The 57,671-nt window shown below is 44.4% G+C and carries 56 protein-coding genes, 1 pseudogene and 1 other annotated feature (1 of these 58 running past the window's edge); of the genes and pseudogenes, 18 read left to right on the forward strand and 39 right to left on the reverse strand.

From position 1 onward, the window contains the following. Window positions 1-108: 108 nt before the first annotated feature. From ASD40_RS08705 to ASD40_RS08720, 4 genes are all read right to left on the reverse strand, one after another. Window positions 109-396: a YlaN family protein gene (locus ASD40_RS08705; RefSeq protein WP_056833125.1), complete on the reverse strand. Its 288-nt coding sequence runs from the start codon at window positions 394-396 to the stop codon at window positions 109-111. Between the two features lie 124 nt (window positions 397-520). After that, window positions 521-769 (reverse strand): HPr family phosphocarrier protein, encoded by a 249-nt coding sequence (locus ASD40_RS08710; protein ID WP_029195595.1) that lies wholly within the window; start codon window positions 767-769, stop codon window positions 521-523. Window positions 770-883: 114 nt separating this feature from the next. Beyond that, the gene (locus ASD40_RS08715; protein ID WP_162251216.1) at window positions 884-1,393 is read right to left on the reverse strand and encodes a TVP38/TMEM64 family protein; all 510 of its coding nucleotides are present in this window, start codon (window positions 1,391-1,393) and stop codon (window positions 884-886) included. A 441-nt stretch (window positions 1,394-1,834) separates the two neighbouring features. Continuing rightward, the gene (locus ASD40_RS08720; RefSeq protein WP_057302932.1) at window positions 1,835-3,823 is read right to left on the reverse strand and encodes a diguanylate cyclase; all 1,989 of its coding nucleotides are present in this window, start codon (window positions 3,821-3,823) and stop codon (window positions 1,835-1,837) included. A 352-nt stretch (window positions 3,824-4,175) separates the two neighbouring features. On the opposite strand from ASD40_RS08720, the gene rpsD reads away from it, so the two are divergent. Beyond that, complete coding sequence (rpsD, locus tag ASD40_RS08725; RefSeq protein ID WP_057302933.1) at window positions 4,176-4,775, forward strand: 30S ribosomal protein S4; 600 nt, start codon at window positions 4,176-4,178, stop codon at window positions 4,773-4,775. 46 nt (window positions 4,776-4,821) lie between these two features. On the opposite strand, the gene tyrS is transcribed toward rpsD, so the two are convergent. Next, window positions 4,822-6,081 carry a tyrosine--tRNA ligase gene (tyrS, locus tag ASD40_RS08730; RefSeq protein WP_057302934.1) on the reverse strand — a complete coding sequence of 420 codons (1,260 nt, stop codon included), beginning with the start codon at window positions 6,079-6,081 and terminating at the stop codon, window positions 4,822-4,824. A gap of 51 nt (window positions 6,082-6,132) precedes the next feature. Continuing rightward, window positions 6,133-6,410 (reverse strand) — a binding site (T-box leader). A 128-nt stretch (window positions 6,411-6,538) separates the two neighbouring features. Between tyrS and ASD40_RS08735 the strand changes: the two genes are divergently transcribed. Beyond that, window positions 6,539-9,685 carry a transglycosylase domain-containing protein gene (locus ASD40_RS08735; RefSeq protein WP_057302935.1) on the forward strand — a complete coding sequence of 1,049 codons (3,147 nt, stop codon included), beginning with the start codon at window positions 6,539-6,541 and terminating at the stop codon, window positions 9,683-9,685. A gap of 118 nt (window positions 9,686-9,803) precedes the next feature. Here the strand turns inward: ASD40_RS08735 and acsA are convergent, their stop codons facing one another. Then, the gene (gene acsA / locus ASD40_RS08740; protein WP_057302936.1) at window positions 9,804-11,528 is read right to left on the reverse strand and encodes an acetate--CoA ligase; all 1,725 of its coding nucleotides are present in this window, start codon (window positions 11,526-11,528) and stop codon (window positions 9,804-9,806) included. 223 nt (window positions 11,529-11,751) lie between these two features. On the opposite strand from acsA, the gene ASD40_RS08745 reads away from it, so the two are divergent. Both ASD40_RS08745 and ASD40_RS08750 read left to right on the forward strand, forming a co-directional pair. Continuing rightward, window positions 11,752-12,390 (forward strand): GNAT family N-acetyltransferase, encoded by a 639-nt coding sequence (locus ASD40_RS08745; protein ID WP_057302937.1) that lies wholly within the window; start codon window positions 11,752-11,754, stop codon window positions 12,388-12,390. Between the two features lie 68 nt (window positions 12,391-12,458). Further along, a complete protein-coding gene (locus ASD40_RS08750) occupies window positions 12,459-13,643 on the forward strand; it encodes an acetoin utilization protein AcuC (RefSeq protein WP_057302938.1) in 1,185 nt (394 codons plus the stop codon). Window positions 13,644-13,699: 56 nt separating this feature from the next. Here the strand turns inward: ASD40_RS08750 and ASD40_RS08755 are convergent, their stop codons facing one another. From ASD40_RS08755 to ASD40_RS08785, 7 genes are all read right to left on the reverse strand, one after another. Next, window positions 13,700-14,401: a 5'-methylthioadenosine/adenosylhomocysteine nucleosidase gene (locus ASD40_RS08755; protein WP_057302939.1), complete on the reverse strand. Its 702-nt coding sequence runs from the start codon at window positions 14,399-14,401 to the stop codon at window positions 13,700-13,702. A gap of 88 nt (window positions 14,402-14,489) precedes the next feature. Next, a complete protein-coding gene (ccpA, locus tag ASD40_RS08760) occupies window positions 14,490-15,494 on the reverse strand; it encodes a catabolite control protein A (protein ID WP_057302940.1) in 1,005 nt (334 codons plus the stop codon). A 180-nt stretch (window positions 15,495-15,674) separates the two neighbouring features. Beyond that, window positions 15,675-16,082 carry a hypothetical protein gene (locus tag ASD40_RS08765; protein ID WP_029195585.1) on the reverse strand — a complete coding sequence of 136 codons (408 nt, stop codon included), beginning with the start codon at window positions 16,080-16,082 and terminating at the stop codon, window positions 15,675-15,677. Window positions 16,083-16,206: 124 nt separating this feature from the next. Next, the gene (locus tag ASD40_RS08770) at window positions 16,207-16,749 is read right to left on the reverse strand and encodes a type 1 glutamine amidotransferase domain-containing protein (RefSeq protein WP_057302941.1); all 543 of its coding nucleotides are present in this window, start codon (window positions 16,747-16,749) and stop codon (window positions 16,207-16,209) included. Window position 16,750: 1 nt separating this feature from the next. Beyond that, window positions 16,751-18,490, reverse strand: a complete 1,740-nt coding sequence (gene ptsP, locus ASD40_RS08775) for a phosphoenolpyruvate--protein phosphotransferase (RefSeq protein ID WP_057302942.1) — start codon at window positions 18,488-18,490, stop codon at window positions 16,751-16,753. Next, window positions 18,487-20,376 carry a glucose PTS transporter subunit IIA gene (locus ASD40_RS08780; RefSeq protein WP_057302943.1) on the reverse strand — a complete coding sequence of 630 codons (1,890 nt, stop codon included), beginning with the start codon at window positions 20,374-20,376 and terminating at the stop codon, window positions 18,487-18,489. The genes ptsP and ASD40_RS08780 overlap by 4 nt, the downstream gene beginning before the upstream one ends. Before the next feature lie 197 nt (window positions 20,377-20,573). After that, entirely contained in the window at window positions 20,574-21,293 is a 720-nt protein-coding gene (locus ASD40_RS08785; RefSeq protein WP_057302944.1) for a hypothetical protein, read from the reverse strand. 238 nt (window positions 21,294-21,531) lie between these two features. Between ASD40_RS08785 and ASD40_RS08790 the strand changes: the two are divergent. Beyond that, window positions 21,532-21,894 (forward strand): annotated as a pseudogene (locus ASD40_RS08790) (pyridine nucleotide-disulfide oxidoreductase); the annotation flags it as partial. Window positions 21,895-21,979: 85 nt separating this feature from the next. Here ASD40_RS08790 and ASD40_RS08795 read toward each other — a convergent pair. From ASD40_RS08795 to crcB (ASD40_RS08815), 5 genes are read right to left on the reverse strand one after another with little or no spacing between them, the layout of a single operon-like run. Then, window positions 21,980-22,408 (reverse strand): CoA-binding protein, encoded by a 429-nt coding sequence (locus ASD40_RS08795; protein WP_057302945.1) that lies wholly within the window; start codon window positions 22,406-22,408, stop codon window positions 21,980-21,982. 11 nt (window positions 22,409-22,419) lie between these two features. Further along, window positions 22,420-23,238 carry a C39 family peptidase gene (locus ASD40_RS08800; RefSeq protein WP_057302946.1) on the reverse strand — a complete coding sequence of 273 codons (819 nt, stop codon included), beginning with the start codon at window positions 23,236-23,238 and terminating at the stop codon, window positions 22,420-22,422. A 30-nt stretch (window positions 23,239-23,268) separates the two neighbouring features. Next, window positions 23,269-24,567: a 3-phosphoshikimate 1-carboxyvinyltransferase gene (gene aroA, locus ASD40_RS08805; RefSeq protein ID WP_057302947.1), complete on the reverse strand. Its 1,299-nt coding sequence runs from the start codon at window positions 24,565-24,567 to the stop codon at window positions 23,269-23,271. 26 nt (window positions 24,568-24,593) lie between these two features. Beyond that, a complete protein-coding gene (gene crcB, locus ASD40_RS08810) occupies window positions 24,594-24,953 on the reverse strand; it encodes a fluoride efflux transporter CrcB (RefSeq protein ID WP_057302948.1) in 360 nt (119 codons plus the stop codon). Between the two features lie 2 nt (window positions 24,954-24,955). Then, on the reverse strand, window positions 24,956-25,330 hold the full coding sequence (gene crcB, locus ASD40_RS08815; protein ID WP_057302949.1) for a fluoride efflux transporter CrcB: 375 nt from the start codon (window positions 25,328-25,330) through the stop codon (window positions 24,956-24,958). Window positions 25,331-25,439: 109 nt separating this feature from the next. Here crcB (ASD40_RS08815) and ASD40_RS08820 point away from each other — a divergent pair, with 109 nt between their 5' ends. Beyond that, window positions 25,440-25,730 carry a rhodanese-like domain-containing protein gene (locus ASD40_RS08820; RefSeq protein WP_057302950.1) on the forward strand — a complete coding sequence of 97 codons (291 nt, stop codon included), beginning with the start codon at window positions 25,440-25,442 and terminating at the stop codon, window positions 25,728-25,730. 49 nt (window positions 25,731-25,779) lie between these two features. Here ASD40_RS08820 and ASD40_RS08825 read toward each other — a convergent pair whose 3' ends face one another. After that, on the reverse strand, window positions 25,780-26,295 hold the full coding sequence (locus tag ASD40_RS08825; protein ID WP_156389944.1) for a shikimate kinase: 516 nt from the start codon (window positions 26,293-26,295) through the stop codon (window positions 25,780-25,782). A gap of 148 nt (window positions 26,296-26,443) precedes the next feature. Here ASD40_RS08825 and ASD40_RS08830 point away from each other — a divergent pair, with 148 nt between their 5' ends. Then, window positions 26,444-26,767 (forward strand): hypothetical protein, encoded by a 324-nt coding sequence (locus tag ASD40_RS08830; RefSeq protein ID WP_057302951.1) that lies wholly within the window; start codon window positions 26,444-26,446, stop codon window positions 26,765-26,767. Window positions 26,768-26,781: 14 nt separating this feature from the next. On the opposite strand, the gene gndA is transcribed toward ASD40_RS08830, so the two are convergent. The 14 genes from gndA to ASD40_RS08900 all read right to left on the reverse strand — a co-directional run bounded on the left by gndA (window position 26,782) and on the right by ASD40_RS08900 (window position 42,186). After that, window positions 26,782-28,194, reverse strand: a complete 1,413-nt coding sequence (gndA, locus tag ASD40_RS08835; protein WP_057302952.1) for an NADP-dependent phosphogluconate dehydrogenase — start codon at window positions 28,192-28,194, stop codon at window positions 26,782-26,784. A 32-nt stretch (window positions 28,195-28,226) separates the two neighbouring features. Beyond that, a complete protein-coding gene (locus ASD40_RS08840; protein ID WP_057302953.1) occupies window positions 28,227-28,994 on the reverse strand; it encodes an SDR family oxidoreductase in 768 nt (255 codons plus the stop codon). 61 nt (window positions 28,995-29,055) lie between these two features. Next, complete coding sequence (gntK, locus tag ASD40_RS08845; RefSeq protein WP_057302954.1) at window positions 29,056-30,624, reverse strand: gluconokinase; 1,569 nt, start codon at window positions 30,622-30,624, stop codon at window positions 29,056-29,058. After that, window positions 30,621-31,892 (reverse strand): lactate racemase domain-containing protein, encoded by a 1,272-nt coding sequence (locus tag ASD40_RS08850; RefSeq protein ID WP_057302955.1) that lies wholly within the window; start codon window positions 31,890-31,892, stop codon window positions 30,621-30,623. Before ASD40_RS08850 ends, gntK begins: the two co-directional genes overlap by 4 nt. 18 nt (window positions 31,893-31,910) lie before the next feature. Next, entirely contained in the window at window positions 31,911-32,915 is a 1,005-nt protein-coding gene (locus ASD40_RS08855; RefSeq protein WP_057302956.1) for a LacI family DNA-binding transcriptional regulator, read from the reverse strand. 540 nt (window positions 32,916-33,455) lie between these two features. Further along, window positions 33,456-34,757, reverse strand: coding sequence for a 6-phospho-beta-glucosidase (locus tag ASD40_RS08860; RefSeq protein WP_057302957.1), 1,302 nt, complete (start codon window positions 34,755-34,757; stop codon window positions 33,456-33,458). 12 nt (window positions 34,758-34,769) lie between these two features. Then, window positions 34,770-35,762, reverse strand: coding sequence for an N-acetylglucosamine kinase (locus tag ASD40_RS08865; RefSeq protein ID WP_057302958.1), 993 nt, complete (start codon window positions 35,760-35,762; stop codon window positions 34,770-34,772). Between the two features lie 38 nt (window positions 35,763-35,800). Beyond that, complete coding sequence (locus tag ASD40_RS08870) at window positions 35,801-36,790, reverse strand: LacI family DNA-binding transcriptional regulator (RefSeq protein WP_057302959.1); 990 nt, start codon at window positions 36,788-36,790, stop codon at window positions 35,801-35,803. Window positions 36,791-36,862: 72 nt separating this feature from the next. Continuing rightward, the gene (locus tag ASD40_RS08875) at window positions 36,863-37,441 is read right to left on the reverse strand and encodes an ABC transporter substrate-binding protein (protein WP_057302960.1); all 579 of its coding nucleotides are present in this window, start codon (window positions 37,439-37,441) and stop codon (window positions 36,863-36,865) included. A gap of 252 nt (window positions 37,442-37,693) precedes the next feature. After that, window positions 37,694-38,290, reverse strand: a complete 597-nt coding sequence (locus ASD40_RS08880) for a hypothetical protein (RefSeq protein WP_057302961.1) — start codon at window positions 38,288-38,290, stop codon at window positions 37,694-37,696. 217 nt (window positions 38,291-38,507) lie between these two features. After that, window positions 38,508-38,744: a DUF6953 family protein gene (locus ASD40_RS08885; RefSeq protein WP_056833181.1), complete on the reverse strand. Its 237-nt coding sequence runs from the start codon at window positions 38,742-38,744 to the stop codon at window positions 38,508-38,510. Between the two features lie 159 nt (window positions 38,745-38,903). Beyond that, window positions 38,904-40,058, reverse strand: coding sequence for an ABC transporter permease (locus tag ASD40_RS08890; RefSeq protein ID WP_057302962.1), 1,155 nt, complete (start codon window positions 40,056-40,058; stop codon window positions 38,904-38,906). After that, entirely contained in the window at window positions 40,051-41,238 is a 1,188-nt protein-coding gene (locus tag ASD40_RS08895; protein ID WP_057302963.1) for an ABC transporter permease, read from the reverse strand. Before ASD40_RS08895 ends, ASD40_RS08890 begins: the two co-directional genes overlap by 8 nt. 12 nt (window positions 41,239-41,250) lie before the next feature. Then, window positions 41,251-42,186: an ABC transporter ATP-binding protein gene (locus ASD40_RS08900; protein ID WP_057302964.1), complete on the reverse strand. Its 936-nt coding sequence runs from the start codon at window positions 42,184-42,186 to the stop codon at window positions 41,251-41,253. Between the two features lie 208 nt (window positions 42,187-42,394). Between ASD40_RS08900 and ASD40_RS08905 the strand changes: the two genes are divergently transcribed. Beyond that, the gene (locus tag ASD40_RS08905) at window positions 42,395-43,531 is read left to right on the forward strand and encodes a sensor histidine kinase (RefSeq protein ID WP_057302965.1); all 1,137 of its coding nucleotides are present in this window, start codon (window positions 42,395-42,397) and stop codon (window positions 43,529-43,531) included. A gap of 18 nt (window positions 43,532-43,549) precedes the next feature. Next, on the forward strand, window positions 43,550-44,212 hold the full coding sequence (locus ASD40_RS08910; RefSeq protein WP_057302966.1) for a response regulator transcription factor: 663 nt from the start codon (window positions 43,550-43,552) through the stop codon (window positions 44,210-44,212). Here ASD40_RS08910 and ASD40_RS08915 read toward each other — a convergent pair whose 3' ends face one another. Beyond that, on the reverse strand, window positions 44,213-45,058 hold the full coding sequence (locus tag ASD40_RS08915; protein WP_057303224.1) for a stalk domain-containing protein: 846 nt from the start codon (window positions 45,056-45,058) through the stop codon (window positions 44,213-44,215). Window positions 45,059-45,251: 193 nt separating this feature from the next. On the opposite strand from ASD40_RS08915, the gene ASD40_RS08920 reads away from it, so the two are divergent. From ASD40_RS08920 to ASD40_RS08940, 5 genes are all read left to right on the forward strand, one after another. Then, the gene (locus ASD40_RS08920) at window positions 45,252-45,884 is read left to right on the forward strand and encodes a YktB family protein (RefSeq protein ID WP_057302967.1); all 633 of its coding nucleotides are present in this window, start codon (window positions 45,252-45,254) and stop codon (window positions 45,882-45,884) included. Window positions 45,885-46,004: 120 nt separating this feature from the next. Then, on the forward strand, window positions 46,005-46,697 hold the full coding sequence (locus tag ASD40_RS08925; RefSeq protein ID WP_057302968.1) for a hypothetical protein: 693 nt from the start codon (window positions 46,005-46,007) through the stop codon (window positions 46,695-46,697). A 455-nt stretch (window positions 46,698-47,152) separates the two neighbouring features. Then, window positions 47,153-47,881: an ABC transporter ATP-binding protein gene (locus ASD40_RS08930; RefSeq protein ID WP_057302969.1), complete on the forward strand. Its 729-nt coding sequence runs from the start codon at window positions 47,153-47,155 to the stop codon at window positions 47,879-47,881. Beyond that, on the forward strand, window positions 47,878-48,924 hold the full coding sequence (locus ASD40_RS08935; RefSeq protein ID WP_057302970.1) for an ABC transporter permease: 1,047 nt from the start codon (window positions 47,878-47,880) through the stop codon (window positions 48,922-48,924). Before ASD40_RS08930 ends, ASD40_RS08935 begins: the two co-directional genes overlap by 4 nt. Before the next feature lie 114 nt (window positions 48,925-49,038). Beyond that, window positions 49,039-49,641, forward strand: a complete 603-nt coding sequence (locus ASD40_RS08940) for a TetR/AcrR family transcriptional regulator (protein WP_063860137.1) — start codon at window positions 49,039-49,041, stop codon at window positions 49,639-49,641. Window positions 49,642-49,717: 76 nt separating this feature from the next. On the opposite strand, the gene ASD40_RS08945 is transcribed toward ASD40_RS08940, so the two are convergent. Both ASD40_RS08945 and ASD40_RS08950 read right to left on the reverse strand, forming a co-directional pair. Continuing rightward, the gene (locus ASD40_RS08945) at window positions 49,718-50,890 is read right to left on the reverse strand and encodes an MFS transporter (protein ID WP_057302972.1); all 1,173 of its coding nucleotides are present in this window, start codon (window positions 50,888-50,890) and stop codon (window positions 49,718-49,720) included. Window positions 50,891-50,924: 34 nt separating this feature from the next. After that, window positions 50,925-52,187 (reverse strand): MFS transporter, encoded by a 1,263-nt coding sequence (locus tag ASD40_RS08950; RefSeq protein ID WP_057302973.1) that lies wholly within the window; start codon window positions 52,185-52,187, stop codon window positions 50,925-50,927. Window positions 52,188-52,358: 171 nt separating this feature from the next. On the opposite strand from ASD40_RS08950, the gene ASD40_RS08955 reads away from it, so the two are divergent. Further along, a complete protein-coding gene (locus ASD40_RS08955; RefSeq protein ID WP_057302974.1) occupies window positions 52,359-53,828 on the forward strand; it encodes an aminotransferase class I/II-fold pyridoxal phosphate-dependent enzyme in 1,470 nt (489 codons plus the stop codon). Window positions 53,829-53,915: 87 nt separating this feature from the next. Continuing rightward, on the forward strand, window positions 53,916-54,335 hold the full coding sequence (locus tag ASD40_RS08960; RefSeq protein WP_057302975.1) for a DUF1885 family protein: 420 nt from the start codon (window positions 53,916-53,918) through the stop codon (window positions 54,333-54,335). A gap of 60 nt (window positions 54,336-54,395) precedes the next feature. On the opposite strand, the gene ASD40_RS08965 is transcribed toward ASD40_RS08960, so the two are convergent. From ASD40_RS08965 to ASD40_RS08975, 3 genes are all read right to left on the reverse strand, one after another. Beyond that, window positions 54,396-54,707, reverse strand: a complete 312-nt coding sequence (locus tag ASD40_RS08965) for a DUF1292 domain-containing protein (RefSeq protein ID WP_047672482.1) — start codon at window positions 54,705-54,707, stop codon at window positions 54,396-54,398. A 91-nt stretch (window positions 54,708-54,798) separates the two neighbouring features. Beyond that, window positions 54,799-55,416, reverse strand: a complete 618-nt coding sequence (locus ASD40_RS08970) for a stalk domain-containing protein (protein WP_057302976.1) — start codon at window positions 55,414-55,416, stop codon at window positions 54,799-54,801. A 58-nt stretch (window positions 55,417-55,474) separates the two neighbouring features. Further along, window positions 55,475-56,389: an alpha/beta hydrolase gene (locus ASD40_RS08975; protein ID WP_057302977.1), complete on the reverse strand. Its 915-nt coding sequence runs from the start codon at window positions 56,387-56,389 to the stop codon at window positions 55,475-55,477. A 97-nt stretch (window positions 56,390-56,486) separates the two neighbouring features. On the opposite strand from ASD40_RS08975, the gene ASD40_RS08980 reads away from it, so the two are divergent. Together ASD40_RS08980 and ASD40_RS08985 are read left to right on the forward strand one after the other, a co-directional pair. After that, a complete protein-coding gene (locus tag ASD40_RS08980; RefSeq protein ID WP_057302978.1) occupies window positions 56,487-57,239 on the forward strand; it encodes an MBL fold metallo-hydrolase in 753 nt (250 codons plus the stop codon). A 194-nt stretch (window positions 57,240-57,433) separates the two neighbouring features. Further along, window positions 57,434-57,671, forward strand: partial view of an ATP-binding protein gene (locus ASD40_RS08985; protein ID WP_057302979.1) — the 5' portion only. It continues 1,382 nt past the right edge of the window; 238 of the gene's 1,620 nt are visible here — the first part of the coding sequence; the start codon lies at window positions 57,434-57,436; its stop codon lies beyond the right edge, outside the window.

A 57,671-nucleotide genomic window follows, 5' to 3' on the forward strand; every position in this document is an offset into this window, starting at 1 on the left:
CTCCACTTTTCCTTTTCTTCCAGTATACAACAAACCCAGTGCCTATGCGCCACTGGGTCTATTTTTACAGATTCTGTATTCGTTTTGCAGTGCTCTCATTGTGAAGGGTTACTTTTTGTTATTCAACGCTTCATATAGCTGCGCAAGGTTACGTTCAAGCTTGCTGAGAATTTGTTTACCAGGCATTTCGGAAATAAGTCCCGCTCGAATGGCAAAATCAATTTCTCTAGAAAGTCCGTACATTTGCGTATCTAAAACTTCTTCATACAGCGGACATTGACGCGTTGTCAAATTCTCCATTTGTACTTCGATTAGTTTTTCGATTTTATCTGCATCTTCTTGGAGAAGATTAAGCGCTTTTTGATTCATGTCCAGCAATAGATCAGATGAAGACATTCCCAACTTCCCCCTATACGCATAGTCATCCGTCCTTATATGATCTATATTAAGCGAAATTGGATCAATATACAAGAGAAGGTACCCTCAGAGATTCTGAGAGTACCTTCTTTAAGTATGAACTCTATTCTTGAACAACGTTTACGCCCAAATTGTGCTTAGCAAATACTTCAGCCATAGCGACTTTCGCTTCTTCGGCATCCGGCCCATGAACATGGAGATCATAGTTGCTGGAGCTAAGCAATGTAGTAAACAAACCTAAAATACTTTTTACATCGATGTACTTATTATCATATTGGAGAACGATTGACGATCTGAATTTATTAGCTGTTTGTGAAATTTCAACAATTGCGGCATTATTAGCACTTGGCATATTTCATTCCTCCATTTATTCGCATCTGAATTGGTCGCCTTGCTCCCTATATGATAACTTGGAAAGGTTACTTAACGCAACTAAAAATTTCCTTCATTCTCCAAGTGAAGCGCTTTACTTCGTCTTTGCTGCAATGGCTTTCTTCACACCGTTCCCCAGTAGAATTAAAACAACAAAAATACCGAGCAACAAAAGCAGTCTTCCCTTATACTTCTGGAAATGAAATAAATCATGCGCAATCATCGATTCCAGAAATACGATTGGCAGTTTGCCCATCAAGGTACCCCATAGAAAATAAGTAAACCGCATTCGAGTTAGCCCCGCACCAAAATTAATCGCCGACGAAGGTAAAATTGGAATCAATCTGCCTAGAAGGACATATAGGAATCCACGCTTCTCCATCCGCTTGCTAAACTGCGTCACTAACGGGAATCGCTCGAGCTTTTTCTCTACCCATGCATGTCCATAATAACGAGCAAAATAAAAAGAAGCAACGGCTCCCAAACAAGACATTATGTAATTAACAAGAAACCCTATTTTAATACCGAAAATAGCAACATTCGTACCTGCTACTACAACAAACGGAATAAACGGAAAGAACGTTTGAAAAAAAATTAAAGCCATTCCGATGATTTTACCGGGCCAACCTAAGTCCCTTAAATGTTCAGATAGCTGTCGCATATTACTGTGAGTAAGTTTAATGCCTGTAGGGTTATAAAATAAAAAGGCAATTAGGGCAACGAGCAAAATACAAATAAAAAAAACTAACAAAATGTGTTTTCTATTTCTGTTTAACACCGACAAATTTCGACCATCCTTCCCTTAGACCAAACCATTGTAACATTTTACAGAAGGTTCAGGAAGAGAAAATTAAGGAGTTATCTAGTTATACAACAGTGAAGAACCCTATCCTATTTCTATCCGTCACATAGTTTACCCTACCTACGGAAATTTATTAGATTTGATAACCTTTTTTCGACATGATTTGCAGGTTGGATAGCCATGTTCTTGATGTAAACGTGTTAGAATGAAGCAAAAGCACCTGTCCTTAGACAAGTGCTTTTACTATCCGATTCGAATTTGGTTGCGACCATTATTTTTAGCTTGATAGAGAGCCATATCAGCACGATAGAACAGTGATTCTACACTAATCTTATCTTCTTCCCAATTCCAATCCGAAACACCACAGGAAACGGTTACTTGCGGATTAGTTTCCTCTAGAACACGAACACGAATACGTTCTGCGATTCGAATCGTTTGAGACTTGGCCACTTGGGGTAAATAGACCGCAAGCTCTTCCCCGCCCCACCTTGCTGCAATATCACTATCCCTAATACTAGTTTTAATAATTTGACTTACCTGGATCAAGATTTTATCGCCAACCTGATGACCGTAGGTATCATTAACCCGTTTGAAATTGTCTATATCAACAACAATGAGTGAGCCGCAGAAGTCCTTCTTTTGCATCGAGTTAGCCTGTTCATCCAAATAATGACGTACATATAGTCCTGTCAAATTGTCTGTAATAACCATTCGTTTTACTTCAGCATGCAGAGAAGCATTCGTCATGGCAAGACCAATATGCCCCGAAAGAACCTGCAGCAATTTGTAGTTATCATAGGAGAAGAAATTGGGCTTGCTATGCACGACTAGAATAACTCCCTCAACTTGTCCATTAACGAGAATCGGAGAACCAATAAGTGATCTGGAGTTGGTTAACTGCATCAGCTTTGACTGGATCTTGTCATTGCTCCAATAATCCGAAATAATAATCGGTTCTTTGGAAGTATAAACGACGCCAGAAAAGCCTTGATCTACGGTAAAGGTCTCATGAAACATCGCAGGCAAATTAGTCGCTTGTACGATTAAATTCTCACTATTTTTATCCGCTTGCAGAATACAACTGTAGTCCGCTCCGAAAATACTTAAAATCTCGCTAGATGCTGAGTTAAAGATTTCGTTTAAACGCAAGCTCTGATTTAACTGCTTGGTGATTTCATTAATAAGTCGAAGCTCGTTAATCATTAAATTGGATTGTTCATACAATTTAGCGTTTTCAAAAGCAGACCCAGCTGTATCAGCAAGCAAGGATATGAATTGCAAATCCGAAGCGTGAATCAAATCGCTCTTAGACGTCATGTATAAAACACCATAAACACCTTGTTTGCCTGATAATGGAGCTGCTATATGACCTGTACTTGGACCACTTTTCTCGGATGAAGGTTCAAATATCACATGCCCTTCCATAAAAGCGCGTGTTCGAATGTCATCCTCCGTACTTTGGAAATTCAAGGGCTTCACTGATAGATTCTTAGAGTCATTATCTTGTGAAAGCAATAAATCTACTTGCATATTGGGGTAAACGCTATGCATGCACTCAATGACTTCGGTCAACACCGAATCGACATCGATTTTGGCATGCAGCTTCTTAGAAGCCTCAAATAAAATATCATGCTTCTTAAACTCAAGTTCCCTATTTAGATGCTGCATAAACAAATGGTCGTATTTACGACGATCCTCTACGCTCTGCACACTGCCTTGTAAGGAAAGGGAAAGTATATAAAATAATTGTGTAAGTTCGTCTGCTTCTTCAAGTGTATGGGAAAATAGTCCCAAGTATAAAATTGGAATCCCTTGTGGATCTAGGACTGGAATCGAAGCAGCCAAAACGGACTTCAGTTCTTTTGCACTCATAACTTCGCTAGTCATTATATGCATTTTGGGATTCTCAGCACATCGTGCCAACGGATTGTCATTGCGTTCAGCATAGCTCCATGATGCTCCTACCTGCAGCAATTCATCAGTCAGAAGTGTACCATGGGAGCAAGCCTTAACCACTTTCAGATCCGTATCCACGCATAGCAGTGCGGTTTGAGGCGGTAGCATCGCTTGCCCGAATTGGTGATTCCACTCATCAAAAGCATCTAGCACTACATGATGACAATTGGATTCCCAATAGGAAAAGTTGCTAGAAAGAACAAGTCCTTGCCGAAGAAACTCTTCGAAGTGTTCTGCACGACTATGTTGTTTCATACTACGAAGTGATTCACTCATAGGCTCTCCTTCACCAACAAACTGTAGTACTATTGAACCAGGCTAAATCTTACCTCATATATCATACTATTTTTCCATGCTTATTGCACGATATTTTAGAATCACTTTAAAGGATTGAGACTTGACACATGCCCCTGTTTTTAATAAAATTAGAAGTCGAGTAACAACATGATTTCGGTGAATGCCATTTGTGATCACCCTCACTGCTTTTGCTCCTGCCAAGACAGCGGCTGAACTACTCTTGTCAGGGAATCACAATATGATTCGTAAGCAAAACCAGGCACTTGTCTTCACCCTGACATCTAGATGCTATCTACTAAACTAATTGTTGAAAAGAAGGAGTTTTTCCTAAATGTCACGTTATACAGGACCTAAATTTAAATTAAGCCGTCGTGTTGGTATTTCTTTGAGTGGTAACGGTAAAGACTTGAAACGCCCATTCCCTCCAGGTCAGCATGGCCCAGGACAACGTAAAAAAATGAGCGGCTATGGCGTTCAATTAAATGAAAAACAAAAGCTTCGTCACATGTACGGTTTGAACGAGAAACAATTCCGCAACTTGTTCGATAAAGCTTCCAAACTTAAAGGTATTTCCGGTGAGAACTTCATGATCTTGCTTGAAAGCCGTTTGGACAATCTGGTTTACCGTCTTGGTCTTTCCAACTCCCGCGCAGGCGCGCGTCAACTAGTTGCTCACGGTCACGTAACTGTGAACGGCAAAAAAGTAGATATCGCTTCTTACATCGTATCTACGGGTGACGTTATTGCTCTTCGTGAAAGAAGCAAAGGTCTTTCCGCAGTGAAAGAAGCTCTAGCTAACCGTAACTACCTGCCAACTTACCTTGAGTTCAACGACGCAAGCGTAGAAGGCAAGTACATTCGTTTGCCAGAACGTTCTGAGCTTCCACAAGAAATTGACGAGAAACAAATCGTCGAGTTCTACAGCCGTTAATAAAAGCAAGCCCCTCAGGGATTTCCCTGAGGGGCTTATTTTTTTGTTAAGCAAACTGTACAAGGTAGTAATTCTTTTTACCGCGGCGAATAATGATGTAAGACTCTCCGAGCCTACCCAAATCTCTGGTAACTGCATCGAATTGCGTTACTTTAACGCCATTGACCGTGACAGCTCCGCTCTCAATATCTTGACGCGCTTGACGTTTGGATGGTGCCGCTCCTACAGAAATCAGCAAATCAACCAACGCAATGTCGTCTTGATCTATGGTTGCAGATGGGACATCCTTAAACGCTTCTTCAATCTCCGTACGAGAAAGCTCCTGAATATTGCCACTGAATAAAGCTGTTGTAATGTTAAGAGCACTTTCTAACGCTTCTACACCGTGTACAAGCTTCGTAACTTCGCGAGCAAGTAATTTCTGAGCCTCTCTCTTCTCTGGCTGAGCCTGTACTTCTTCCTCAAGACGTTGGATTTCCTCATGAGAAACGAAAGTAAAATACTTTAGGAAACGGATGACATCATTGTCGGCTGTGCCCAACCAGAATTGGTAGAACTGGTAAGGAGATGTTTTGCTAGCATCCAACCAAATTGCTCCGCCCTCTGTCTTTCCGAACTTTTGACCATCACTCTTTGTCACAAGCGGCAAGGTTACCCCGTAAGCACGTTTATCTGAGGATTTACCGATAAGCTCAAGACCAGCCGTAATATTACCCCATTGGTCACTTCCGCCAATTTGCACAGAGCAATTTTTCGTTTCATTGAGCTTCAGGAAATCGTAAGATTGCAGGATCATATAGCTGAACTCTGTGAAAGAAATCCCTTTGGAGATACGAGAATCAACAGAATCCTTTGCCAACATGTAATTGACAGTAAAGTTTTTGCCTACATCACGAAGAAATTCGATGACGTTCAGCGATCCAAGCCAATCGTAATTGTTGACAAGCTCTGCACTATTTTCAATTTCAGTGGAGAAGTCGAGAAAGCGTGATAACTGATTTTTGATGCTTTGCGACCAAGCCTCGACAACTTCAGGTCCGTTAAGTGTTCGCTCATTAGCTTTTCCGCTAGGATCACCAATTAGACCTGTTCCCCCGCCAACCAGTGCCAATGGAACATGACCTGCGAGCTGAAAGCGTCTCAGCGTAAGAATGGGCAGCAAGCTGCCGATATGCAAGCTGTCCGCAGTCGGGTCAAAGCCGCAATAAAGCGTAACACGCTCCTCGTTAAGCTTTTTGTCCAAGCCCTCTCGATCCGTGATTTGATGAAGCAGACCGCGAAACTCCAAATCCTTCAAAATATCCATGTTCATCCATCTCCTTTTTTCTTAAACATACAAAAAAAGCCTTCTTATCCACAAAGGGACGAGAAGACTTGACTCGCGGTACCACCCTAATTAAAACAGTAGTTACGTACATCTATAACAAGTGTTATGTGCACGGCTAGCTATTTTCACTCAAGAACCTTTAACGGGGTTTAATCGGCAAATACTACTTGTGCAGCCGAAGTTGCTGCAGGTTCCCATTCACTGCTCAAGACCGTAATTCACTAACCTGCAGGTACCGGTTCGCACCATCCACCGGCTCTCTGAAAGCATCCACAAGCTACCTACTGCTGATCTTTCAACGCATTTGATAAAAATTTATCACATGTTTCTAGGTGTTGTCAAACCATGTCGGCATCGTTTCTTCGCTTCATCATTACCGCAAAAGGTGCAGTTATGGTATACTATTAGGGTTCATGTAAGGAGGATATTGGAACTTATGCGCAATTTTTTCGCTAAATGGAATCGCCCTTGGGTGAGGACTACATTCAAAGTAACTTGGATTACCTTAAAATGGACCATCATTAGTGCTTTCTTGGCGGGAATAGTCGGTGGATCCGCGGCATTTGGGTATGTAAGTGCCTTAGTCAAAAAAGATCCTGTACGCACCGAAGAATCCATACGCCAGCAGATGCAGGAAAATGCAGTCACAGGCTTTGCTTACTTCAATGACGATACCGTCATAGGGCAATTGCGAACTGAAGAAGACCGTCGTCTCGCTCAGCTAGATGACATTCCGCAACTTCTGTTAGACGCTGTCCTTGCCATCGAAGACAAAGACTTCTACAACCATCGCGGGATCGATATCCGCGGACTTTATCGCGCAGTAACACAGAAGCTGCTGAACGAAGAAGTTCAAACAGGCGGCAGTACGATTACGCAACAGCTTGCCAGACGTGTATTTCTTACACTAGACCGTGATGATGGCCGTAAAGCAAGAGAGCTGCTGCTCGCGCTGCGTATGGAACGCCTAATGTCCAAGGATGAAATTTTGCTCGCTTATTTGAACAAAATTCCTTATGGCAATGGCGCGACAGGCTATAATCTTTATGGAATTAAAGCAGCTGCCAAAGGCCTCTTCAACATCGACGACCTGGATAAGTTAAACGTTGCTCAAGCTGCTTACTTAGCAGGTCTGCCGCAGTCCCCATCGCAGTACTCCGCCTTCACGAGTAAGCCCGAATTTGATGAAGATGGTTTCAAAAAAGCGGTTACGCGTGAACAACTAGTACTCAAACGGATGCTGGAAGAAAAGAAAATTACGAATGAACAGTACCAAGAAGCCCTTAAATTTGATCTCAAAGCTTCCATGCCCCCTACGGCTCAGAAGGCTTATACGACTTATCCATACCTAATGATTGAAACAGAAAAGGAAGCAGCCGAAATTTTGTTGAAGATCCAGAAGCCTGATCTTGATCCTAAGAAAAATCAGGCCGCTTATAATGAAGCGTTAAAAGGCATACATACTCAGCTCTTACGTGGTGGTTATCAAATCTATACAACCATAGATAAGACAATTTATGATTCCATGCATGAAATATCGAGCAACGATAAAAACTTCGCCCCTACGGATGACAAAAAAGGCATGGAACAAGTTGGTGCCATCATGATCGATTCCAAATCCGGAGCTATTAAAGGGATGATTGAGGGCCGCAATTTCTTCGAAGAGCAGCTCAATCACGCCACACAAGCATTCAGACAGCCTGGATCAACCATGAAGCCAATTGCCGCCTATATACCAGCTTTAGAGAAAGGGGCCATTCAACCAGCTAGTATCGTAGATGATATCCCTATTATTCTAAAAGACGGTGTCAAAGGCTTTCATCTTCCAGAAAACTGGGATCACAAGTTTCATGGATTAATGACAGCAAGAAAAGCTCTAAACCAGTCTTACAACATCCCTGCCATCGATATATTTTTGAATAAAGTAGGCATTAATGACTCCTGGGATTTTGCAAAGAAACTCGGTATCACGTCCATTCAAAAAGAAGATTATTATGCGCAGACCGGTGTAATCGGCGGTTTAAGCAAAGGAACTTCGGTGAGGGAACTGACTGGTGCCTATGCTTCAATTCCGAATAAAGGCGTATTTAATGAAACCTTTATGATTCGCGAAATCAAGGATTCGAATGGCAAAACGATTTATACGCATGATCTCAAGCCTACGCCTGTCTACTCTCCGCAAAGTGCATATCTAATTACGGATATGATGAAAACGGTGATTAGCCAAGGTACAGCGACAGATTTAATGCAAAAATATAAATCATACGGCAAAATCGAGATTTCCGGTAAGACAGGATCTACGCAAGACGATGCCGATGCTTGGTTTATGGGATTCAGCCCGGACATCACGGTTGGCGTATGGATCGGCTATGATCAACCGATTAATAAATTATCATCGTCGACGAAATCATCGCAAATGCATCAAACATATCACGCCAAAGATATATGGGCACTTATAATGAACCGAACGATCGAACAAAAACCGGACCTATTCCCTACCAAAACATTCGCCAAACCGGATGGTATTGTCTCGGCAACCGTATCCAGTTTATCCGGCAAGCTGCCAAGCGAATTAACGTCTAAGTCTGATTTTCTAGTTACTGATCTTTTCAACAAGAAATATGTACCTACGGAAGTCGACAATGTGATGGTACGGATGAAAATCAGTTCATTTAACGGACTGAATTACATGGCGCAAGACAATACGCCAGCAGATTTCGTGCAAGAGAAAACCGTCATTAAAAGGCAAAAATCGATCAGTCAATTGCTCAAAGAAATCGAAGTAGCGATGAGTAAACTTCCTGAAAAAAGCCGTAAGCCTATCGATAATTATAAGCCTACAGATTATGACGATGATGCGCCATCCGAAGTTGACCCTCGAGTTGATGACGGTAAAGAGCCTGCAGCACCAACGAACGTTGTAACAACTAAGTCCGGTGACACGGCAACGATTGCCTTCCAGGCAAGTCCGAATCCGGATATCGTCGGCTATCGCATATATCGTTCCGATAACCGCGGCAAATTCCAGCTCATGGGCGGCAAAGTTGTCTTAGCAGGAGCTGAGACCAAATTTATTGATCAAATCCCTGGATCTAGCTTAATCGGTTATTATGTGACAGCAGTCGATGTGGCGGGGAAAGAATCGGTACCTAGCCGTTCCTCCTATACAGATGGTAGCTCGCTAGATTCATTGTTCGTACCTTCTGTCGATGGCAATCAAATTCCAGGAGCTACTAACCCTCCATCAGGTTCCAATGGTGGAATCGGTGAACCTATTGGAACCGACAAACCTAACAATGGAAGCACAAAGGACCTGCCTGCAGCACCAACCGGTATAAAAGCCAAAGCTGATGGCGCAGGTGTGATGTTAACCTGGAAAGCCAATGGGTCCAAGGATAAAGTAAAGCAGTATAATGTTTATTTTAGTGACAAAGAAAAAGGAACGTTTAAGAAGCTTGGTTCTGTTGATGAAGCAACCGAATTTCATTATTACGCAGCAGCTTACAACGGTTATTACAAAGTAACTGCTGTCAACGATGCGGGCGAATCTAAGCCATCAGCTGCTATCGCCTATAACAACTAAATCACTATTTAGAAAGACCCGGGTACCCGGGTCTTTTTTAATTTCAAAAAGCTTCTATGTACGCAATAAAAAACCTTCCTCACACCATAGATCTGGTGCAAAGAAGGCTTGAATCCCTTTAGTCTTCAATCGTCGATAAGTCGCCTGTCGGCAAATTGAGCTCCCAAGCTTTAAGAACACGGCGCATAATTTTGCCACTGCGTGTCTTAGGCAGCTTGTCTTTAAATTCAATTTCACGAGGAGCTGCATGGGCAGAAAGCCCTTCTTTAACAAATTTGGAGATGTCCGCTTTGAGCTCATCAGATGGTGTAAAGCCTTCACGCAGGGCGATAAACGCTTTAATGATCTCTCCACGCATCGGGTCAGGCTTACCAATAACCCCTGCCTCTGCAACCGCAGGATGCTCAACGAGCTTGCTCTCCACCTCGAAAGGACCTACCCTCTCGCCTGCTGTGTTAATCACATCATCCACACGGCCTTGGAACCAGAAGTACCCCTCTTCATCCTGATAGGCCGAGTCACCAGAAACGTACCATCCAGTCAAACGGAAATATTCTTCGTATTTAGATGGATTATTCCATATTTTACGCATCATCGAAGGCCACGGCGTTTTGATAGCTAGGTTCCCCATCCGATTAGGAGGCAGAATGTTCCCTGCATCATCAATAATAGCCGCTTCAACACCCGGAATTGGCCGGCCCATTGAACCAGGCTTAATTGTCATGGATGGATAGTTACAGATGAGTTGTCCACCTGTTTCTGTCATCCACCAAGTATCATGTATACGTTGGTTATAAACTTTTAGCCCCCAACGTACAACTTCGGGATTTAACGGTTCGCCTACGCTAAGTACGTGACGAAGCGAGGACAGATCAAACCCAGTAACAACATCATCACCGGCACCCATCAACATACGGAAGGCAGTTGGCGCACTGTACCAAACGGTTACTTTATATTTCTGAAGCGTATTATACCAATCTTGGGGACTGAAGCGTCCGCCGCGAATGACATTCGTTGCCCCATTTAACCATGGAGCAAAGATCCCATAGGAGGTTCCTGTTACCCAACCTGGATCAGCTGTACACCAATAAATATCGTCCTCTTTAAGATCTAATACAATTTTACCCGTATAATAATGTTGAACCATTGCGTTTTGAACGTGATAGACACCTTTTGGTTTACCCGTTGAACCAGACGTATAATGGATAATTAATCCATCCTCGCGATCCAGCCATTCAATGTCAAGCTCTGTTGAAGCGCTTTCCATCTCTTTGTAGAAATCAACTTGTCCTTCAGCTAGCTCCACATTTTCACCAACGAGAATGACATGCTTCAAATGCGGAAGTTCATTATAAGGAACACGAAATAATAAACTTGGTGTCGTAATAATGGCTACGGCTTCACTATCTTCCAAACGGTCTCTGACTGCTGTTTCCATGAAAGCCTCAAATAATGGCCCAACAACAGCACCAACTTTAAGGGTTCCGAGTAAGGAATAGTAAAGTTCCGGTGTACGTGGCATGAAAATAAAGACGCGCTCGCCTTTACCAACGCCAAGACCTCGAAGCACATTACCAAACTGATTAGATTTCGCTTTCATTTGTCCATAAGTGATTGCTTCTTCTCGCTGACTATCGCTGTAATAAAGTGCGATTTTATCCTTTTTGGATGAGCCAGCATGACGGTCAATCGCTTCATATGCCATGTTAACTTTACCTGTTTCATACCAGGAAAAGCTTTTCTCGATGTCTTTCCAGTCAAATGCCGCATGTGTTTCTTCATAATTGTTCATGTTAGGATTAGTGGATACAGCTTCAATGAGTTCAACTTTCATTTGATCCATGTACGTAAAACCCTCCTCACGTGGTAAACCGCTTTCATTTTACTGACGATTTCAAGCAAAATGTGATCGATTTTTGACATATTCTATTATATCATACTAGGAAATATTCGCCTACGTTAAAAATTCGTCTTTTAATTCAAACCAAAGTTTGGTATAAGAATACTATGACCTAACGGAAAAGGAAACGTTCATCATGCTTTTTTTCAAAAGGAGAGCTAAGGTTATGCAGCATATCAAAATATACCACTCACACAGCTTGCGCGCAGCTCCCAATCAACCTGAAATTATCTTAGAAGGCCCAGTTTCAGCAGAAACCTTGCAGGAGCTTATTATGCATACGAAATTAGATGCATTCCGCAGACCTAAGGAGCAGTTAGAAGCACTAATTGAAATCGCACAATTACCTGAAGGCCGTATCATCATTGCAAGAGACGGCTCAACCATTGTAGGCTATGTCACCTTTCACTATCCAGATGAGATTGAGCGTTGGTCACAGGGGCATATGCAGGACTTAATTGAACTGGGCGCCATAGAAGTTGCAGACGACTACCGATCCATTGGATTAGGGAAAAAGTTGATTCGACTCGCTTTCGAAGATGAGCAGATGGAGAATATCATCTGTTTCACGACGGAGTATTATTGGCATTGGGACTTGGAAACAAGCAAATTAACAGTCTGGGAATACCGTCAAATGATGGAGAAGCTAATGAAAAGCGTCGACATGATCTGGTTCGCTACGGACGACCCAGAAATCTGCTCACATCCAGCCAACTGTCTTATGGTAAGAATCGGCAAAAAGGTGCCGATCTCTTCCGTTGAACAGTTTGATCGCATTCGTTTTCAGCAGCGTTTCATGTATTAATTTCTAAGTAATCGCGGGATTTCTAGGGCTTCAAGCGAAATTGTTAGTCCATTCGGGGGAATAGGGATATGAACAAGAAGGCAAGTCCTGTCTTTATCTATGATGATCAAGAAATTCAATATAAATTTAATGAAAATCACCCGTTCAATCAAGATCGTCTTACGATGACGGTGGATCTGCTGCGAAAAGCCGGCGCGCTCCCTGATAGCGCGCTGTGTGCTCCTCGTTCCGCGATAGATAGCGAACTGCTGCGGGTTCATTCACCCGCTTACATCGAAGCAGTGAAAGCGCTTAGCTGTTCCGTGCCAGATGCCGCCTGGGTCCGAGAAGCAACGCGTTTCGGACTGGACACTGATGACACGCCTTACTTCGCCGGGATGCACGATACTACGGCGAAGGTCGTTGGCGGCTCCATCACCGCAGTCGAGCTGGTGATGTCGGGTAAGGCTCCGCACGCCCTTCACCTTGGCGGCGGATTGCACCACGCCCTGCAAAGCAAGGGCGCAGGCTTCTGCGTCTACAACGACGCGTCAGCGGCGATTGCGCACGCCAAAGAGATGTACGGCGCCAAGGTGCTGTACATCGACACAGATGTGCATCATGGAGATGGCGTGCAGTGGGGCTTCTACGCCGATCCTCAGGTATGCACACTTTCAATCCACGAGACGGGGAAATATTTATTCCCCGGCACGGGCGCCGTGAACGAACGAGGCGAAGGCGACGCGTTCGGCACGAACATTAACATGCCGGTGGAGCCCTACACCGAGGATGAGTCGTGGCTGGAGTGCTTCAGCGAGGTGCTCACCGAGACGATTCGAAGCTTCCAGCCAGACGTCATTATCTCGCAGCATGGGTGCGATGCCCATGCTTTCGACCCGCTCGCGCATGTCCATTGCTCCATGCGCGTGTACAAGGCTATGCCCGAGCTAATCCACTCCCTTGCGCACAAGTGGTGCGAAGGGCGCTGGATAGCGCTCGGGGGCGGCGGGTACGACATCTGGCGTGTCGTACCACGGGCTTGGAGCCTGCTCTGGCTCGTCATGAGCGAGCAGGCAATCCTAGATCAGCTGGAGGCGCAGCCACAGCTGAAGCTGCCTCAGGCGTGGCTAGACGCCTGGCAGAGCAAGAGCCCGGTCCAGCTGGTAGATACGTGGCTGGACCCTGTGGAGGCTTGGGCGCCAATTCCAAGGCGCCAAGCGATTGCCGAGAAGAACCGGCAAACGAAAGAACTCGCCATGATGTATTTGAAGTAAAAATAAAAGCTCAGAACCGCCATTTCGGCGAAATTCTGAGCTTTTTTTATTCTTGCTTATAGATGTTTCACGATATCCTCAACCATTTTATACGAATTCTCAGATGCCTGGACTGTAAACTCAGCAAAGTTAACATGAGCTGACCCATCTGCTTTATCAGACATCGATCGCAGCACGACATATGGAGTGGCATTCATCGAGCAAACTTGAGCAACCGAAGCCCCTTCCATTTCAACACACACGCCGCCAAGCTCATCATACAGGCTAGCAACAGCTTCCCTGCTTGCAATAAACTGGTCCCCAGAGAGTACTCTCCCCTTTTTAACCTTGCCTGCAAACAGTTTTTCACCCGAAGCTACAGCCAACTCAACAAGCTTGCTATCCGCTTCGAAGATGGATTTCGCTTCATAAGGGATGACGCCGCGAGGAAATCCAAGTGGTGTAACATCCATATCATGCTGCATGCATTCACTCGATATCACGAGATCCCCGATATTCAGCGCTGGATCTAATGCTCCCGCTACTCCTGTAAAAATAACGGCTTCGACACCGAAGTTATCAATTAAAATTTGGGTTGTCACCGCCGCATTCACTTTCCCTACACCTGTCCGGCACACGACAACTTGCTTGTCAAAATACGTACCTTCACGAAACGTAATGCCAGCTTTGATCGTTTCACGAACATCCGTCATATGCGAAACTAGAAGCTCTATTTCTTCATTCATCGCTCCGATTAGAGCAATTTTATTCCATGTCATTTCATTATCCTCTTTCCCTTATCAACATGAGAAAACCTCTACGGAGATCACTCCCAAAGGAATGACCTCGCTTAGAGGTTTGTTTTGATTAAGATTGTGTAACGGAATTGCGGTAAATAACTTCGTGCGGCAGGATAACCTGCATATGATCCGTTGACTCTTTATTCATCAACTTCGTTAGAAGACGCATCGACACGGCGCCGATATCATACATCGGTTGGGCTACTGTCGTTAAAGTCGGTCTAACCATGGAAGCCATGCGGATATTGTCCACACTAATGACGGCGATATCTTGCGGTACTCTGAGTCCATTGTCTTGAATCGTATGAATGGCACCAATCGCCATCTCGTCTGTAGCGGAGAAGATCGCTGTTGGTCGTGGTGAAAGCTCCAAGAAATAGTTCACAGCGTCTACACTTGACTCATAACGATAGTTCCCAATGCGAACATATTCATCACGCAGTGGAATACCTGCTTCATCCAATGCTTTTTTGTAACCTTGATAACGCGCAAATCCATTCGCTGGATCATGCAGCGTTCCGGATATCATCGCAATGTCACGATGACCGGCTTTAATAAGTACATTTACAGCATCGAAAGCAGCTTCCTCGTGATCGATATCAACGGATGCCATCGCTTGGTTCTCATCCTTCGTGCCGCATAAAACGACAGGTACGGAAGACGTACGGAATGCCTGTGTATGTTCCTCTGTTACTACGCCACCCATGAAGAGCAATCCATCAACCTGCTTCTCAAGCAAGGTGTTAATAACACGAATTTCTTTTTCTTTCTTCTTGTCCGCATTACACAAAATGATATTGTAATGGTACATATTGGCAATATCCTCAATCCCACGTGCTACTTCAGCAAAAATGGAATTGGAAATATCGGGAATGACAACACCAACTGTCGTTGTCTTCTTACTAGCTAAACCCCTCGCTACCGCATTAGGGCGGTAACCGAGCCGCTCAATGGCTTCAAAAACCTTCTTACGTGTTTGTGGCTTAACGTTAGGATTGTTGTTTACAACCCTAGAAACGGTTGCCATCGAAACTCCTGCTTCTCTTGCTACATCATAAATGGTTACGGTCACGGTTACTCTCTCCATTTTCAAAAGTATTCTGCGATCCTAGTATATTATCGTTATGATACGACAAATTAATCCATCTTGCAATGTATATTGAAAATGCTTTGAAAATAATTTCAATGTTTTTCAAAAGATGTACACATTATGTATAAAAGCCAACCCCCATTGGGATTGGCCACATACTGCTTATGTCGATATTGCACTCTGTGTGATTTGTGATAACCGCTTGCGAATTTCTTCGGTCCATGGTTCATCACCCAGCGATTGTGCCAGCAATAAGATGTCCAAAAGTTCATTGATTCGTTCTTCAACGATCTTTTCCATGGAATCATTCATATGCTCTTTTTCAGTCACCTTCAGCAGCAGAAAAGCAACTTCCGAAAGTTCATGAAAAAAGAGCTGCTGCTTCTCAGGCTTACTCCCCAGCCTACCGATTAAACCGGTAAGTTCGGGTTTGACATGAGGAACAACTTCACTGCGACCACATGCTTCACATGAGTAAATAGGCACATTTTCAATGTCGACTTTGTTCTGATAAATAACCGTACGAAGACGAAGGTTCATCGTGCGTCCGCACTTACAATACTTTTGCATTCTAACACTCCTTCACTGGCGGGCGGCATGTACATGAGTTGCTTGTACTATGATATTCTACGATTTTAATCGATTTCCTGCCGAATGAAGAGTAGTAGTTTTTGCCACCTATGGTAGTTGAATGTTACTTTTCCTGTTGTTTATTAAATTGAATAAGCTCATCCACAAAACGCTTGGAAAATGCAGGAAGATCTGGCGGGCGACGCCCCGAAATGATGTTGCGATCGACAACTACTTCTTCGTCCAACCAAGTTGCTCCCGCATTTTCAAGATCATCTCGAATGCCTGGCGTAGACGTCATCGTGTACCCCTTTACGATTTTCGCCGAAATCAGTACCCAACCTGCATGACAGATTTGAGCAATCGGTTTAACTGCCGCGTGAAACTCCTGCGTTAGACGAATCACGTCCGGATAACGACGAAGCTTATCAGGCGCCCATCCTCCTGGAACATAAAGGCCGATGTAATCGGAAGACTTTACTTCATCGAAGGCATAGTTTGTCGTAATGGGTACGCCATATTTACCGTGATACACTGTTTTTGCCTTTGGACCGACAATATCCACAACGACCCCGGATTCACGCAACCGTAGAACGGGATACCACATTTCCAAGTCTTCAAATTCTTCATCAACAAATGCTAATACTTTCGTTCCTGTCAATTCCATGCTAATTTCCTCCTACAATGGATTCAGTTTGTTCGGTTTGAGCAAGCAGTTCTATGATTTCATCACTTGTTTTGCAAACTAAAATTTCATTGACTAGCTGTTTGCATTTCCTAGCGTCACTGCTTAGTAAACGGTGTTTCACTTGTAATAGTGTCTGCACCGAAATACTTAGTTCTTCTATTCCCAATCCCAGCCATATCGGAAGCGCTCGGATGTCACCCGCCATTTCACCACAAACGCCTACGGGAATTCCTACACTTTTGGCCGAGTCGATCACATGTTTGAGAAGCCTAATAACTGCCGGATGATAGGGATTATATAAATGCGCGATGTTTTCATTCATCCTGTCAACAGCTAAAACATATTGAACAAGATCGTTCGTTCCAATGCTCATAAAATTCACTTCACTTGCAAGGACATCCGCGATGAGAGCTGCGGCGGGTACTTCAATCGTTAATCCAACTTCGATATTTGCATTATATGGCAAGCCTTGTGCTTGTAATTCGGCCTTGGCCTTCTCGAGCAGAGCTTTAGCCTGACGCACCTCATCCAAGGAAGTAACCATAGGATACATAATTTTCACATTACCGTAGTGGCTGGCCCTTAGAATCGCTCTAAGCTGTGTCATAAATAGGTCTTTACGGTCCAGCGAGATACGAATCGCCCGATACCCCAGAAATGGATTATCTTCTTTTGCAAGCGGCAAATAATCGAGCTTTTTATCTCCGCCAATATCGAGCGTTCGGATTACAATGGGACGGCCTTTCAGCTGCCTGGCTGCATGACGATAAACTTCATACTGTTCGTCTTCGCTGGGCAGCGAATCGCGGTCCATGTAAAGATATTCCGTCCGGAACAAACCTACCCCAGAAGCCCCGTTACGTAAAACCTGATCGATCTCCAACACGGAATTGATATTGGCATGTAAATTCACATAGCTCTTGTCCAACGTTACCGGGGCAACGTCAGCTATCTCTTGCAAGCTTTCTTTGAACTCGAGCCAATTCTTTTTGCGCGCTTGATACCGCTCAATTGTTATTTTATCAGGATTGATGTATAAGGTACCCTCTTGTCCATCGATAATTAGAAAATCGCCATTTTGAATGGGGCGCAGAAGCTTCCCTTCCAAACCAAGCACATACGGTACGGACATTGCTCTTGCCATAATGGATACGTGCGAATGCGTGCCACCGAGAATCGTTAACAGACCAAGCACATTAGCCGGCTCCAAATGAGCCAATTGAGATGGCGTTAGCTCTTTGGCGACCAATATGTAAGGATGATCGATCGGTGGTACCGTTGAGCTTGTATCGCCAAGCAAGTGCTTCAGAAGCCGGTTTCCGACATCTTTAATATCAAGCGCTCGTTCCTTCATATATTCGTCGTCAATGAGATTAAACATATCGACAAATTTATCGATAACTTCTTTTACAGCAACTTCTGCCGCCTTGTACTGCAGCTCAATAATCCCTTGAATTTCGTTCATAAAAATGGGATCTTCCAAAATCGCCAAATGTGCATCAAAAATATAGGCTTGATCTTGTCCAACAACATCCTTAATCTCTTGCTTAATGATCTCAAGCTCGTCTTTGGAAGATCGAATACCATCATACAAACGTTCAAATTCATATGACAAATCGGTGACATCAATCATTTTCTCAGGAAAATCCCACTCCCAGGTAGGTATGACAAAAGCCTGACCCATCGCAATCCCTGAAGACGCTCCTATTCCTCTGATCATCCATTCGTCCCCCCCGTTTGTTTAGTAGGCTTTAGGACAACCGACATCACAGAACCTTGGCCTTTTTTGACAGCTTTAAATGGAGCAAAGCTCCAAGATTTAACAAGATCGGGATTCGTAATAATCATCGGTGTCGCCATCGATGAGGCGAATTTTTTGACTTTATTATAGTTAAACTTAACAAGCAGTTGCCCCGGTTCCACGTGATCTCCTTCTTTTACAACCGCGTTAAAACATTTGCCCGGCAAACTAGACGTATCAATGCCAATGTGCAGCAGGACCTCCAAACCTTCCTCGGTCAAGATGCCAAGGGCATGCATGGTCGGATAAATGTGCATAATGGTCCCCGCAACAGGAGAAACCAGTTCTCCCTTCTCGGGAATAAAAGCAACGCCGTTTCCTACCAAACGCGAAGCAAAGATACGATCTGGCACTTCTTCAATCGGGATCATGCGTCCTTGCATTGGTGAAGTAAATAACACGACATGAATATCCTTGCGCAATACTTTCATAATCTCTTCACGAATTAGCTCTGAGAATGTTCCGAACACGACCTGAACATTGCCTCCTCCAAGACGGATGACGCCTGCTGCTCCTAAGTGTCGTAATGCCGTGATGTCCATCAAACGATCATTGACAAGTGTAAGACGCAATCTGGTAATGCAGGCTTCAATCTTCTTAATATTGTCTTTCCCACCGAGTGCTTGCAAAATAAGTGGAGATCGATATGGAATATCGCCAGCCCACTCTTCGAGTGAGGAGCCTTCTTCTCTACCAGGCGTAGGAATCTGAAACCGCCGTATAGCCCAGCGGAACAAGAAATAATAGAGAAGTCCATAGACGATACCGATCGGTATGAGCAATAAACCGTTATGCGATAGGTGCAAATTAATGACATAGTCGATGGCCCCGGCTGAATAAGAAAAACCGTGTTGAATATTTAATTCATAAGCCAACCACATGGCCGCTCCAGACAAAATCGCATGAATAACAAATAAATACGGAGCTACAAAGAGAAAGGCAAATTCAATAGGCTCAGTAACGCCGGTTAAAAAAGAAGCTAGCGCTGCCGTCAAGAATGTCGCTTTAATCTTCGGCTTCAAATCTTCCCGCGCTTCCCCAATTATCGCAAAAGCGATTGCTGGGAGGGCAAACATCATAATGGGATATAAGCCGGCCATATACATACCTGCTGTCGGATCTCCGGCAAAATACCTAGGTAAATCCCCATAAGCCATATGTCCCGTTGGCGTCTGATAAGCACCTACTTGAAACCAGAAAAAGTTATTCAAAATATGATGCAAACCCGACGGTACGAGAAGACGATGCGCGATACCATAGATAAAGGCACCTACACCGCCCAATCCAAGCAGCCAATTGGAGAGCTTGCCCATCCCCATTTCTAAGTAGGGGCCAATAGTGATCATAATATAAGACACTACAAGCGTGGACAGTCCCATAATAAGCGGAACTATGCGGGGGCCACCGAAAAATTGTATGTATTCCGGGAGCTTAATCTCTTTACAGCGATGGTAAATAATAGCAGCCAGTAATCCGATTAATATCCCACCTGGTACACCCAGTTGAAATTGAGTCCCCAGCTCATGTTCAATTAGTCTCGTGAACATAAAATAGCCCAGCATGGCTGATAAACCAGCAATCCCTGCGCTTTCTGTAAGACCAAGCGCCACACCAACAGCGAATATGATTGGAATATAATCGAAGACCGTATTCCCAGCCAACAGCAGCATATCCCCTAAGCTAGATGCGTGAATGACATCCCAAGGTAGATCCCCTAGACGAAGCAACACAGCAGCGATAGGAAGCGCAATGGTAGGCAGCATTAATGAGCGGCCAAGCTGTTGTAAGTTCCCCATCCAGTTCAAACGTATGCTACCTCCTAAAAGTTTTGCTTTAGCAAAACAGACATCGTAAGCATAAGCTTAGCGTTTTCGCAGAAAACTTGCATCGTAAGATAAGCTCTCTTTTATTAAATCGTAAAGCTTGTTAGTCTGTTTGTCAAAATAAAATAAGCAGGTCGGCGTTCGACCTGCTCGTAAACTCATTCGAAACGGTTCCCCTATTAAAACGAGGGATTGGATCCGAATTGTTGCCCCATACCTGAAGTATTAAATCCGGTATTAAAAGATTGAAGCGATTGTTGTGGCATGTTTTGCTGCATGCTTTGCTGTGATCCATAGCCACTTTGGAAGGATTGCTGAGAAGGTGTCGAGGAATCACCACGCTTATACGCATCATGCCCAGGTTGATTTCCACGATAGTTCGCCATATGAAAAGCGTTTGGAGAAACATTAGCTTGTGCAAAAGGTTGTTGATTCATCTGTACCGAGCTGCTGAACTGACTAGGAATAAACGGTTGTTGTTGGGGAATAGCATAACCAAATTGCTGAGATTCGTTAGAAGCAAATTGGTTGTTCATTGGGATATAGGAGGAATATCCGCTTTGGAAGCTTGATTGTTGCTGTTGAGCAGGCATTGAAGAATCGCTGCGTTTGTAAGCATCATGGCCTGGTTGATTTCCGCGATAATTCGCAGTGTGAAAAGACTCTGGAGAAGTTGCTTGAGATACTTGAGAATTCATTTGGTTGAATCCTTGATTGAATCCTTGATTGTATCCCTGGTTAGTTTGACCAGCGTTAGATTGATTATAGAAAGATTGTACAGCCCCAATCGGTTGGTACTGTTTTTGGTAACCTTGGTATTGCGCATTATTCCCCTGAAAACCTTGTGAAGATTGATAACCTTGGGAAGCATTCCCAAAGCTGTTGTTATTGTTGTACATGTGTAAATCCTCCTCAGACTCTCATTATTTTTGGACACCTTTTTTGGGGCCTTTTTTATTCTCTCCGCTTGTTGATTTTTTATTTATGGAAGCCATTGGGATGTTCCTTAGAAAATTGACTATCAATTATCGGCTAAGCCATAATTCTTTTGTATCCCATTCTCTTAGTAGGAGGAGTTACTGTAATGACATACGACGTTATCATTATTGGAGCAGGCCCAGCAGGATCTAGTGCAGCGGGACTGAATTCGTACAAGGCAAAGCGGAACAATTGGCAAAAATCGAAGATGGTTTCCAGGTAACGACCGATAACGGGGTTTATGAAGGAAAGCATGTTATTCTTGCAACAGGGCTATCCGTTGAGCTTGCTGAAGCTTCGGGCATTCAGACGAGGCCAGGAACAGAACCACGCATCAAAACTGTCGTTGATGCTGATGCACAAGGTAACTCCAGCCTTAAAGGTGTATGGGCAGCAGGTACTACAGCTGGCGTCAGTATGCATACAATCGTTACGGCCGGTGATGGTGCTAAAGTCGCAATTAATGTGATTAGCGAATTAAATGGTGAACGGTACGTCGACCATGATATTTTAAAAGCTTAGTTCCTAACATACAGAAAAACCGCTTCTCCCTTACCTATATGGTAAGAGAAAAGCGGTTTTTAGCTTTGTCCAAAATGCGTTAATTTTAGTTATTTCTAGGATTTAGAATCGCATCTTCTACTTTAATACAGCGGTTCATAATGACTTCTAATCCGGCTTCGCTAGCAATACGTCCGGCTTCTTCATTTACAATATCGAGCTGGAGCCAGAAAACCTTCGCTTTAATTTTAACGGCTTCTTCAGCGACAGGAACTACTTGATCTGCACGGCGAAACACATTGACGATATCTACAGGTTCAGGAATATCAGATAAAGAAGCGTAGCACTTCTCACCCAGTATTTCAGTAGCGTTCGGATTGACAGGAATGATCCGGTATCCTCTGCTTTGCATAGCCGCGGAAACCATATACGATGTACGGTCTGGTTTATCAGATAAACCCACTACGGCAATATTACCTGCACTCGCTAGGATCTCCTTAATGTGCTCTCTTGACGGATTTTCAAAAGTCGTCATCAGTTTCCCTCCTATTTTTTCAAATACGTGAGACCTTGTTTCCCCATTGCGGTCCAACTGTCGATAAACTGATTTTTGTTTACCTGCACTTGCTTTTTCCCGCTTAATGGATCATTCAAGTATACATTATTCTCATCATATCCTACCAATAATACAGCATGTTCAGCATATGTCGTCTTGATAGGTCCCTTAGGTGAATCCCAAGTTACCCATTTGTAAGGTAGGTTGAAATCAATCGTGGTCCAAATAATAACCGGAATATCATTCGCAATCTGCTGCTCATACAGCTCGAAAGACTCGCCTGTAATGTCAATGGCTTGAGGTATATACGATTTCAACAGTGGAAATAGTCCAGCATGATAGATGCCAAAACCTCTTTGCTTCCGAGTGACATCGCCTACGAAACCTGTATTAGGATTTCCCCAATAAGCAATTGTACCGTCCGCATTTAAAGTGGCCGGTGTGTCATCCTTAGGCATTTCTGCAGCAAGTTCCATTTTGCTTTTTGTAATACCATGATACTGCAGCAGCATCGTTAAACTTGTAATTTCACAACCTGCTGGCAGTTCTGGCAGTTGAGCAAAGACAGGTGCATCAATCATTGCTGATTTTTTTATCTGGATAGCTGGCGGCGGAGAAGCAACCTCGTTTACTTTCACGGAAGCTGTAGGCTTGGCAGCAAGTATCGCGGGACTGGATGCAAATAACGCTGGTTCTTTACCAGTCGCTTTAGCATACAGCAATACAGCAAATACACTGCTTGCAAACACAAGCCCAGCAACGAGGAAGAAACCGAACGTCACCTTTAAACCCTGCCAAATAATCGTCATGCTGACTCACCCATTCGTTGTTTTGGGAATCTATGTCTCACTCACAAGTTCAACCTGAGCACCAATGGAACGTAAATGGTCAAAGTACTGCGGGTAGGACTTGGCCACATGATGGGCATCATGAATGATCAAACCCTTCTCAGAACGAAGACCTACAACAGTTAAAGCCATAATCACTCTGTGATCGAAATGAGCATTAATTTCGACTCCGCCTGTAACACCTTGTGGTTTACCATGCACGATGATTTCACTTTGGCGTTCTTCTACATCAGCTCCGGCTTTAAGCAGTTCGTTCAAATAATCAGTGATACGGTCGCACTCTTTATAGCGTAAATTTTCGACATTGTAGAAACGGGACGTACCTTCTGCAAATACAGCTGCTGCAACCATAGCTAGTACGGCATCTGTAAAGTGATCCCCATCAAACTCACCAGCAACCAGCTTCTGGTTGCCTTTCACATGCACAACACCATTGTCATGAGTTAAATTGACACCCATTGCTCGCAGGACATCCACACAAGCCTTCTCACCCTGCTTGCTATTCTCTTCGAGACGAAGAACGCGTACATCAGAATTCGTTACAGCCGCAGCTGCTAGAATCGCAGCAGAGCCCGGGTAATCGCCTTGAATGACATATTCTTTGGCTTGATAGGATTGTCTACCTGGAATGCGGTAGTGCATAAGGTCTTCGCTGGCGTGCACAATAATTCCAGCCTGTTCTAATACTTCTAGTGTTTGACCTACAATAATTTTGGATTTCAAATCATGCAGCACTTCAATCTCACTATCCTCTTCTAGCAGAGGTGTCATAAATAAGAGAGAGCTTAAGAACTGGGAACTGACATTACCTGAAACAGTGAGCTTGCCACCGCGTGGTTGTCCCCCTTTAATAGTTATCGGCAGACGTCCGTTAGAATGTTGTACTTCCACACCCATTTGTTGCAAAGTATCAATGAGATCATCATGCGGACGCTTGCCCAAAGATTCGGGATATGTGTTTACAAATGTCACATCAGGACAAAATGCGGCTGTGGACATCAAAAAGCGAAGTACAGCTCCGGCATTTCCTACATTAAGTTCAGAAACATTCTTGGGATGCTTACCAAAACCCGTAATAACGATTTTCTCATCATCTTCTTCAATAATTGCACCCAAATCACGAACACAACGTCTCATGGCATCACTATCTTCACTATGAGCCGGATAATAGATGGTGCTCGTCCCGTCTGCAAGTGCTCCAATTAGCAAATAGCGGGTTGTGTAGTTTTTGGAAGAGAGAGCGTTTATTTCCCCTTGTAGATGGGCGGTTGGTTTCACGATGGCTTTCATGTCGTTGATATCTCCTTCGTAAGAGTTTATATGTAATATCCGAGGAAAGTCAGTAGAATTCCACCGGTATAACTGAGCAGTGTATATAGGATCCAAGCTTGCCATAGTCCAGCACGGAGCTGCTTTATGCTTTCCAGATTTAATGTGGAAAAAGTGGTAAAAGCACCCATAAAACCCGTGCCGATCAACAGTTTCCAATCGTCAAATGCATGATATCTCATCAACAAGCCAAGCAAAAAACAACCCAAAAGATTTATTGTCAGTGTACCATACGGAATAGAACTTGGGAACCTTTTGGCAATGTAAGACCCAAGCTGAAATCGGCAAATTGCGCCAAAGAATCCTCCAAAACCTACCAGGCAAATGGGCCATAACCATGTCATCATGATCAACTTACGCCCCCTCGAACTGACTCACCTATATGCACACCCAGCCATGCAGCACCGAGTCCTCCCCATAAACTTCCCAAAACATAAAGAGCGGCAAGGATCATATGCCCATGATTTAGCATGCTCATGGTTTCATAGCTGAAGGTAGAGAACGTAGTAAAAGATCCAATAAAACCAGTTGTTATCGGTAGTCGAAGTTTAGTAGGTATGGGAAGCTTTTCGGCGAATGTTATAAAACCAAGTATCAGACAGCCGGTTAAATTACAAAAAAAAGTTCCCCAAGGAAAAACGGACGCCGTTGTAGGATTCCATAGAGAGGAGAGCCCAAATCGGGCAATGGCGCCTAATATCCCGGCTAAACCAATGTACAGCATGGTCACACAACTCCTGTTATTAACCGTAGGTTTGACATCTTGACTTTTTGTTTCTATCATTACTTGTAATGGGGTTTCTTCCCAACATATCAAGCATGGAGGTCCGAAAATGGATACGATTTTACCTTCCGAAATCAAAGAAAGACTGGACCGCGGCGAACAACTAGCGATTGTCGATGTTCGCGAAGATGAAGAAGTAGCTGCCGGTATCATCCGAGGAGCTAAACATATTCCGCTAGCTCAGTTGCCAGATCGCCTCAGCGAAATTCCCCAAGTCGAAGAGCTTATTCTCGTTTGCCGCAGCGGAAACCGCAGTGGGCGCGCAATTAGCTTCTTGGAGGCTCAAGGCTATAAAGGTCTTAAAAACATGACAGGCGGCATGCTGGAGTGGGAGGACTAAGCTTCTAAGCTTGTCCCCTCCTCCTAATATAGGGATCTTTGAGTGGAGCTCAAAGTCTCTCCGCTTCAACTTTCTGGATGATAAGTGCTGTGATTTCGTCCGTTGTTAATTGCGTAGTATCAATAACCGCATGCGCGAAGTCATAGGCAGACTTACGTTGTTCAAGGAGCAGGTGAACGCGTTCCTCTAAATTCCCCTGCAGCAAAGGACGACTGGTATCGCTGCTCACTCTTTGAATGATGATCTCAGGTGCTGCTTTCAGCGCTACCACAAAGCTATTCTGCAGCATACAAGCTCGGTTACACTCGGCCAGCACTGCGCCACCGCCTGTTGCCACAATTTGTCCTTTACGAGCTAATATATGTTCCAACGCTTTACTTTCCAAAGCGCGAAAATGCGATTCACCATGATTACGAAACAAGTCAGAAATGCTTTTCTGATGCTCTTCTTCCAGAACTGCGTCTGAATCTTGAAAGATCCATCCCAGCTGCTCAGCCAGCTTCTTTCCAACTGTTGACTTGCCAGTCCCCATAAATCCTACAAGTACAATATTGCTTGCTGTCACGTTAAATCCCCTTTTCCCATATGCTGTTCATACAAACTTTCCCAACATCATAACATAGCCAAATCGACATGAATACAATCCACCAAAAAATCATATAGTAGTGTGAATAAATTCCAGCACAAACAGTTAAGATTTTAAGAGAGACCATATGCCGACAAGGAGAGATGGAGCTTTGAACCCAACTGTTGCCTATCAAAACCGCACAAAAGGCAAACTGGAGCAAATTTTACACCCAAGCTATACGCTTTGCAAAGAGGATGTTGTGTGGATACTGGAGTTTATTAAGAAAAAAGTGGCTGAAGAAGACCCGCTTATGCAAGGTCTTACTCAACCACGATTATTAAGAAATTTTCGCTATTTTGCCGAAGTCTCCCTGATGCTCATTCACAGACGGAACGGCTTTGATCAAGAGGCCGATCGTTTGAAAATGTGGCTGCGTGAAGCGGCATACGGTTTGCAGGAAGAGGCTTAAAAGGCCTTATCCTCTTAGTTTTCCATCCAATTGAAGTGGAAGGAACCTTCTTTGTCCACACGTTGGAACGTGTGTGCTCCAAAATAATCGCGCTGCGCTTGCAGCAAGCTAGCTGGCAATCTTTCTGTACGGTAGCTATCGTAGTAAGCAAGTGCCGATGCGAAAGACGGAACAGCAATACCGCGGGTAACCGCTTCTGCAATGACTTGTCTCCATGATTGTTGATAGTTATCAACGACACCGTTGAAGTAAGAATCAAGCAGCAGGTTTTTGAGTCCAGGCTCGTGGTCATAGGCTTCCATAATATTTTGCAGGAATCTAGCACGAATGATACAGCCGCCACGGAAGATCTTTGCGATGTTGCCATATTTCAGATCCCAATTATATTCCTCGGAAGCAGCTCTCATTTGAGCAAAGCCTTGGGCATAAGAACAAATTTTACTTGCGTAAAGCGCTTGGCGAACAGCCTCGATAAACGCTTTGCGATCGCCTGTAAAGGCTGGAGCATCAGGTCCTTTGAGCACTTTGCTTGCCGCTACGCGTTCTTCCTTCATCGCGGAGATGAAACGGGAGAATACGGATTCTGTAATAATGGAAAGCGGTACGCCAAGATCAAGAGCACTTTGACTGGTCCATTTTCCTGTTCCTTTTTGACCGGCGGAATCCAGAATAACGTCAACCATAGGCTTGCCGGTTTCAGCATCATATTTGGTGAAAATATCACGTGTAATTTCGATCAAGTAGCTGTCCAGCTCGCCATTGTTCCATTCTGTGAAGATCTCATGAAGCTCTTCTACGCTTACATTCAGAACATCTTTCAACAATTGGTAGGCTTCGCAAATAAGCTGCATATCGCCATACTCAATGCCGTTATGCACCATTTTCACGTAATGACCAGCGCCATCAGGTCCGATATAAGTACAGCAAGCATCGTCGCCCACTTTGGCAGAAATCGCAGTAAGAATAGGCTCAACGAGTTTATATGCGTCTTCTTGTCCGCCTGGCATAATAGATGGGCCTTTAAGCGCGCCTTCTTCACCGCCGGAAACACCTGTACCAACGAAGCGAATACCTTTCTCAGCAAGCTCTTTATTGCGGCGCTGTGTATCTGGGAAGAACGCATTACCTCCATCGATCAGGATATCGCCTTTATCCAAAAAAGGAACAAGTTGGTTAATGGTATCATCAGTAGGACCGCCTGCTTTAACCATAATCAAAATTTTGCGCGGAACTTCAAGTGATTGCACGAATTCTTCAATGCTGTATGTACCTACTAATTGTTTGCCTGGGGCTTCTTGCAGAAGCTCTTTTGTTTTTTCAGCAGAACGGTTAAAAACGGAAACAGTGAATCCTCTGCTCTCGATGTTTAAAGCCAAGTTTTTACCCATAACCGCTAGACCGACTACACCAATTTGTTGTTTAGACATCTCTCTCATACACCCTTCCGATATATAAATATTTAAATCGTCATCGCGCCAAAACCGCCATCCACTCTTAAAACAGAACCTGTAACAAAGCTAGAAGCTTGTTCAGAAGCAAGGAACACAGCAGCACCCTGAAGCTCAGACGCTTCACCGAATCGATTCATAGGCGTATGACGCATAATGGACTCGACACGTTCCGGCGACAGAATTTTACGATTCTGCTCCGCTGGGAAGAATCCAGGAATAATCGCGTTAACACGGACGCGGCTCGGAGCGAATTCACGGGCTAGATTCTGCGTGATGTTATTGACAGCTGCTTTGGAAGCGGAGTAAGTGAATACACGGGAAAGCGGAGGATCTGACGAAACGGATGAAATATTAATAATACTTCCTCCTTCTCCTCGATCAACCATGTATTTCCCAAACACTTGGCAGGCTAACACGACACTTTTCAAATTAACCTCCATAATAGAATCCCATTCTTCCATGGAAATGTCAAAGAAAGGCGTGGCACTATTTTTGCCAGGGCAGTTCATTAGAATATCCGCACCGCCGGACCAAGCGATAACTTCTTTGAGAACAAGCTCCAAATCTTCCCTTCTCGTTGCATCCGCTTGAAAGGTATTTGCTTCCCCGCCAATAGCTTCAATGCTCTCACGAACCTGATCACTTTTCTCTTGATTACGACCGACGATGGCTACTTTCGCTCCGTGTCCAGCCAAGGCAAGAGCCATAGAGCCTCCAAGTGTGCTGTTGCCGCCAATAATAACTGCTGTTTTCCCTGTAAGATTGAATAAATTCATTGTCTTCGTCCCCTCCGGCATTTTGCTTGGCAAACCTTCTTAACAAGCCTAAGCTAATTTATCATTGAGGGCTCCGTAGGTGCTGTTGTTGAAAGGCGGTAATCGCATCGAATTGATCTTTTAACTGATGATATACGCTTGTATAAATAGATGTCAATTGTTGATAGATGCGATAATCGTTTTCATTCACCTCGTGAGCCTTTCCTACCTGAATCCATTGATGAGCGTGAGTTAGATCTTCGATTTCCCCCATTGCGAGCAGTCCTAGCAAAGCTGCTCCGATCCCTGAGCTTTCAATCGAATCCGGAACCGTGACGGATGTGCCGAGCATATTCGTCATCATCTGGCGCCAAAAATCAGATCGGGCAAATCCGCCGGACGCGCGAATCACAGTGGCAGGTCCCATAAGCCTTTCCAAGGAAGCGCTAACTGCTTGGATCGAGAACATGACGCCCTCGAGCGCTGCACGAATCATATGCTTCTTCTGATGGCTAAGTGAGAGCCCGAAGTAAACACCGCGTGCATTCGCATTCCAATAAGGCGCACGTTCGCCGGAAAGCAGCGGCAGGAACAGCAGGCCATCAGAGCCCGCAGCCACTTGTGACGCAAGCTCCGTCAAATAATCATAGGGATCGATTCCCTGGCGGCGGGCTTCTTCGGCTTCCGCCGTAGCGATCTGGTCTCTCACCCAACGGAAAACGATACCGCCGTTGTTGATCGGTCCGCCCACGACCCAGAAGTTTTCTGTTAGCGCATAGCAGAACAGCTTGCCTTCGGGGTCGGTTTGCGGTTTGGTGACGACGCTGCGCACAGCACCGCTGGTGCCGATGGTGACAGCAACGACACCCGGCTCGAAAGCGCCAACGCCGAGATTCGCGAGGACACCGTCGGACGCGCCGATAATGAACGGCGTGTTCACGGACAAGCCCATTGCAGAGGCTAACTCGGCGCTGAGCCCTTCTACGCGGTACGTTGTCGGCACCAGCTCAGAAAGCTGCTCCGGCGTCACACCGGCCTGACCAAGCGCTTCTGCATCCCAATCGAGCTTCTCCAGATTGAATAGCCCTGTTGCACTGGCAAGTGAGTGGTCAATGAGATAACGACCAAACAGCTTCGCGAAGACATACTCCTTGATGCCGATGAACTTGTAAGTTTCCTTGACGAGCCCTGGCTCGTTATCACGGAACCACATCAATTTAAGAAGAGGTGACATCGGGTGAATCGGCGTTCCTGTCCGCGAGTAAATCTGCTGACCTAGTCCGGTGCGCTTAAGCTCCTCTGCATATTGCGCACTGCGATTATCCGCCCATGTGATGCATGCAGTCAGTGGCTTCGTCTGCTTGTCAACAGCAATGAGACTGTGCATGGCCGAACTGAAGGAGACGCAGAGTACTTGGTCAGATGTGATATTAAGCTTGCGAACAACAGCGCCAATACCTTGCACAACGGCATTGAAGATTTGTTCTGGATCTTGCTCGGCCCGATCAGCGGCCGGTGTGAAAAGGGGATATTCAATCGAGTGCGAAGCTAGAACTCGACCATCCCGATCGATCACGAGTGTCTTCGTGCTCGTTGTCCCAATATCTGCCGCGATAATGTAAGGCTTATCTCTGACTGCGTCAACTGTCATTTGCTAATATTCCCCTCTGCATCAAATGAAAGTTCATATGGTTCTGATAGAATTTCAATATCCGGATGCTGACGAGCTGCGTCTAACAAATTTACGGAAATTTCAATTTCGCCCAGATGAAGTGTATCTTGAATCCGAACTAGTTTGCACGTCGTGTAATCTAGGATGTTACATGTTTTAACGGCTGCCTTGATCGCGTAGAAATCGTTCTCCAGCGTTGTTGCGATCTTGGTAGGCGCACAGACGGTTGATGTTAATCCGTTCGCGTAAGTGAACTCCAAATTCGTTTTATCCACTAGTCTTTGTGTGGTGAAATCAGCCGTCCCTACACCGTTGGCGTTACCCTTCGTTTCTGGCGTTAAGTCCAGTACAACCATTTTGGCAACATCTGGACCGCCATGCGCGTAAGGAGTTGGGTAGCGGCCGGTAACGTTGGGATCCATACCATCGCCGCTAATATTTTTGCCAATATAATCAATCACAAGGACATCGATTTCGTCGAATAAAATTTTCGGCAGACGCGATTTCGCTTCAATTAGCAATTGTTCCTCACGCACTTCAATTTCAGCAGCAGGCAGCACTTCCACTTGGCAAGTCTCGTCATAGGCATTTTCTACTAGCGCGACACCGAACACGATGGGCAGCTTCTCGATCATCAAATTAGCCATGGCCGGCACATTCTCTGCCATGTATTTGAAGCCAAGCTGATGGCAGGCTTCAGCGCCTTTCTGCTTGCCTAACCCGATGGCGATCATCTTCATGATCCCGCTCTCAATACGTCCGCGAAACGCCGTATGCGGCTTCACACGGTTAATAACGACGATAGCATCTGCCTCTGAAGCAATGCGATCTACATAAACAGGCAAGCCGTTAGGCAGCTGATCGATCTGTACAACTTCCATGGAAGAACGAATAGGCGCGCCCATCGAGGCTTCCGTAATGCCAAAATGCAGTAATACTTCCGTCTGTCCCTCAGCTGTAGCACCACCGTGACTTCCCATACAAGGAACGATGAACGGGAACGCACCTCTATCTTTAATAGCGTCAATGGTCGTTTTGGTGAAGCCTGCAATATTAGCGATCCCTCTGCTTCCCACAGCAACAGCAACCTGTTGTCCGGGATGTATGCTTTCCATAACACCACTGCTGGCAAGCTTATTCACTAATTCCAACTCTGGATTTTCCAAAATGGTACGATCAAACTTCTGCCGAATCTTAACCATTGGTGGAATCGGAATATCATTTAATAACTCTCTCAGAATGCTCATCAACTAATCCCTCTTTCCTTATGGTGTCAATAATCGTACAGATTCCCGCACGATCAACTCTGTTTTTAAAAGCAATTGCTCCGTTTCGTGCTGCTTGTTCTCTATATTTCCAAGAAGTCGCAAAGCGCCTTCTCTGCTAATTTGCTCAATCGGTCTGCGAACGGTTGTCAGTGCTGGGGTTACGTAGGCTGCGAATACCGTGTCGTCAAAGCCTACCACTGAGATGTCGTTAGGCACGTTCATCCCGGCTTCCGACACCGCTTTCATCGCCCCAAGCGCCATTTCATCATTACAGCAAAATACGGCCGTCGGTCTTTCATCCAGCGTCAGAAATTGCTGCATGGCTTTATGTCCACTCTCCAGATCGTATAAGCCTGGCATGCGATAGGCGGGTGGAACGGTAATCTGGTAATGCCTCATGGCTCGTTCGAAGCCGTCTTTCCGATTCTGCGCAGATTTAAATCCTTTGCGACCCTCAATGAGAGCAATACGCTTATGTCCCTGCTCAATCAAATAAGAGGCTGCCAGAAATGCGCCTTGCTCCTCATCGGAGAGAACATTCAGCACGCCTGAAGTTTCAACAGGGCGATTCAGCACAACTTGCGGGATACCTTTACTGGCAATGTGGTCAATGATGGCTTGATCGTCATCACTCTGACTGACAACAACAATGCCGTCGAAGCTTTTCCGCGTAATCGAGTGAAAGCTGGTGTAATCGTCAATCCCTTTCACGATCAATTGGTAACGATCTTGTATGACACTGTTGACACCACGGATAGCTTCATAGAAGAAGCCGGCGGAAGTTCCTTGACTTAGTGTGGTAAAGAACAGTCCTAAGTTATACGAACGATCCAGTACCAAACTCTTCGCGCTGTAATTAGGCGTGTAATCCATCTGTTCAGCGATGATTCGGATGCGCTCCTTCGTCTCCTCTTGAATGAGCGGACTGTTGTTCAGTGCTCTGGAAACCGTTGTATGAGACACACCTGCAAGCTTGGCAATATCCTTAATGGTAACGCTCATACCCTCACCTCTATCTGAAGCATATCACATCTATGCACACGTTAACAATAGTCTTTTTTGCAGTGAAAAAAAGGCTTTCGCTCTCTTTAGAGGAGATTGTTTGTAAAGGTTGACGCAAGCTTGTTACGCTGCCAACACACCTTACTCACCCGTAGCATTGTTGTACGTTGTCCAACATTTTGCAAGCAAATCCATGTTCTTCACGCGATTGTTGCAGAAAATACAACAATTTCATCCAAAAGCAGCCCAATTGCCTATAAAAGGGCTGAATTGTTGTACAGCATACAACATCTTCAGCTTTGCTTGCTCAAAACAAGGAAATTGTTGTACGTTGTACAACTTCCTTTCCGAATCCCCCACTTCTCCCATAAATCAGGACACAAAAATAACCATGCTAAATACGGGGGAATAATCGGGGGAATTTTCACTACCCCAAACCATAACCAAAGATAAATAAGGGGTAAGCGAAGCTTACCCCAAAACATATAAATTCTTATCTGTCAAAAAAGCTCCCTTCTCAGGGAGCTTCCTCTTCTTGTATTATTTGAAAAAAGCCTGTAAATACGCTTTATTCTTCTCCAGCATTTCTTCCATAAGCGTCTTAGCTACTGCCACTGACGGCACCAAGGGATGATGAACCAATGCTTGTAGAACGAGATCTCTACTGCCTGTAACGGCTGCTTCAATGGTGAGGCGTTCATATGTTTTGACTGCATGAATAAGGCCTTTGATATGTTCGGGAACTTTGGTCAAGCCCATTGGAATAGGGCCATTAGCTGTAATGACACAATTCACTTCAATACAAGCATCTTTCGGCAAAAAGTCGATGATGTTGTCGTTCATAACGTTCAGCGTTTGGATATCCCGCTTGTCATTGTAAATGGAATCCATGAGATTGACAGCTGCTTCGGAATAATAAGCGCCCCCGCGTTTCTCCAGCTGTTTTGGCTTCTCCTGCAAGTCAGGATCTTGATAAAGCTCGAACAATTCATCCTCAACGCGTTTCACAACTTCCGCCCGAGTACCGTTTTCTTTGAGTGATGCCAGCTGTTCTTCGAGCATGATATCCGTCATGTAAAAATATTTCAAATAATAGGAAGGCAGGGCTTGAAGCGAACGCAAGAAATCCGCATCCCATTCGCTTGCCGGAACGTTTTTGCCGCTATATTCTTCTTTGCGATCCAGCAATTCAGCTAATTTATCCTCGCCTCTGATTTCAGCGCGTGTTACCCAGTGAAGATGGTTTAACCCAACGAACTCGGTGTATATCTGTTCAGGAGCAGCATCATACTTGTTCATTAACCACTTCTGCAAGCCGATCGGCGCATTGCAAAGGCCTATGCTTTTCACGTTGGAGTACTTATGAATAGCCTCAGTCACCATACCTGCAGGATTCGTGAAATTCAGCAGCCACGCATTAGGGCTCAGTTCTTCGATGTCCTTACAAATATCAAGCAGTACAGGAATCGTACGAAGTGCTTTCATCATCCCGCCCGGACCGGTCGTTTCCTGACCAATAACGCCGTATTTATTAGGAATATGCTCATCCCATTTACGGGCTTCCAAAAGACCTACGCGCATTTGCGTACTTACGAAATCGGCATTTTCGATCGCTTTTCTGCGATCCAAGGTTAAGTGCACCTCGATCGGCAAACCGGACTTCTCGATCATCCTTTTCGCCAAATTACCGACGATTTCCAGCTTGTGCTTACCTTCTTCCACATCCACAAACCAAAGCTCTCTTACAGGCAGCTGGGCATATCTTAAAATAAAACCTTCTACGATTTCCGGCGTATAAGATGAACCTCCGCCAATGATGGCAATTTTCAATGCATCTCTCATTGCACTCACTTCCTAGTCTTGTCTAATAATTTGTATGCTTTGATAATCGGACACGGCCCGGAGTTTCTCGTATACTTCTGTTGTAACGGGGCTGCCTGCGGCTTCCATCGCCATCCAAACAGCGCCAACCACAGGTTCGACGTTCAATTTCACAAGTGTGGCTTTGGGGGCGACTTCGCTTACTGCCTTTTCAATATATGAGTGAATAAAGGGCCCATCACCTCTTGCAATGACACTGCCCGCAAGCACAACTTGAAAAGTCTCTTGCTCCATGTTTAAACGTTTAATTACAGCTGTGGCTGACTTGCCAAGCTCTTCACCTTGCACCCTGAGAATGCGGCAGGCGACCTCATCTCCCTGCTCTGCAGCTTCGAACACCAGTTTGGTCGTATGAAGCGGTACGGATTTGTTGTTATCCAGAAAGTCATCAAACATATCCTGCACCGAATTGTAGCCAAGAAACTTGATCAGCAGCTCAGCCAGCATCGTGGGCTGCTCCCTGCCATCCCATGACCGAATGACAGAACGAAACGCCTCTACGGCGAGAGTGCCTCCTCCGCCAAAATCACCAAACTGATAGGTGAAGCCTCCACATTGAAAAAACTCACCCTGCCTGTTCCTGCCGGCACTGTTCGTTCCACTTCCGCAGATTAGAACAACGCCAAAAGGCTGGGATGTACCGGCACGCAAGGCAATCATGGTATCACAATCAATCCCATAATTCGTGAATCCCAGTCCGCTAATTAGCGGGTGAAGGATCGTATAATCAATCGGTCGATCTGCGCCAGCAAGGCCGAAAAAGGCATTTTCAACGTCGCTGTGCGTAAGCCCCGCCTGCTGTAGAGCCATAGCTACGGAGCTTGTAATATTTCCGAGTGCTTGTTTTGCACCAAGCTGATGATTGCCATTGCCGCTGTGCCCTTTACCGATGATATGTCCCTGTTCATCTGTTACGAGTGTGTAGGTTTTACTCCCGCCTGCGTCTACACCCAAATAATATTTCATGCCTTTCAACTCCTGTTATATATCCATCATCTCTTGTTTCATATTCTTGTAGTGGATTCTCGAATGATTAATTCCGGCTCCAATTGCACCGTTATATTACGTTTAGCTGTACCATCAATCCATTTTAGCAAAATATCGACGCCGTGTTGCCCCATTTTGTCCGCCGGTTGACGAACGGTTGTTAACCTGGGGCGGAATTCCTCCGAGAAAATCTGATCATCAAATCCAACAATGGACATATCACGCGGTATTTTGTAGCCCTCATTTTTGAGTGCGTCCATCACACCAAAAGCCGTCAGATCATCTGCGGCAAATACCGCACTCGGAAGTTTCCCCGACTGAATCCAGCGACTTGCTGCTTGATAACCAGAGGTGATGCTGAAATTACCTTTTTCAATCCAAGAAGGATCCAGACCTGCCTCCTGCATCGCACTGACGAAACCGCGCCGCCGCTCGCTGCTGCTTAAATAGGGTTCAAGCCCGGAAATATGGGCAATCTCCGTGTGGCCTAGGTCAATTAAATGTTTCGTGGCTTCGTAGCCGCCTTTATAATTATCAATGATTACAGAGGAAATCGATGGATGAATATGCTGATTATCCAGCATGACGAAAGGAATCTTCTTCTTTTTCAATTCCATGACATAATCATCCTCATGAACCGGCGAGAGCATAATAACACCGTCCACACGGTCCTCTTGGAACATGGAATTATCGAAAGATGCGAACACGTCTGTTGATATCGAAAGCGCTAAGAAGTAACCTTTTTCAGCAAGCCGATCGTTAATCTCTTTGACTACTGCATCCAGAAAAGAATCATTTAATGTGGTAATGCCGAGTCCAATGATACCCGTCTTGCCACGAGCCAAGCTTCGTGCAGCTGCATTCGGATGATAATCTAACTCTTTCATTGCTTGCAGCACTTTTTGGCGATTTTTTTCACGTACGGTGCCTGCTTGATTAATGACTCGCGAAACGGTGACAACAGACAAACCGCTTTTCTTGGCGACGTCAAAGATGCTTACTTTCATATCAAACAACTCCTGTAGCTCTATAATTGCAGTAATCAAGTCGATTTACAGCATGTTTCCAAAGTACCACAATTAGCATTTCAAATGCCATGATTTACCGTCAACTTTATAAATGTTCATCACATCATCCGGAACGTTATATTCGGAAGCTTTGAATCCATCCGCCTGCATGACCGAGCTAAGGTCAGCGAGCATCCCTTTGTTGTAATACTCCATAAATCCGCCATAACCCCAATGAGAGGTGACGTCAGGTGAATTATTTGCAGCAATAGAGGATTGAAGCTTGGAATCAAATTGCTCGTAAGGGGTTTTCGTCACTTTGACCTTAATGTTCGGATACTTCTTCTCAAAGTCTGGAATCAATTTCTCTACAAAAGTACGATCCAGCGAATCGATTGTGTAATGCGTGATGGTGACTGGCTCAACGCCCACATCGCAAACTTCATCGAGAAGCCAGTGAATCGGCTCAATACCGAAGAAGGAAACCCCATAGTTGAATAGTCCAGCCTGTGAGTTAAACACCCAGAAAAATAACAATGACAATGAAGCCGATGATCCAAGGTGAAACGAACAGATAGAAATATTTGCTTTCTCGACGACTTCCTCTGCTTGTGCCCAGCGAAACCGCTCCTTCCACTGTTTTCTTTGCAATGAGTTCTAAGTCCCTAAAGTTAAACCGCTTAAACTTTTAGAGTTTACTTCCCCCCTTGTTTTAGAAATTGAATACAAACTAGGTTGGTTTCAAAAATGATTCCCTCAAAAGTTAAATCGCTTTAACTTTCATGAATTGATTATATACAATGATGTTCGGGTTAACAAGCGTAATTTTACAATATATTTAAAGAGAGACCATATCTATAGCTAGATACAGACTCTCCCTTTATTTGTTTCCACTATTCATTTTCACATCTCCAATAAGAGCATTTCTTGTCTCATTTCGATCAGCTTGGTTTTACTCTCCATGACCGCTTTGACATCGCCTGAAACCATCGCATCATGCAGGGTAGCTAGTTCGTAATCCAGCTCCATACGCAAAATAGGAATCCGCTCATCTGTACGTTTGGATCGCAGCGCTTGCATGACTTCTTCTACTGTCACGGCAGGCTCCTTCTGATACAGCACTTTATGTTCGATACCGCTAATCTCGACCATTCGAATAATTTCACCGAACATAATATTCTCAATGAGAATTTGCCGATCCTTGAATCTTTTTACTACAGCGTGACCACGTGTATCACCAATCAGCTTCTCCATCATTTCGGCTAGCTTCTCATCTTTGAAGGAATAATTGCCTACGATTTTATACTTTTCACCGATTCGTTCGAATTTCAGCTTAATCAGCTTACGTCCTGTGCGAATGGAAATGATGAACTGCAGCTCGCTTTCGTTCCAATACAGAGAATAACCTTCCTGAATGAGTGCTTTAATGAAGTTCCGGATTAGCCGGCGATCAAATCGTAACTCTAGGTTGCAATACTCCACTTCATGACTCTTACTCACGGCAATCCCCTCCATAATTGGCGCATATTATTTTGTTTAAATATTCAGACAACTTATCTGCTTACTCTTATCTTATTATGAATTCTATGTTTTAGCAACTTGGATTATTGACATTTTTTTAAGGAAAAACGTACAAAAAAAGCTGAATGCCTGTATCCTAACGGCTTCAGCCCTAAACTGAAAAAAAACGGTCTCAGCCTATGCAATTCCTATGTGTTTAATGCCATCCCCAGAAAAATCCATCGCGCTCCCAAGCTGCTTTACCGCCATGAAGTTTTTTGAATATTTTCTTCACATCTTTGGAAATCGCTTGATTCCCATTCTCGTTCACATAGATGAAGGATTCCCCAAAATGTTGAATAATATAGTCCACTGCTTCTTTCTGATGTAAAATACCCGCGGATTTCAACTGCTCCATCATCCATTCCGCAACCTCATTTGCCGTAACGGCCATTTGCATTCTCTCCCTTTATTCGTATGTTTCTGGGGCCTGTGTACAGGCGAGTGACGCTATTGTACCATTGTAACACAATCTTTTCGAAATCATCGTCCGAACAGGTAGAGATAAACAAAAGGGCTATTCTGCAGAAGCAGATAGCCCTTTTCACTTTAGTTAACTAACCTCAGCATCTCCCGGTCTAAGAATAACCGAACCGACGCCCAAAAGAATGAGTCCAAACAAAGTGAGTACGCCTATGTGCATCCACATCTGCGACAGCGTCTGACCAGAAGCCATTCGCTGAATGGCCTCAATCACCCACTTTTGCGGAACGAAATTTGCAATCTTCTGCATCCAGTCCGGCATCAGGCTAATCGGCCAGAAGCATCCGCCTAGCATACACGTTGGGGTAACAACGAGAGAATTAATCACGCCCATATTCGATGCATTCTTAACCATACTAGCTACCGCGCTGGCAATTCCCATGCTGGCTAATAAGAAAAACTCCAATAAAATAAACTGCGATACAAACGGAAGTCCATATTCATAATTCGTTACGTATCGAGTAAACAAAAGGATAACAAGCACCTGCAGCGTCCCGACCAGGAAACTGCCTATGAAATTTCCAAGTACAATTTCGAAAGAATGAACCGGTGCTGAATACGTTCTAGCCATTGTGCGTTGTCTACGATCATCCATAATCACGGAAACCGTATTATTCATTAACCCCATCATGAACATCAGCATGAAACCTATTACCGTATGCATATTCGGATTCACGTACAAATTAAGATCAGTGACTTGCGATTTCACCTGATGCTTCTCCATCTGAGAAATGGTCTTCTCCACGGCTTCACGAAGCGCTGCTTCTTGGAGCCCTTGCTCGCTATGCAGTTCAATCGTTCCTTGATATCTAGATAGAATACTATCCAGATTGATTTTGAGAGTGATCGAAGCCTCATTGATGTTTAGTTGGTACATATCTATTTGCGCAGAAGCTCCTTTCATCAATGTCTCGCTGAAACCTTCAGGAATCAGAAAGGCGCTGCTCACTTTTTGCTTCGTGATAACTTCTTTAAGCGCTGTTTCAGAAGCTTCTTCTTTGAGCCGATAATCTGACAGCATCGAAATTTCTTTCAAGAGATGGGAACCCATCGCTCCCCGATCTAAATTGATATAAGCAATATCAACCCCGTGATCGCTCTGTTGACCAAGTACACCAATGATTAGCGAAACCACTGCTGCTGGAATGACTAAATACATCAGAAATCCTTTTTTCTGAAAAAGTGTACGACGCAGCATATTGAGCGCTATAAATAAGCTATTCATGATATCCCGCCTTCCGATAGACCATCAGGGAAAGGAGCAACAATCCCCCGCTAATACCCGCCAAGATCAGTAGATGATGCCCTATGATTGCAGCGTCACTTCCGAGCATAATACGAAACATACTCTGCATGGCCCAGTGATTGAGCGTAAACTCCCCCATTCGCTGCAGAAGACCTTCTGGAAGAGGTGTGAAGCCTCCACTTAGAAAAGTCATGGCAAGAATGATCATTTGGAACGTCGTGCTGATTGCTTTTGACGATTTTGCTGCCAGCATAATCAATATCGCTAGACTCATCGAAGCTACGATAATCAATAAGCAAACCAGGAAGAGGTGGAAGAAGTCATTTCCCCAATCGACACCATAGAACAGAATGGTTGCACCAATGACGAGAGCTGCCTGGACGATCGAGCTGAACATATTCCCTAGAATTTTACCCAATAAAATTTGATATTCATGAATGGGCATCGCATTTAATCGAGATAACGTGTGCCTTTCTTTCTCTCCTTGTAATCCCAATGCCGCCCCCATGCCCGAGTATAACAAAAACATGACTAGCATTGATGCTGTGTAATACTGCATTGCTGTATAGTTGGAATTAGAAGAAGTAAGCTTGCCTAGCCGTACATGCGAAGAAGCCTCCGCTGTCGGATTAAATGAACTGTCACTACCTTGTTTCTGCAATAGCTCCGCAGCCCCAGGGCCTGCTGAAATTATCGCGGATTGCATGTAATTGACTTGATCCAAGAAGGAGCGAAGTGTCATCTTAGCGGTCAAATTCTGCCCATAGTCTTGGCCAAGTATCATCTCCCACTCCGCTTCTTCTCCTTCAAGCACGCGGCTGCTAAAATCACTTGGAATGACGAGTGCAAACTCCGAATCCCCCGACTTGAGCCGTTTTACTGCTTCATCACGTGATTGAATGTTCATAGGCTGTATGATCTTCATTAACTCCGGTGTGCTTAGAAAGCTTTTAAACCCTGCGCTTAAGACTCCTGAGTCAGACTGTACCACATCTACCTTAACGGGCTTCAGCGTACGATCTTCAATTTTGAACGCGCCTGAGAGCGCCGACCCCAAAATGAATATAAGTAAAAGCGGCATCAAAAACTGAATAATAAGTACATAACGCATACGCATAAAACGCAATATTTCATACTTTGCAATGATCCAAATCGGCATGGTGACCTCCTCCTAATCCCGTAAGGTTCTTCCGGTCAACGACAGGAATAATGCCTCAAGATCAGGCTCCACCTGCGTAAGCGATTGGATTTTCACTTCATGTTTGGAAAGGATGAACAGGATATCCTGCAAATAGGCTTGGGAGGAACCCACCAGTAGTTCAAGTGTCTGTTCATGAATGGTAACTTGCTTAATCCGCGGATGATCCCTTAACTCCTTTACGGCTTCTTCCTCCAGGTTAACTGCTTGAATGATAACTTTATTGTCCTGATCAACTTTACCGCGCAATTCTTCTTGCGTTCCACAAGCAATGAGATGCCCATGGTCCATGATGCCGACCCGAGTGGATATGGCGGACACTTCCTCCATGTAATGCGAGGTATAAATGATCGTTGAACCCATACGGTTCAGCGTTCTAACTGATTCCAGAATGTGGTTTCGAGACTGAGGATCGATGCCCACAGTAGGTTCATCCATAATTATCAGCTTTGGACGATGCATAATTGCACACGCGATATTCAATCTCCGTTTCATCCCGCCCGAAAAGGAACTTGGTCTATCACGAGCGCGATCCAATAATCCTACAAATTCCAGCGCTTCCTCCACTCTATCTTTCAGCAGCTTGCCTCTTAATCCATATAATTTCGCGAAAAAAGTGACATTTTCTCTTGCTGTTAGGTTTTCGAAGATCGCGAGATCTTGTGGAACAAGACCAATTCTCCGTTTCACTTCAATTGTATCTTTCGCGACCGAGAGCCCATCAACAAACATTTCACCTTGATCGATTTTGAGCAGGCCGCTCAGCATTTTGATCGTTGTGCTTTTCCCAGCACCATTAGGGCCTAACAATCCGAAAATTTCACCTTCTTGAATCGATAAATTCAAATGATCGACAGAAATTTGATTGCTATACTTTTTTACAACATTTTTTATTTGAACAAAGCTCACAAGATCCACTCCCTTATCCCTTTTTCCTTTTCCCTTTATTCAACTGGTCTCATTACAATCATTGTATCTCTAAGGGATCCCGTTAACAGGTAGAATAAGTCATTATTCAAAGGTGACAAAAGTCATTATCTGTCTATTAGACGTGTTAACCCACTTGGTTTATATGGTATACTTTGCTAATACTTGCCCTGCAAAGGAAGGAACTCGATTGACACAATTACGCTTGTTATCCCGTTATCTACTTATTCTCATTCCAGCGATTGCCTCGATGTATCTCGAAAGCTATTCATCCAATGCTATGTATGTTTTCCTCATTCTCTTATTCATTTGGATCACTGAACTGCACAGAACGATATTCTCGAAATCAGCTTGGATGCTTTTACTTGAAATCGGATTCAGTGGATGGATCAGCTACCACTATGACGGTATTTTGTTCATCACCTTTTACTCCACGCTCTTGTCTTATATAACCACTGTAAATAGTCATATACGTTACTATTTTGTGTGTATTCAGTTGATTCTGTTGAACATATCCTTACATAGTCAGCCGATCAGCTACTATCTTATTGCCAATTTGATCTTCCTGTCTCTCACGCTGCTCCTGCTGCAGATGCTCCAGACGGAACAAAACAAAGAGGAGGTTGAGCTGCTCTATGATAGGCTTCGGAGGCAGCATTACGAACTGGACGAAGCTCGCATTCAGTTAATGGATTACGCCCGAAAAGTCGAAAACATCGCACAAACGGACGAACGCAATCGAATTTCCCGAGATATTCATGATGAATTGGGACATAAGCTGATCCGGCTTAAAATGATGATGGAAGCATCCTTGCAGATCCTTCCAACTCAACAGAAGAAAGGCGTAGACATGTTAATGTCGGTCCGTGACCAGTTAACAGAAAGCATGGAACTGCTGCGCTCAACCGTACGTAGACTGAAACCAGATGAAGAAACGCTGCAAACCTACTCGTTAGGGAAGCTCATTGAAGGACTAACAGCAGATAAAGGAATATCTATTGAGGTTGAGATGCAGGGTATGCCCTACGTGCTGTATCCGAGTCTAGAGTTCATTCTATACCGTAATGCACAAGAAGCCATCACGAATGCCATTCGTCACGGGTCCGCAACCCAGGTTCTAATTCAGTTAACGTATGAATCCAAACAGATTACAATGTCTATTTCGAATAACGGTAAACTGCCCATTGAGCGCAGTGTGAACGGACTCGGAATGTCAGGCATGGAAGAACGAAGCAAGCTCATTGGCGGTCAGCTTCATGTGTCGATCGAAGATCGATTTACAGTGACGACTGTCCTGCCCACTTTTCGCCAAATAGAATCTAACTAAGAAAGGGTTGAACCCAGCATGATTCATGTGCTCATTACAGACGATGATCCATTCATCCGCGAAAGCTTACAATTAATCATTGGACTTGACGAAAATATTAAGGTCGTTGGCACGTGTACACATGGAGATGAAGCTCTTGCTTTTATCAGGAACGGCGTCCAGGTTGACGTTGTCTTGATGGATATTCGGATGCCAATCTGTGACGGTGTACAAGGCACTTTGAAGATTAAGCAAGCTTATCCGGATATTGCAGTGCTTATTCTGACCACATTCGACGATGATGAATTTATCGTTCAAGCCTTGCGAAACGGAGCCAGCGGTTATCTGCTCAAAAATATATCGCCGGATCGAATTATTCAAGGAATCAAGACAGTAGAACAAGGCAATCTACTTATTCATGCGGATATTGCCAAGAAATTAACGACTTTTATCAGCGCTAGTTCTCCTTCAGACGTACCTGCATCCAAACCACTTAGTGGATATGGATTAACAGCAAGTGAACAAGCAGTCGTAGCGAAAATCGCCGAAGGCCTATCCAATAAAGAAATCGCCCAGGAGCTATTCCTGAGCGAAGGTACCGTTAAGAATTATATTACGGAAATTCTCAGCAAGCTGAACCTCCGAGATCGTACGCAAATTGCTATTTTTTATTTAAAAAAGCATTCCGTCACCGGCAGTTAATTATTTCACTCTAGTCACCTGGATGTCCTCTTTAGAGGAGCTTCCAACCACATAATCAGGCTTATTATTATTGCCATTTATTTGCGTCAGTTTGAGAGTTGTGCGATAGAAATGCCCATTTTCCGTAAGTAAGTAGCTGTATGTATTCTCTTCAGGCAGCGCATCAATGATAATTGGATTCGTCATGTAAGGTACTTTATTGATCTCATAGTATCGGAAACCTTCCACATACGCTCTAATTGTCTTGAGCTTGACTGGATCCTGCTCCCCTGTAATGACGATGGGTTCATTTATGAGATAGGAAATTTGCGGCGTTTCTTTCCAGCTCTTTTTCAATTCTTCTTCGCTGACATAGATATCCTCTGAATACTTCTCCTTCGCTTTCCGCAATCCGCCCGTAGAGACACCCATTCGGTCCAAATCTTTCAATCGGTAATACGTCTGATCCGTCATATTAACAAGAACCGGGTAAGTCCCTCCTAAATAATCCAAGTACTGTGGATACGGGTACTGCAGCACAATTTCTGTATAATTCGTTTCGTTGCCTTCCGCAGGCTGCTGTGGATTAACACGGGAATTCAGATAGATTGTTTTCGTACTATCCTTCCAATTTACCACCGCTCCTAGGTAATTTCCTAGCTCCTTCACAGGCAAATAACTGGAATTATTATAAATTAAAGGTGGATTCGCCAGCTTCACTTTTTGCCCATTCACGACGACTTTAAAATCATTTCTTAAGTAAGCATCAACGCGTTGCAGCACATCCTGTGCGTATACTCCTGCTGTGAAACAAGTTCCCATTAAAGTGCCAAGTACCGCAATTTTGGACCATTTTGACATCCTCATAAGTATAAATTCTCCTGTCTTTCCTAAATGATAGTTATCACATATTTCGGCACGGTTCCACTTTTTTCCTGCTTTTCTGCCATAAAATCGATCCAATGGCCTACTTCCTTTCTACGAAACTCGTAATCATTGCGGGAATACACAAATTGCTTTAGAATAATTGAAAACGTAATTGAAAAGAGGAATTAAACAGATGAGTTTTACTGGATTTGCACAGCATGATTTCGATACCTTTGCTATAGAAGGTCTTGATGGACGTATGGAAGCTATTCGAGAGCGCATTCAGCCTAAATTTAAAGCATTAGGTGATTCTTTGGCCCAGGATTTGTCCGTTCTTTCCGGTACAGAAATGTTCCTACATATCGCTAAACACTTAAGACGTAAAGTGAATCCCCCCGTTGATACTTGGCTGGCGATTTGTCCAAACAAACGAGGGTATAAACAAGTGCCTCACTTTCAGGTCGGTTTATTTGATGATCGTGTGTTTATTTGGTTGGCACTCATCTATGAGCTCCCGAATAAAAGCAACATCGCAACTACCTATATGAAAGAAATCGACCGTTTACAGAAGGAGATTCCATCCGACTTCGTACTTTCCTTCGACCATATGAAAAAAGACGTTACCCCCCTGTCTGATTTAGACCGCAGCGGCTGGAACGATGCATTAATTCGTTTCCGCGATGTCAAAAAAGCGGAGCTGCTGATCGGCCGCAATCTCAGTTTCAAGGATCCAGTCCTAGAGAAACCAGCTGAACTTGAGCAGCTTATTAAACAAACCTTCGAAAAGCTGATCCCCCTTTACCAGATGGCTGTGAACGCAAAGTAAAAATCAGATGTATGGAAATTTTTATGTGGGACTAAGGTTCCTTTAAAGTAAAATTAACCCCTCCTGCACAGACTAAGCGCTGTAGTCCTACTCCAACAGGAAAGGAGGGATTAAAAAAGTATGAACCCTACGTATATGAAAAAGCTTATGGTGAGCTCAATTGCTCTCACGATCGCTCTTGGCTGCAGTACACTTCCCTCCAGAACGGCTGCCGCTCAATCTCCTTACGAGGATCAGGAGCCAACGATTCGTTTGCAACAGTCCGATGAGAAGGAACAAGGTGGTCATCGCCGAAAATGGCCGATTGTCGATGAGTCTGCTACAGTCATCGGTGTTGACAAAGAAGTGCTCGTCAAAGCGCTGAAAAATGGCAAAAGCATCGTAGAAGCAGCCGCGGACAAAGGCATTAGTGAAGCTGACTTGACGGCCAAGCTGCAGCAGCTTCGAACAGGCAAAATTGAAGCCGCCGTTAAAGATGGCAAGCTGACAGCCGATCAAGGCGAGCACATGAAGATGAAACTCAGTGAGCATTTGAAGTTCATCCTCAACGAGAAAAACTTGCTAGATGGCCATGATGGACATGGAAAGTGGCATAAGTTCGGACTGAAGCCGGATACGGAGAAGCTTGCTAAGACTCTCGGTCTGAGCAAGGACGAACTTCACGCCCAGCTCCGTTCCGGCAAATCGCTGGCTGAGATTGCCCAGTCAAAGGGCATTTCGAAGGACAAGCTTGTAGCGTCCATAAAGGACCAATTAACCCCATCTATTGAACAATGGGTTGACCGAAAGAAAGACGCGAAAGTCAAAGACTGATGCATGCAGGTGATAGCAAAAAGGCATTCCTCTGGGTTTCCTCTGGGATGCCTTTTTGTTGTTTGGGGAAAGGTGGGAAGCACAACAGTTACTTCAGATATCTCGCCTTCCTCCCTTCTTTGTTGAATCAATCGTCAACTATGCTGGGTTATAGCTTTCGGGTGATGAATCCCTATTCGCGGTTGAAAGATGTTGTTCAAAATGCAACAATTGCTGCCTAAATCTCGTCTCTCTCCCTTCGTTGTTGCATTATGTACAAGGGCGGCGCAAGGTGTTTATTTTATTGTTTGTTGATTTGTAGTGCAACGTCAGGGTTTGTGATCCCCTTTTTTAATCCATTTTATAAAAATTTTAAAACATGAGTGATTACTCACTTCACAACGATCATAAGATAGCGTATGATGAGTGCATTAACATAAATGAGTGATTACTCACTCCGAAAGAGGTGCAAGACGATGACTACGGACATATCTATTCAATTGCATGGAGTCAGTAAGCAATTTGACGAAAAAGTTGTTCTGGATGGCATTACTCTAGCTGTACCGAAAGCCCATATTTTCGGATTGCTCGGCCCTTCCGGATCTGGGAAAACAACGCTTGTACGTATGATTGCTGGCATTGATGTCCCCACTTCCGGGACCGTTCATGTGCTCGGGCAGCAGATGCCTCAGTTAGCGATGCTATCGAAAATCGGTTACATGGCGCAATCGGATGCCCTTTATGCTGAATTAACCGCTCAGGAGAATTTAGAGTTTTTCGCATCTTTGTATGGGTTAGCGGGAACAAAGCGCAAGCAGCGCATCCATGACGTCATGGAGCTTGTTGATCTAGGATCACATTTGAAGAAGCAGATTTCCAATTATTCTGGAGGAATGAAGCGCCGCTTATCGCTCGCTATCTCTTTGCTGCATGAGCCAGGCATCCTTATTCTCGATGAGCCTACGGTGGGGATTGACCCCGTCTTACGGAAATCAATTTGGCAAGAGTTGACGAATCTCAGTAGGCAGGGTACAACGATTCTCGTGACCACTCACGTGATGGATGAAGCTGACAAATGTCATCAGCTTGGGATGATCCGGGACGGCAGACTCACGGCAGTAGGAACACCGGATGAATTGAAACAGGCTACTTCCTCCGCAACGATTGAAGAAGCATTCTTATATTATGGAGGTGTCAATCAATGAGAATTCGTGCGATTGTGATTCGTATTTTACGCCAGTTTTTTCACGATAAACGAACTTTAATGATGATGCTTGTAGCTCCAATGTTAATTCTTTTTATGATGTCATTAGTGTTTAACGGCAACACCTATGTCCCTAAAATAGGCGCTGTTAATGTCCCCGCTCCGCTCATTCAAAAACTGCAGGATCAAAATGCTGAAGTAATAGTCTACACGGCAGATGAAGCCAAAGCTGAGCTAGAAGCCGTGCATTTAGATGCCATCATCGCGATAAATGGGGCAGCGCCGCAAGTGACCTTAGAAGGAAGCGACCCCAGTAAAAATAGAGCTGTGCTATTCTTGCTGCAAAAAGCACTGCAAAGCGCAGTTCCGGCGATCTCTAACGCTAACTCCAGCTCCAATTTACAAGCGCCAACCATCACCTATTTGCATGGCTCTGCCGATATGGCGGCCTTTGACAATTTCGGTCCTGTTCTCATAGGCTTTTTCGTCTTTTTCTTCGTCTTTCTGCTCTCCGGTGTTTCCTTCTTGAGGGAACGAACCGGCGGAACCTTAGAACGATTGCTGGCTACACCGCTTCGCCGGTGGGAAATCGTAGTCGGCTATATTCTGGGCTTCGGTATATTTACAACACTTCAAGCAACGCTCATTGCATGGTTCGCCACTAGCGTGCTGGGTCTAATGATGGTCGGCTCTTTCTGGTATGTTTTGCTGATCACGGTCCTGCTCGCGTTGGCTGCCCTATCACTAGGAACGCTGATATCAGCTTTTGCTAACAATGAATTCCAGATGATTCAGTTCATTCCGCTTATTATCGTGCCCCAAGTGTTCTTCTCAGGCTTATTCAGCCTCGATACGATGTCCGTATACCTTCGCTGGATTGGTGTCATCATGCCGCTTAAATACGGAGCAGATGCCCTGCGGAATATTATGATCCGCGGTGCAGGTTGGGATCGCATTGGGTTGGATGTTCTCGTATTAGCAGCATTCACGATCTGCTTCATGATCTTAAACATAGTGGCACTCAGGAAGCACCGTAAGATATAATGTTAGGATGTCCTAATTTGCAACGACAGTTTTGCTAATGAAGAGGTGAACACATTGTCTCAAGTCGAGCCATGGTTAACAGAGCTTCTCCGTCTAAATGACGAAGATGAGAAAATGACCGATAAACAGCTGAAAATTGTTCAAGCGGCAGTAGAAATTTTTTCTGAGAAAGGGTTTGCAGGCTCCTCTACCAGTGAAATTGCCCAAAAAGCTGGCGTAGCGGAAGGTACCATATTCCGTCACTATAAAACAAAAAAAGAATTGCTGCTCTCAATCGTTGCTCCCATCATGACGAAGCTCATTGCACCGTTTGCAGTGAAGGATTTCACCAAGGTGTTGGAAGCTGATTATCCTGATGTCGAACAATTCTTGCGCGCCATCATTGTGAACCGATTAGAATTCGCCCGCAAAAATTTTCCTGTGATCAAAATTTTCATGCACGAAATCCCTTTCCATACCGAGCTCCGTGAACAGTTTAAGGAAACTGTTGCCGTATTAGTACTGGAAAAAGCTTATAGAGCTATTCGTCATTTTCAGGCTCAGGGTCAATTAATTGAACTCCCCGAAGCTGCGAGTATGCGGCTGATAGCCTCTACGATTGTTGGCTTCTTGATTACTCGATTTTTGTTAGTGCCGGATGCGGAATGGGATGAGTCCCAAGAAATCGAGCATACGATTAACTTCATCATGCACGGCTTATCGCCTCGCAAGCCATAGCTAGCCGCTGCACATAAAAAAGCTGCACACCGGTCTTCCCAATTCGGGAAGCTAGTGTACAGCTTTTTTTCATCTGTCAGGCAGTTTGCTGCTGCGCCCGTGTCTGACGATCTACGAGAACGAAGCGCTGCAGCAGTAAGATAGCTGCTAAGCAAAGCACGCCGCCGATAATGAACGGCAGTGAATGCGCTATGGCGAATACAGCACCTCCAAGGAGCGGGCCCGCAATGCGGCCCAGACTGTCCATAGAGGAGCTAAGGCCCGTCGCGACGCCCTGACCTACTTTCGTCCGCTGGGTAATCAGCGACGTCACACACGGGCGTATGAGGGCGTTACCTGCGCCGAAGACCGATAGGTAGATCGCAGCGGTCGCCACGCTGCTCGAGTACAGCAGCAGGAAGAACCCTGCTGCGGATAGCAATAACCCAATGCCGATCACTCGCTGCTCGGCTCCTTGTTTGACCAACCGGCGAACAACGCCGCCTTGGATTAAGGCGCCAACAATACCGCTGGCCAAGAACATCATGCCGATATCGAATGGCGTTGCGCCAATCTTGTCCATTTGGTAATACTGAAGCGTCGCTTCTAGCCCTGCCAAAGTGAAAGATACGAAGAATGATAACACATAAAGATACTTTGATGCCCCAGCGAAAGCTGTCCATCTAGATGGAGCTTTCTCCTTCACAGACGTGCGTTTGTCTACGGACAGTGATTCTTTCAGTATAGCAAATGCAAAAACAAAGGAAGCTAGTGCGAGTCCAGATGCTACAAAGAAAGGAAGGTACGTCCCCCAGCGGCTTAAAATCCCGCCGATTGCTGGACCGAAGATAAAGCCTAACCCAATTGACATCCCCACCATGCCCATGCCTTTTGTCCGATTCTCAGCGGTTGTAATATCAGCTACATAAGCCACGGCGCAAGCCGTTGCTGCTCCTGAGAATAAACCGCCAAGAATACGGGATACATACATGATCCACAGATTACCGTCAGCGAATCCAAATATCAAAAAGCTAACACTAAATCCAAGGAGACCTATTAGTATAATCGGTCTGCGTCCGATGCGATCCGATAGTCCTCCCCAAATAGGAGACATGAGAAAAGAGGCTGCGGAATAGACCGATAATAGCAGCGCGTTATGATATTCAGCGCCTGCACCTTTAACAACTTCCGGCAGTACAGGAATGATGATCCCGAAACCTACGAATATAGTCATCAACAACAGCATGATGATTCCAATCTGTTTATTCATGATGCTTATAATCCTCCAAACGAAACATTTTCCCTTATCGTACCACACCTTTTTTGGGGATGGAAATGAACATTTGAAGAACAAGCAGCAGTACCAGCACTAGGCCGCTCATTAAGAATGGTGCATGATAGCCATACACATCCCAAAGCTTGCCGGAAACGATCGGTCCAACGATCATCCCCAGTCCTTCAATCGTTAGGAAGAAGCCCCAGACTGCGCCACGTTTCTCAGGTGGAATGGCTGAAGCAATGAGCGCATTCCAAGAAGGAATAATGAATGCATAACCTGCCCCAAGCACTGCAACCAATGCATAAAGCAGCATCATTGACTTCGCGAAGGTAAACAGCAAAAGTGCAGAAGCGCTTAGCATACAACCTGCAATAAAAAATGGACGAATGCCTAGACGATCAACCAACTTCCCCATCGGAACTAAGAAAATGACAGTAACAGCTCCACCCGCAATTAGAAACATGCTGTACTGAAAAGAGGTAAGCTTCAATACCTCCTTGGCATAGAGTGTGAGAATGGGTGTCAATATGCCAAGAGCGAACGTTTGCATGAACATCGCAGGGAATAACAGCGGGCTAACAGACATAGAGCGCCGCACTTCACTTAGATATGTTTTTACCCGCTCCCCGAGTGGTATTGTAGAAGCTCGATTAGAAACCAGGGCTTTCTCCGCCCTGCCCTCTCCATCCGTTCTTACCACGCCATTCTTTCTTGGAAGCATTAGTGCAACAAGGACGACCACCGTCATACAGCCGATCAACAATCGAAAACCGGAGCTGTAGTTATTTTCTCCAACGAAAAAGTTAATCGCTACCGGTCCCAGCCCAACGCCCGAGAGCCAAGCCATATAGACAACGCTCATGATCGTGGCTTTACCATCGTCGCCGGCCACTTCCGTCGTTCCAGTGATCACACAGGGCCATAATGGCGCCGTACCAAAGCCAAGCAGCGCACATCCTACGATCATCCAAATATTCTGGGATGAGGTTGCAATTAGAATGACCGAAACGAATGTCAGGAGTACACCGGTAAGCATGGTTGTTCGGTAACCCAACTTGTCAATAATCCAGCCAACGGGTGTACGGAGCACATTATCACCAATATATTGAGCAGCAAGCGTCCAGCCAATAATAAATGTGGAAGCGCCTAATGTCGTTTTCATATAAACCGGTAAAATCGTTAAAAGTAAGGCTCCCTTCACAAATTCGACGACAAACATAATTATTAACAATTCGATCACAAATGGGGAAAACAAGCGATTATTCCGCCATTTTTGCATCCAAACCATAAGATTTCTCCTTATTTTGGCGTATTTTTACAAGTTGCTGTTAGTTTTACCTGAACTAGCACAAACTATTTCCAAAAAATTAGCTTGCATGAAATCTCTATTTTGATATACTCATTTTGTTTGTTGCATTGTTCGACAAGCAATCCACTACAGAAGGGAAGCGATAATCAGGTGGATCATACCCGTACCCCCCTGTTCACTGCACTGCTCACACATGCTGAGAAAAATCCAATTCAATTCCATATTCCAGGCCATAAAAAAGGAGTCGGCATGGACCCGGAGTTTCGTTCCTTTATTGGGGACAACGCGCTGTCTATCGACCTCATCAATATAGCACCGCTGGATGACCTTCATCAACCAATGGGCGTGATCGAAGAAGCTCAGAAGCTTGCTGCAGACGCTTATGGAGCGGATCACACATTCTTCTCCGTCCAAGGGACAAGCGGCGCCATTATGACGATGATTATGACCGTTTGCTCGGAAGGCGATAAAATTATCGTTCCGCGGAATGTACATAAATCTGTCTTGGCCGCGATTATTTTCGTGGGCGCTAAGCCCGTGTTCATCCAACCTGCCCGCGATAAAAACTTAGGTATTGATCACGGAATTCCGACGCGTTCTGTTCGCCGTGCACTCGAAAAGCATCCGGATGCCAAAGCTGTTCTAGTCATCAATCCGACCTACTATGGCGTATGTACCAATCTTAAAGAGATTGTTGACCTTGTTCATAGCTATAACATGCCTGTCCTTGTGGATGAAGCACATGGCGTGCTCATTCATTTCCATGATAAATTGCCCATGTCCGCGATGGAAGCCGGAGCCGATATGGCCGCGACTAGCGTGCATAAGCTAGGTGGTTCCATGACACAAAGCTCAGTCCTCAACGTGAAAGGGAATCGTGTTAATCCAAAGCGAATCCAAACCATTATTTCGATGCTTACAACAACTTCAACTTCGTATATATTGTTAGCCTCACTAGATACTGCACGCAGACATCTGGCGTTAAATGGCTATGCCATGGCCGAGCGCACAATAGAGCTTGCTCAGTACACAAGAAAACAGATCAACGAAATCAGCAACCTCTACTGCTTCGGAGAAGAGATTTTGGGTGAAGAGGCAACTTACACCTATGATCCGACGAAAATATGCGTTCACGTGCGCAAGCTTGGCATCACCGGCTTTGAAGTCGAGAACTGGCTGCGCGATCATTACAATATTGAAGTCGAAATGAGCGACATGTACAACATTCTCTGTCTCATAACGCCGGGGGATACACAAGAGAACGTCGATACTCTATTGGAAGCCTTACGCGAGCTCTCACATATGAATGATGACGTTGTTGAAGTAAAAGAAGTTGTCATCAAAGTTCCTGCGATTCCACAATTAACTTTAACACCTCGGGATGCCTTCTATGGAGAAACCGAAATACTCCCGTTCAAAGATGCTGCAGACCGCATTATTGCCGAATTTATTTATGTGTACCCGCCTGGTATTCCCATTTTGCTTCCAGGTGAAGTGATAACCCAAGAACTTATTGATTACATTGTTGAGCATGTGGAAGTAGGGTTGCCTGTAAAAGGACCTGAGGACCGCAGCGTTCAAAATGTGAAGGTTATCGTGGAGACACAAGCGATTTTCTAGTATCCGTCACGAGCGGTGAATATATTGTAAAACCGTTTACATGATGCTATGATGTTGGTGATGTTTAGCGAATGAGGTGAACAAGGAATGGCTCAAAGCGCTTATATTAAATTCGTAACAGGATCCACAGTTGCCGCACTCACCTTAGATGAACTAAAGGAAAGGCTGCTGCATTACCGTGAACAGCTCAGTCAGACAGCCAAGCAGCTTGGCTGGGAGTATGACGAGGCCGGATTCCCTTATACCATTGAGACGAAGCCGGAAGGCGAAGGCAAATGGTTCTATCTGAAAGGTATCAATCCTCTATACAAATATATTGTGATTGGTGTTGGGAATGAGCAGAACCAAGAGAAAGAGCAGCATTATGTGCAAGTCGTGTTGCCCGACGACGCCACACACGGCGACAAAAGCAAGGGCAATGAATTCTGCAAATACCTTAGTAAGCTGCTGAAAGCTGAACTTCATCTATTCAACGGCAGAATCATGTATTTCAATCCTAGAAAATGAATGTATGCAAACAGAAACCCCCTAACAGATATTCTGCTAGGGGGTTCTTATGTATAGCTCTTATTCTTCGCCTTCTTGAGCTACGATCTCATTATAAATAGTCACTACACGTTCCCACTCTTCTTCATCTTCAATGTTGACAAGGAAGGCATCGTCGTCCTCTTCTTCAACACGGAAAATAACACCGTCAGCTTCAGGATCGTTACGATCGAGCAAAACAGCATAAGCCTGCTCTTGAGATTGGAAGGTGTATACCATCACCATCTCATGCTCTTCACCGTTCTCGTCCGTTACGATAAAAACATCTTCCCCTTGCTCGTGATCGTGGTCACAGTCCGGGCCGTGTACATGATCATGCTTATCATCGCTCACAGGCAGAACCTCATTTCGTCGAATAATTAGTTACTTAATTATCCTAACATTTTCATAATAAGAGGTCAAACCACTTTCGAGTTTGCTTTTCCTACTCGGATTGAATCTGCTTCTCGGATACGACTGAGTAGTCGTTAGAACCATCTTGTTTCATAGCAAATTTAACGACGTACGTACCAGCCTCATTAAAGGAAACGCCATATAAAGGTACTTTCAGCCAAAACGATTCTTTGGATTCTGAGATTGATTTCACAACTGGTGTAATAACACTCTTCCCACTTGGTGAAACAACAGAAACCCGTACAGAATTAATGCTTGTCTTCAAATTATCGACTTGAGCAAAAACGATAAAATCTGCTTCTTTGCCGCGCTCTACAACACCAAAAGGAACGATGGCGGAGTCTTTACGCACCTCAGTCGTAAAGAACATGTGCACATTTGGCTTGTATAAGTAGGCAGTCTTATTCGAGTTATCCCATTTCACCAATGCTTGAAGCGCATCGCTTACTGCGCGTAGCGGCAGAACGGTTTTACCATCAACAATAAGAGGCGGAACATCTGAATCCCCGAATTCCACTGTCTCTTCATTAACGATTAATCGGGCAATATTATTACCTTTAAAATCCCCCCATATCGATGAAGCCACCACTGCAGCCGTACTTAGAACAAAAAACATCAGCATCAACGCTAATATCCGTTGAACTTTCATTCGCGTAACCTCCAGCTCTTGTTAGTAATCTTGTGTCTGCATCTTTATACTCCAATGATTAAGAAGAGTTGCGATGATTATTAAATTTTGATAAAAAATCCAAAACACGCTTTGTATAGGCTTCCGGCTGCATATGATAGGAGCCAACATGCCCCGCTTTTTGTGTAATCCAAAGTTCAAATGCATCCGGATGTCGGCTCCACATTCCTTCACTATTGGACCAAGGAATAGCCTCATCATCTCGACTATGAATAAAAAGAATCGGTCTAGGATAAATGAGATCTACCGCGGCAAGTGCGTCAACGCGATGAGGGTTGATGCCGATTAATCTAGGTAAAATAAGTAGAATTAAAGGTGTAAAAGGAAAACGCGGGAGATTTGACCATACAGGCAAATTATCTTTCAAGTAAGGACTGAGTTGACTAAAAGCGCTATCTGTTATGACCCCTAACACAGCTCTTTCTTCGGCTGCTGCTAAGATGGATGTACTACCGCCCATTGAAAAGCCAATCAAGCTGATTTTACTTGGCTGACGCTCCTGAACCCAGTCGATAGCACCGAGTACATCTTGCTTTTCCAAAAAGCCAACCGTCGTTATTTCCCCCTCCGATTTCCCCGAGTTCCGAAAATCAAACATAAGCACATGATATCCTGCTTCGACAATGGATTTAGCCAAAGCCAACGCCGGAAGTCCTTTTTCCAGACGGGTTCCTGCATAACCATGAGACATAATAACAGTCATTGGAATAGCATCAGTTGGAGCAAAAGGAGACTTCAAAAACCATCCATCTAATCGAACATCTCTAGATCGGCTTGGGAATGTAATATTCTCCATATGCAAACCATACTCGTCAGGCGAGGCATCAACCGGCTTACGCTTCGGATGAGTGAGCTGCCAACCCACATAGACCGATATACCTATTAGAGCAAGACAGACAAGAACGAACAAAATACTACTAAGGATCCAAATCATAAAGTAATCAACACCTTTTAATTAATGGTTGAAATTCCGCAACCTCCCATGCTACATTAGAAAAAGATGGTTTTTGTCGAACAATGGAGGCTGCTGAATGAGTTTGCAAATTCAAATGTTGGGAACCGGCAGTGCGTTTGCCAAAACATTTTACAATACTAGCGCATTAATCCGTTCTAATGAAATGAACATCCTAATCGACTGCGGGGCAACAACGCCTAGATCGCTGCATGACCTCGGTGTAGAGCCTGACCAAATTGATGGTATCATCATTTCGCACATTCATGCTGATCATGTAGGCGGATTAGAAGAAATTGCCTTTCGATTGTTATACCAATATAATCAGAAGAAAACCAAACTTTTCTTAACAGAATCGTTAGCTAGAGTCCTTTGGGAAAACACGCTAAAAGGCGGCATGTATAATCCCACAGACGGTTTCAGCAATCTTGAGGATTATTTCGAAGTCATCCTTATCGAAGAAAATGTCACTGCTAACATCCTTCCCGGGCTAACCATTGAAATTATATCCACACTTCACATACCTCATAAGCTTAACTACTCACTGTTTATCAATGGCCGAACGTTCTATAGTGCTGATACTCAATTTAATGAGGAACTTCTCGTTCAAGAAATTGTCAACAAAAGAAACTGTCACACTATACTACACGATTGTCAACTAAGCGGGAACGGTTTTATTCACGCTACATTGGAAGAACTGCTTACCTTGCCTGATTATGTACAACAGCGAATCTATCTGATGCATTATGGCGATGATATGATGAATTTTGTTGGGAAAACAGGCAGCATGACTTTCATCCATCAACATGAAGTGATTGAAATTCCAGAATAGTACGATCAAAACCTAGGGATGAATTGTCCTTAAGGTTTTTTTTTTGAGAAGCAGCGTGGTACTTTTCAATTTTGTTTACTATTGTTAGAAGGGATTTAGTTCATAGACAGAGAACTTGTCACAATAATGTGAGAAACCTCTACGGAGGCTATTCAAAGATGAGTGACCGTGTTTAGTTACATTCAGGAGATGATATGGTGGTTATCAATTGGATTTTTTATGTCTATGCTCTTGTTTTTTGTCTATACACAACTATTTCGCATACTGCAATAAGCATACCCTTGCTTGTTATAGGATTGGTCCTTTACATCATCAGTTTAAAGGTTCAAATGCAGCATGCGGCTATCCCTTGGCTTCGCTTACTTTTCATTGGATTTTTACATTACATCGGACATTCGAATTTTTGTCTTCTCTTGTACATACTAACACTTT

The sequence above is a fragment of the Paenibacillus sp. Root444D2 genome, from assembly GCF_001426375.1.
Lineage (GTDB): Bacteria > Bacillota > Bacilli > Paenibacillales > NBRC-103111 > Paenibacillus_E.

Coding starts and splice junctions, on each gene's coding strand:
- ASD40_RS08705 (WP_056833125.1), bottom strand. CDS start 396: ATGTCTTCATCTGATCTATTGCTGGACATGAATCAAAAAGCGCTTAAT.
- ASD40_RS08850 (WP_057302955.1), bottom strand. CDS start 31,892: ATGAGCATTCTGAGAGAGTTATTAAATGATATTCCGATTCCACCAATG.
- ASD40_RS08980 (WP_057302978.1), top strand. CDS start 56,487: ATGAGTTTGCAAATTCAAATGTTGGGAACCGGCAGTGCGTTTGCCAAA.
- ASD40_RS08830 (WP_057302951.1), top strand. CDS start 26,444: ATGCCGACAAGGAGAGATGGAGCTTTGAACCCAACTGTTGCCTATCAA.
- ASD40_RS08800 (WP_057302946.1), bottom strand. CDS start 23,238: ATGACGATTATTTGGCAGGGTTTAAAGGTGACGTTCGGTTTCTTCCTC.
- ASD40_RS08715 (WP_162251216.1), bottom strand. CDS start 1,393: ATGGCTTTAATTTTTTTTCAAACGTTCTTTCCGTTTATTCCGTTTGTT.
- ASD40_RS08890 (WP_057302962.1), bottom strand. CDS start 40,058: ATGAATAGCTTATTTATAGCGCTCAATATGCTGCGTCGTACACTTTTT.
- ASD40_RS08710 (WP_029195595.1), bottom strand. CDS start 769: ATGCCAAGTGCTAATAATGCCGCAATTGTTGAAATTTCACAAACAGCT.
- ASD40_RS08935 (WP_057302970.1), top strand. CDS start 47,878: ATGAGAATTCGTGCGATTGTGATTCGTATTTTACGCCAGTTTTTTCAC.
- ASD40_RS08720 (WP_057302932.1), bottom strand. CDS start 3,823: ATGAGTGAATCACTTCGTAGTATGAAACAACATAGTCGTGCAGAACAC.
- gndA (WP_057302952.1), bottom strand. CDS start 28,194: ATGTCTAAACAACAAATTGGTGTAGTCGGTCTAGCGGTTATGGGTAAA.
- ASD40_RS08795 (WP_057302945.1), bottom strand. CDS start 22,408: ATGACGACTTTTGAAAATCCGTCAAGAGAGCACATTAAGGAGATCCTA.
- ASD40_RS08870 (WP_057302959.1), bottom strand. CDS start 36,790: ATGAAAGTAAGCATCTTTGACGTCGCCAAGAAAAGCGGTTTGTCTGTT.
- ASD40_RS08970 (WP_057302976.1), bottom strand. CDS start 55,416: ATGAAAGTTCAACGGATATTAGCGTTGATGCTGATGTTTTTTGTTCTA.
- ASD40_RS08910 (WP_057302966.1), top strand. CDS start 43,550: ATGATTCATGTGCTCATTACAGACGATGATCCATTCATCCGCGAAAGC.
- ASD40_RS08940 (WP_063860137.1), top strand. CDS start 49,039: ATGACCGATAAACAGCTGAAAATTGTTCAAGCGGCAGTAGAAATTTTT.
- ASD40_RS08765 (WP_029195585.1), bottom strand. CDS start 16,082: ATGCAAAAGTATTGTAAGTGCGGACGCACGATGAACCTTCGTCTTCGT.
- ASD40_RS08750 (WP_057302938.1), top strand. CDS start 12,459: ATGAACAAGAAGGCAAGTCCTGTCTTTATCTATGATGATCAAGAAATT.
- ASD40_RS08920 (WP_057302967.1), top strand. CDS start 45,252: ATGAGTTTTACTGGATTTGCACAGCATGATTTCGATACCTTTGCTATA.
- ASD40_RS08930 (WP_057302969.1), top strand. CDS start 47,153: ATGACTACGGACATATCTATTCAATTGCATGGAGTCAGTAAGCAATTT.
- ASD40_RS08820 (WP_057302950.1), top strand. CDS start 25,440: ATGGATACGATTTTACCTTCCGAAATCAAAGAAAGACTGGACCGCGGC.
- ASD40_RS08745 (WP_057302937.1), top strand. CDS start 11,752: ATGCAGCATATCAAAATATACCACTCACACAGCTTGCGCGCAGCTCCC.
- acsA (WP_057302936.1), bottom strand. CDS start 11,528: ATGGATCAAATGAAAGTTGAACTCATTGAAGCTGTATCCACTAATCCT.
- crcB (WP_057302948.1), bottom strand. CDS start 24,953: ATGATGACATGGTTATGGCCCATTTGCCTGGTAGGTTTTGGAGGATTC.
- ASD40_RS08770 (WP_057302941.1), bottom strand. CDS start 16,749: ATGGAATTGACAGGAACGAAAGTATTAGCATTTGTTGATGAAGAATTT.
- ASD40_RS08855 (WP_057302956.1), bottom strand. CDS start 32,915: ATGAGCGTTACCATTAAGGATATTGCCAAGCTTGCAGGTGTGTCTCAT.
- ASD40_RS08735 (WP_057302935.1), top strand. CDS start 6,539: ATGCGCAATTTTTTCGCTAAATGGAATCGCCCTTGGGTGAGGACTACA.
- ASD40_RS08945 (WP_057302972.1), bottom strand. CDS start 50,890: ATGAATAAACAGATTGGAATCATCATGCTGTTGTTGATGACTATATTC.
- rpsD (WP_057302933.1), top strand. CDS start 4,176: ATGTCACGTTATACAGGACCTAAATTTAAATTAAGCCGTCGTGTTGGT.
- ASD40_RS08950 (WP_057302973.1), bottom strand. CDS start 52,187: ATGGTTTGGATGCAAAAATGGCGGAATAATCGCTTGTTTTCCCCATTT.
- ASD40_RS08840 (WP_057302953.1), bottom strand. CDS start 28,994: ATGAATTTATTCAATCTTACAGGGAAAACAGCAGTTATTATTGGCGGC.
- ASD40_RS08895 (WP_057302963.1), bottom strand. CDS start 41,238: ATGCCGATTTGGATCATTGCAAAGTATGAAATATTGCGTTTTATGCGT.
- ASD40_RS08960 (WP_057302975.1), top strand. CDS start 53,916: ATGGCTCAAAGCGCTTATATTAAATTCGTAACAGGATCCACAGTTGCC.
- ASD40_RS08860 (WP_057302957.1), bottom strand. CDS start 34,757: ATGAGAGATGCATTGAAAATTGCCATCATTGGCGGAGGTTCATCTTAT.
- aroA (WP_057302947.1), bottom strand. CDS start 24,567: ATGAAAGCCATCGTGAAACCAACCGCCCATCTACAAGGGGAAATAAAC.
- ASD40_RS08755 (WP_057302939.1), bottom strand. CDS start 14,401: ATGACATGGAATAAAATTGCTCTAATCGGAGCGATGAATGAAGAAATA.
- ASD40_RS08885 (WP_056833181.1), bottom strand. CDS start 38,744: ATGGCCGTTACGGCAAATGAGGTTGCGGAATGGATGATGGAGCAGTTG.
- ASD40_RS08785 (WP_057302944.1), bottom strand. CDS start 21,293: ATGTACAACAATAACAACAGCTTTGGGAATGCTTCCCAAGGTTATCAA.
- ptsP (WP_057302942.1), bottom strand. CDS start 18,490: ATGATCAGAGGAATAGGAGCGTCTTCAGGGATTGCGATGGGTCAGGCT.
- ASD40_RS08925 (WP_057302968.1), top strand. CDS start 46,005: ATGAACCCTACGTATATGAAAAAGCTTATGGTGAGCTCAATTGCTCTC.
- tyrS (WP_057302934.1), bottom strand. CDS start 6,081: ATGGATATTTTGAAGGATTTGGAGTTTCGCGGTCTGCTTCATCAAATC.
- gntK (WP_057302954.1), bottom strand. CDS start 30,624: ATGACAGTTGACGCAGTCAGAGATAAGCCTTACATTATCGCGGCAGAT.
- ASD40_RS08975 (WP_057302977.1), bottom strand. CDS start 56,389: ATGATTTGGATCCTTAGTAGTATTTTGTTCGTTCTTGTCTGTCTTGCT.
- ASD40_RS08865 (WP_057302958.1), bottom strand. CDS start 35,762: ATGAAATATTATTTGGGTGTAGACGCAGGCGGGAGTAAAACCTACACA.
- crcB (WP_057302949.1), bottom strand. CDS start 25,330: ATGCTGTACATTGGTTTAGCCGGGATATTAGGCGCCATTGCCCGATTT.
- ASD40_RS08915 (WP_057303224.1), bottom strand. CDS start 45,058: ATGAGGATGTCAAAATGGTCCAAAATTGCGGTACTTGGCACTTTAATG.